This is a genomic window from Cytobacillus sp. IB215665 (genome assembly GCF_033963835.1).
Classification (GTDB): Bacteria; Bacillota; Bacilli; order Bacillales; family SM2101; genus Nanhaiella.
Genome location: NZ_JAXBME010000009.1, coordinates 1 through 57,671, shown reverse-complemented (window position 1 = coordinate 57,671; position 57,671 = coordinate 1). Strand labels below are relative to the sequence as shown.

Genomic DNA, 57,671 nt, shown 5'->3' with positions numbered 1-57,671 from the left:
GGACAGTATGAAGTAGAAAAGATGGTACGAACTCTAGAAGTATTGGTCCTAAAAATCTAAGAACGGAAGCAACGATCAATGCGAAAACAGCCTTATTAAATTACAACAGTCAATCATGGTATGAAGATGCCATGAAACTTTCAAAGCGAAAACAATAATACGAACAGCCAAAATTAAAAGGAGTGGTACTGTGAGAAAGGTTGATGTGAAAGAACAAGCAAGCGATAGAGAAACGAGAGTCCAACAACGTTGGAAAAAAGAGGGTACTTTTAAACAATCAATTAGCAACAGAGAAGAAAGCACAAGCTTTGTTTTTTACGAAGGACCGCCCACTGCAAATGGCTTACCCCATGCAGGGCACGTATTAGGTCGTGTTATTAAAGATTTAGTCGCACGTTATAAAACGATGGCTGGATATAAAGTGTTACGCAAAGCAGGATGGGATACACATGGCTTACCTGTAGAATTAGGTGTTGAAAAGCAATTAGGAATATCGGGTAAGCATGATATCGAAAAATATGGGATCGAAAAATTTATAAACAAGTGTAAAGAAAGTGTATTTGCTTATGAACAACAATGGAGCAACTTTACAGAGCTAATTGGTTATTGGGTGGATGTAGAGGATCCGTATGTGACATTAGAAAATAGTTATATCGAAAGTGTATGGCATATTCTTGGAACGGTTCATGAGCAAGGCCTTTTATATAAAGGACATCGTGTGTCACCATATTGTCCTAGCTGCCAAACATCGTTAAGCTCCCATGAAGTTGCACAAGGGTATAAAGACGTAAAGGATTTAAGTGTAACTGTCAAATTTCCTATAAAAAATCGTGAACATGAATATCTTCTTGGTTGGACGACAACACCTTGGACGCTTCCTGCAAATGTTGCATTAGCTGTTAATCCTCAAATAACCTATGTAAAAGCTAAAAAAGGCAAAGAGGTATATTACGTAGCAGAAGCATTGGCTGAAAATGTACTACAAGATAATTATCAACTTCTTTCACGAATGAAGGGGAATGAGCTAGTAGGAGTAGCTTATGAAGCGCCATTTGACAACATCCCTGTAGAGAAAGGTCATATTGTTATTGAGGCGGATTTTGTAACTGATAGTAACGGAACGGGTGTCGTCCATATTGCACCAGCATATGGAGAAGATGATTATCGCGCTGCACAACAATATGAGTTAAGTTTCGTGAATGTAGTTAATGAATCAGGACGTTACACAGATGACCTCCCGATGTTTGCAGGTAGGTTTGTTAAAGATTGTGATGTAGATATTATCAAATATTTAGCAGCAAACAATCTTTTGTTTCATAAGCAAAAATATGAACATAGCTATCCTTTTTGTTGGAGGTGTGACTCACCGTTACTGTACTATGCGACAGATAGCTGGTTTATTAAAATGACTGCTGTGAAGGATCGCCTACTCAGTAATAACGAACAGGTGATATGGCACCCAGAACATGTGAAGCACGGAAGGTTCGGCAAATTTTTAGAAAATGTTGTTGATTGGAATATAAGTAGAAATCGTTATTGGGGAACGCCTCTAAACATTTGGACATGTGAACAGTGCGATCAACAATTTGTCCCAAAAAGCATTCAGGAGTTGCAAGCGAATAGTGTAGAACATGTTGATAAAGATTTGGAACTGCATAAACCTTATGTTGACGATGTGAAGGTTGAATGTCGAAGCTGTGGGGGCAATATGAACCGTACTCCAGAGGTAGTAGATGTATGGTTTGACAGTGGCTCAATGCCATTTGCTCAACACCATTACCCATTTGAGAACGGAGAATTGTTTAAAGATCAATTTCCTGCTGATGTTATTGCTGAAGGTATCGACCAAACTAGAGGTTGGTTTTATAGTTTGTTAGCAATCTCAACATTATTCACAGGAAAAGCTCCATATAAAAGAGTACTTTCACTCGGTCATATTCTCGATGAAAACGGCCAAAAGATGTCTAAAAGTAAAGGGAATGTTCTTGATCCGCTAGAATTAATTGAAGAATTTGGTGCGGATGCGTTAAGGTGGGCGCTTATTGCAGATAGTGCTCCTTGGAATTCAAAGCGTTTTTCGAAAACAGTCGTTGCGGAAGCTAAGTCTAAACTCGTTGACACGTTTGTAAATGTGCATAGTTTTTATACGTTATATGCGAGTATTGATCAAATTTCACCTGATTTATTTACCAATGTTCACTATACGAGCCTAGATTATTGGGTGTTATCTCGCTTAAATAGTACGATTCGAGAAGTTAAGTTGTATGTTGACGATTATCAATTCACCTTAGCTGCAAGGTTATTGAGTACTTTTATTGATGAAGTAAGCAATTGGTATGTAAGAAGATCGCGCCACCGTTTTTGGCGAGAAGGAATGGACGATGATAAACTAGCTGCTTATGCGACGCTTTATGAAGTGCTAACGAAAAGCAGTCAATTGTTAGCTCCGTTTACTCCGTTTGTTGCTGATGATGTCTTTGAGAACTTGACAGGAGAAAGTGTGCACTTAAGCGATTATCCTGTAGTGGAAGAAACAATCATTAATAATCAGCTTGAACTTGAAATGGATGCAACACGCCAAATTGTAGAACTCGGAAGGCAAGCTCGGAATAATGCAGGATTGAAAGTGAAACAGCCACTTCAACAGCTTATTATCATGACCAAAGATGAGAAGTTCACACGGTTACAAAGTCACACTGACATCATTAAAGAAGAATTAAATGTTAAAGTGATTATGAATGAGAGTGATGAGAGTCAATATTTTCATTATTCCTTAAAGTTGAATTTTAAAAAAGCTGGCTCTAAATATGGCAAATACAGTAGTCACATTCATCAGCATCTTCAAAGTCAATCAGCAAATGAAGTGGCAGACCTGTTAGAAACGAAAGAACTTACTGTGGAAGTGGATGGTAATAAGTTTGAGGTAAGTTTAGAGGATATCATTGTTGAAAAATCAACAGTTGGCGAATATCAAATGGCAGAAGGGGCTTTAGTTACGGTTCTTATGGACACACAATTAACAACTGAGCTTTTACATGAAGGGAAAGTTCGTGAACTCATTCGTGCGGTTCAAGAATATCGCAAGAAATTATTGTTGCCTGTTGAAAAAAGAATCGATATTTCACTGCAGCTTGACGATGAAACGCTACAAGCAGTGAATAGCTTTGAACATTTATTACGTGAGAACTTATTAGTGAACGAACTTGAATTTGTTGAATCCTTAACAAATTATGAAGAAGTAAAGGTAGGAAACGATACGGCTCGAATTGTTATTAAGTAAAATAGGTAGCTAAAATGAAATCTGTTGCTATCCTTAAAAAATCGGAACAGCTATAAGAGGTTTTATGGAAAAGGCTGTTTTCGTATTAAGTGTTGCTTTGCGCCATAAGAGCTAAACACAATTATCACTAACGTTCGTGGAATCTTTTCTACTGTAAAATGATGACGAAAATTTAAAGTCACTTCTTATGGTACAAATTTGTTAATAAAAGCATCAAAGTTTATGGAAAGAGCCTAGGACAAAGATGTGATATTGTGTTTATACCTTGATTATAGAGCAAGTCACTCATATTTATTGAAAGTACAAGATCAGGTGGAGAAACTAGCCACCTGATTTATGCTGTTTAACGTAGTCTATAAGAAATGTTGAGAATGGGATAGACCTTTATTATTATCTTCTATTACTTTAAAGCTTAGCTATATAGATAATGATCATGCAAGTATGGTTCGGAGTATTTATTTACTTACATGTAAGAAACGATTATAATTAAAATTTGTGAGCTTTAACATATCCAATTAAAAAAGAGAGATACAAATAAAAACCTAGTAAGATTTTTTGTACTAGAGTTAAATCATACAATCTAGCAAAAGTTACAATGGATATATTATTAAGATCGATAAGATCGTAATTGAAGGGGAAAATGAAGCTTTATGATAGAATTTTTTCAAGAAATATTTAATAGCTATGCATCATTTTTTTCACTAGAAGCAATTAAACAAGTCGTATCAGACCCTACTAATTGGACTATTATCGGTAGTTTAATTATTTTAGAAGGTATTTTATCGGCTGATAATGCGTTAGTTTTAGCGGTTATGGTTAAACACCTTCCTGAAAAACAAAAGAAGAAAGCTTTATTCTATGGTATTCTTGGTGCATATGTGTTCCGCTTCCTTGCGATTGGCTTAGGTGTCATTTTAATTAAAATTACGTGGGTAAAAATTCTCGGTGGAGCATATTTGCTTTGGCTTGCGATTTCTCACTTTATTAAGAAGCATAACGAAAAAAAAGTGAAAAACAAGAAAATGGGCTTTTGGAGAACAGTGCTTGCTGTGGAGCTCATGGACATCGCTTTTAGTATTGATAGTGTTATAGCTGCTTTTGGTGTCTCGAGTGAGATTTGGGTTATTTTTATCGGTGGTATGTTAGGCGTATTAATGATGCGTGGTATTGCTCAAGTATTTTTAGCGCTTATAGAGCGTATACCTGAGCTTGAAACAGCTGCATTTGTATTAATTGCCATTATCGGTCTAAAAATGCTCGCTGCTGCCACTTTAGGCATCCATGTCGAGGAAGGACTGTTTTTTGGAATTTTATTAGCGGTATTCGGTGTTACCTTCATTATTCATTATGTTAGAAGAAGTGGTAAACAGGCTGACGTAAGAAGTAATACTGAAGGAACTGAACTAGGGGAATAATAAGCAAAAATATTTGATTGCTTAACGGTGAGCATTGCGGTTTAGCGGAAGTGATTAGATATAATAGAAGGATAGAAGAAGCACATTATTTGCTGCTTTTTCTATCCTTTTTTCTTTCTGCTCTTTACTAAAATTCCTTCTCGCTCGTTTGCGCATTGACCAAATTTATTATTTCTGTGCCTACTAACCCCTCCGTATCAATATTTAATTCTCTTGCTCTCTTTAAAGCATTGTCCAACTCAAACAACCCAAGGTGGAAAGAATTGTTCTAAAATTTGTGAATGCATCCTTTTTACTTTTGTATATCCCAAGGCGTCTTGCTGGTCATTTTTATTTTGACCTGAGCATACATGAGGAATTTTTATATTGTCATCTTGAAGTACTTCACCTTTAATTTTTTTATCTTGTTTTATCAGTCAAATCTATTAAAAGGGCTCTAGTACGTCGTGTATCATCAATCATTCACTAAGATATTTGACTAGCATAATAGTTTGTCATTCTTATGTTTATTATAAAATTATATTTCATAACTAAAATTCATAATTATCTAAAAATTACTTGTCAGTATTTTATTAAATAAATTATACTATTATAAAAAGATGGATTTGAAAGGAATGAAAAAGGTGCTAACTCATTTTGAACATCAAGGAGTAAAAATAGTCCAATCCACTGTATCTTTTATGAACGTCAAGCTAAAAAGCTATTTATACTTTGTTGATGGACTGTTAATTGATACTGGTCCTAGCAGCATTGAGAATGTACTAAAATCACATATAAAAACGATACCTTTTACACAAGTTGTTCATACTCATCATCATGAAGATCATACAGGGTTATCGAAATGGATACAAGATCATTATGATGTGCCGATGTATGTTCACGAATCAGGTATAGATGACTGCACGCACGTAAAACCTATACCGTTGTATAGAAGGTTGTTTTGGGGGAATAGGAAGCCTTTTACACCTCAAGCAATCCCTCCAATAATTGAAACAGAGAAATATAAATTTGAAGTCATTCATACCCCAGGCCATGCTCACGATCATGTTGTCTTATTTAACAAGGATACTGGTTGGTTATTTAGTGGCGATCTTTACTTAATGTCACGACCAAAATCCATGTTTGCGTTTGAATCTGTTCCTGTATTAATCGAATCTATGAAAAAAATATTAACGTACGATTTTACAACAATGTTTTGCTCACATGCAGGTATGCTTGAGGATGGTAGAAATAAAATTGCAATAAAGTTAGCCTATTTGGAAGATATTCAACATAAAGTACTTACACTTCACGCAAAAGGGTTATCTCCAAAAGAAATTCAAAAACAGCTTTTTCCGAAAAGAACTCCTCTTAATTATTTTTCCTTATTTGAAAATTCATCATCGCATATCGTACAGTCAATTCTTAATGAAGAGAAGTTGTTAGGCTAATTCTCTGAATTGGCGAAAAAATATAGATTATGTACTTTAATTGATTGGTTATTTTGTAAATTATGATTTTAATATTTATGTCAATAATCGATTATATGTTCATCATCATTTTACAGAAGAAAAGATGTCACGATTTTCTAATTTGAAAACAGCCGATGTGTTTGCTAAAACAGTAACATCGGCTGCTTTGTTGTGGTTTTTATTAAGTTATTCCCACTTAAACGTGAAGCTTGCCACGATAAATGCACCTATTAGCCAACCGATCAAGATGATCGCTTCTAGCCACATAGTTGTAAGTGACGCACCTACATTCATAATTTCACGTAAAGCTGTGCTCAGATGTGAAATAGGAAGCAATTTAACAACAGGCTGTAAAAAGTCAGGCATATTGTTAATTGGGAAAAATACGCCTCCTAAAAATAGCATAGGGAATGATAGAAAGCCTGCAATCGGAGCTGCACTTTCTGGTGTTTTGGCAATTCCGGCAATAATAAAGCCAATAGCCATAAATGCTAACGTCCCTAAAATGACAAATAAGGTGAGGTTAAGCCATGAGCCACTTACTTGAACATCAAAAACGATATTTCCAATGAGCAAAACAATCATTGCTTGTAAGCCATTAAGTAATAACCTTGCAGTTATTTGTGCAGCAATAAAAGTAGAAGCCTTAAGTGTTGTGCCTTGCATTCTACGTAAAATGCCTCGCTCTCTCCACGCTGAAATTTGTCCTGCAACACCGTTCATGTTGTTACTCATAATCATCATTGCTACGATTCCTGGTACAAGAAAATCAATATATTGTAGATCTAAGGCTTCAACACCTTGTGATTCTGTCACTACGACAGGATGATAGTCAACCATTTGCTTACTAATTCCATCAACTACACTATCAACAAGTGTTAAGCCAATTTGAGAAACTGCAAAATTTGTTTCATTATAATATACTGGGATCTGAAATACAGGTTCATCTTCATTTACTTCGGTCATACTTTCAGAAAAACCTTCAGGAATAATGACTACAAGCTGAAAATCACCTTTTTTTAATAAATCTAAAGCGTCTTCTTCGGTGATGTCTTGCTCTAATTGAATCGTTTCATTGTTTTCAAAAACCGCAATAAATTCGCGACTCTGCTCCGATTTCTCTTCATCTATAATAGCTAATGAAAGAGAGATGCTATTGCCTGATCCGAGGAATGAGCCAAGCATCAGCATGAGAAATACAGGGAAAAATAATGTCCAAAATAATACTTGCCGATTACGTGCAAATATGCGAAGTTGAGCTAAAGTTAATTGCCAATACGCTTTCATTCCTCTCTCAAACTCCTTCCTGTCATATGTATAAACACATCTTCTAATGTGGCGGTTCTCGTTTGTAAGTCTATTAATTCAAGATGCTCATTTGAAGCTGTTTCGATGAGGCTAGTTAACGTGTTTTGTAAATGGTCTGTATATAGGACATATACATTTTCTCGTTGACCAACTTGTTTGACGCCATCTATGTTTGAGAAATCTGTGCCATTTCCACCTTGTAGTCGAAATTCAACGGCACTATCTGATTGAAGATTCTTTACTAAGTTTGGAGGAGTATCTAATGCGATTAAATGACCTCGATCCATGATAGCAATGCGATCACATAAGATATGAGCTTCATCCATATAATGGGTAGACAGCATAATGGATTTACCTCTTTCTTTTAATTTAAGAATAATGTCCCATAAGGTTCTTCTTGCTTGTGGATCTAATCCTGTTGTGGGCTCATCAAGGAATAAAATTTGCGGATCATGAATTAATGCTAGCGCGATTGCTAGACGTTGCTTTTGTCCACCAGACAGAGCTTTAACTCGATCATTTTTCTTTTCAGTCAAAATCATCTCGTCTATTAATGCTGGGATTGAGACGTTAGTAGAGTAAAAACTTGCATATAGCTCTAAAATCTCCTCAACTTTAAGTAACTCAAATAATGAAGTAGATTGTAGTTGAACACCGATAACATTTTTAACCTTTTTCATTTCTTTTTTTATATCAAAACTTGCAATTGTTGCAGTGCCATCATCTGGTTTACGTAGGCCAACTAACATCTCCATCGTTGTTGTTTTACCTGCACCATTCGGCCCTAATAAGCCGAATACTTCACCTTTATAAACATTGAACTCCACGCCGTTGACAGCGGTGAAATCCCCATACCTTTTCACAAGTTTTTGAACTTCAATAATTGGTGCTTGTTCCATGTATGTGCCCTCCTCGCTAGTACTAGTGAAACTCCCATAAATATTATTGTAGCATTTTCCTAATATGGATACGATTGTTTTGTTTTTCACACTATAAAAGCATGCGTTGACTAGTTTATTTTTACAATAATCTTCTAATCTATTAAGATCAGATGTATAATTCATTTAAAACTAGTGAGGAAAAAATAATATGGAAGAAAGAATCAGCGATGCCGATGAATTTGGGCACGTAAATGAGGTAAAGAAGCTTAAACGTATACTATCTGTAAATGATAGAAATCGGATTATTAAAAGTATAAGGAAAGAAGCTAGACCAGATACGTATTATTACGTCATGGTTGTTTTGTCATGTTCAGTAGCAACATACGGTTTATTATCAAATAGTACCGCGGTAATTATAGGTGCCATGTTAATAGCGCCACTGATGAACCCGATTCTAGGTAGTGCACTTGCATTGATTAACGGGAATAACAAACTATTGCGGGTGACGATGAAAGCAGAGTTTATCGGGGCGTCAATTGCTATCATCTTGTCAGCACTATTAACTTTACTACTACCAGTTTCAGATTTAACACCAGAAATTCTTGCTAGAACAGAGCCTACATTAATTGATTTAATTATTGCTTTAGCTTCCGGGGCCGCAGGGACATATGCGATATGTTATAGATCAGGTGCTACATTACCTGGGGTGGCGATAGCTACCGCGCTAATGCCCCCATTATGTGTAGTTGGAATTACGATTGCCAAGCAAGAATTTCAATACGCTGCAGGTGCATTACTATTATTTCTTGCAAATATGGTAGCAATTATCGTGATAGGGATTATTATTTTTAAAATTGCTGGATTTACCAATCCGACGCTATCAAATTATTTAAACATATCCGTTAACGAAGAACGCAAAACATTGTTTAGTAAACTAGTAACGAACAATATCATTTATCCATTTACATTGCTCGTTTTAATTTGTATTCCATTGATCATATTTATGGCGAATTCTATAGAGGCGGATAGGACAGAGAAAACAATTAGGAACGCACTTGAAGAAGGGTTAACTGTTCTCTCACCTGAATCAAAAATTGTGTCCGTTGAATTTAGCAAAGAGGAAAATGAATATACAATTAATACAGAACTAAATACTGAGAGAGTCATCTATCCAGAGGATATTCGCAAGCTTGAGAATAGTTTGGAATATAAGTTAGCTTCACCTGTAAAGTTGGAAGCAGATGTGACACTCGTTCAAAAAGTAAGTAACGAGAGTTCCACTAATGCTTTTCAGTCGTTATTCCCGGAACCTGAAGAAAAAATTGTTGAAGTCATCGAAACAGGTACACCTGAAGAAGTTATCGAACAAGTAGTATCAGAAAAACTGCTATTATTCGAAGATACCGCACTTGAAGATTTTATGTTTCAGTATCAGCGTGGGACAGGGGCTTATTTAGTTGAACTTACTATTGACGGGGGTTCCATATTAGATGATCAATTTAAGAAAACGATTGAAAGTGTCTTAGAAAGTAAGCTCAAACGAAAGGTCATGGTCGTTTTGCGGTATAACGAGCCGGTAATTGATGAAGAGCAAGAAGTGGAGGAGAGTGTAAAAGAGGATCCAGAAGTGAAGGAAGAAGAAACTGAAGAGTCTGTTTCAGAAGATCAAACAAATGATGCATCGTAATCTTCTATATAAATCTTATGAACGCTTTTTTCGGGCATAATGGTTTTGCTCTTATCGGTCAATTTCATAGTTTTATGGGTCAAATTTGCATGTTTATCTTTCAACAAAATTCAACAAATGGACTTACAGTTATTGGTAAGTTCATTTGTTGAACTACTATGTAATTCACCGTTTAGTGATACTAGTCAACACCCATTCTTCTTTTGTTTACAATGATGCTATACGATTTTTATAAACACGCCTTCACGAAACTTGCGAGCTGCGTGGTCATTAAGCTGTGCTACCCATGTGGAGAGTTCCGATGCTTTGTTAATAGAATCGTTTATAACAACTGCTGGATCAATGAGTCTTGCTTTATGTTTTCCATGAATATCGTAACTGGTATCATTTAGCTCTAGCTTCACATTGCTATTGATTTGTTGCAAGATTGCCAGTACTTCAGCATTATTACTGTTGGTTAGTTTACTCAATAGGGTGTAATCATTGTCTAACAAATCATCTGGTGTTATTAATTTATGTTGTAAGGAGATTTTTATAGCTTTGCTTAAAAGGTTGTTGCTATAAACATTTTCTGGACTCATGAAAAAATCAATGACCTCTTTATAGTATGTTTCAGTAAACCATTCGGCACTTTGAAGTGATTTTACACAGATTTTCTCTTCTTTTACAATTAGTGAATTCAAAAATTTGTTTATTTCATCCTTTGAAATATCAAAATAACTATGCATATCTCGAAGTGTATAATCAATTCTATCGGCACATAGATCTGGTAAAGGCTGTTCTAAAATTGACCATTGTTCCATGGGGAAGAGTATCTCTTTATAGTAATGCCCATAGTTTGAGAGGATGGTAGGGATATCAGACTGCTCAATAATCTTGTCAAATATTTGCTCATGAAAATCTTCATTCGCATTTTCGAATACGTAATCGACAACATGAGAAAAAGCTGTGTGTGATACATCGTGTAATAGTCCGGCAATTTGTTCTTCGAGACAGCCACCAAGTCTTCTTATTAGCAACATCACACCAATAGAATGATCGTAGCGGGTTATGTTCCATTTCTCATTCATTAAATAACATGCTCCACCTTGATGAACCTTCTTAAGTCTTTGAACAGGAGGAGATAGAATGAGCTCTTTTAATACACCTTCAATTTCGAAGTTTCCATAAATTCTATCATGAATAATCATTAATTGAGATCTCCTTTATGTAATAAGGAGTATTATATCATGATAATTAGAAGGAGCATCCTTTACAGGTGCTCCTCACTTAGTTAAAACTTGTTATAAAGAGTTATATCTTCTACAGGAAAACGATTTGTTGCATGGGCATCTTTCGCTTTTTTTCCTATCGTTAGTAACATGACTGGTACGTACCGTGAAGGAATGTTAAATGTTTTGATGAACTGTGCGCTATCGTAGCCCGCCATAGAGCAAGTGTCATAACCTCGTGCTTTTGCTATGAGCATGAGTTGCATAGCAGCAAGTGAAGGGTTAAGTATGGCAGAATGAAGAGCCGCTTCTGGAGATTGGTATGCTCCATTTATTTGTCCAATTAATGTGGACTTTGCTTCTTCTGTCATAAATCCAGCTGCAACTGCTTCACTGTAAACTCGTTCAGCATTTTTATTTGCTTCAAGGTCACCCAAAATGGCAATGACTGCTGACGCATCAACGACTTGTTGCTGATTGAAGGCAATCGGCAATAAGGTGTTTTGTATGTCTGGATCATCAATAACTAAAAATTTCCAATGCTGAAGATTCCATGCGGAAGGAGCTTTTGCTGCTTCCTGAATCATGTCGTTAAGCTCATTTTTATCAATTTTTACTGAAGGGTCATAAATCCGGATAGAGTGTCTGTCATTAATTACAGTTGATAAATCAACATTGGTTGTAGTCATATTTCTCCTCCTTGAGTATGTTTGTTACATTAACTATTAACTTGCTCGTTCGAATGGTTTCATAGCCTTTTTCCTTTTTTCATCTTTCTCCTCAGGCGTTAAATCCCAGTTGAAATCATAAACAGCTCCTTCCCAATCGCCATACATTGGATTAGGAAATACTATGAATTTAGAACCAAAATCAGCCTTTAAATCATCTACCGACGAGTTACGCTCTGGAACAGTCTTTTTATCAAAAACGTCAGCAAAATCTGCTAAATTATCTCCGAAGAGAAGAATGATTTCATGATCCGCCAGAACTTGATCCCTTCTTGCTTTTTTACTGGATTCTTCTGTTTTCAACAAAATACGGTCTTCAGTACTTTGAGGAATTCCATGTAACTCCATATTTTTAATCGTAGCTTCTTTTTGTTCTTCTTTACGGTTTGAAATGTAGTAAATATCAACACCTTTTTCGTCAGCATATTGTAGAAATTCAAGTGCACCAGGTAATAGCTCTGCACTAGCCGAGTTAATCCAATCGTCCCATCCTTCAGGATATTCAACGCCATTTACAGCTGCATAAGCTTGGTACGGGTCATTGTCTAGAACAGTTTCATCAAGGTCTAAAACGATTGCTCTCTTCTTTTCAATATTCTCTGTCAAATTTTGATCAAGCATCATTTTGCCAATATTATATCCTTGATAATATAAAGCATTTCGTTCTCCAGACGTTTGATGCCATAGAGTAGACATAATATTTTCAGCAGGGATATTGACCGTTGAAGCTTGCGGTGCTTCTTCATTTGTTTCATTTTGTTCTTGAGTTGTTTCTTCTCCAGCTGCATTTTCACCGGTCTCTTCATTAGTATTAGGTGTGCCGCAGCCTGTAATAACTGTGAAGCATAATGCACTAATGAACCCGATACGAATCAAATACATTTTTGAACACATTGTTTCAACCTCCTTTATATTGTTAGTACGTTGATCCTCTATATTTTTTACTGAAAGAGTAAAATTATGAATATGATAATAGGTAGATTGTTATCAGAAATTTCTGTTAAAATAGTGGGATATAGTAGGGTTAATTTGATAAGGAAGTAGGCGGTTTACATGAATTATCAATATTATAAGGACACTTTACAACATATACAAAAACCATTTGCTTATATTGATTTGGATTTACTTGATGATAATATCACACAAATTTTAAAGGCCAGTAACGAAAAAAAAATACGCTTAGGCAGTAAATCAATAAGAAGTGTACCGATAATGAAACGAATTCTTGAAAATAATGAACAGTTTCAAGGCATAATGTGCTTTACTGCTAATGAGGCAATTTTCTTAGCTAATCATGGTTTTAATGATGTGTTAATTGCTTACCCTGTTGTAGATGAGACATATTTAACAGCAATTGCAAAACAGATTAAGCAAGGCTCTTTAATCACGTTAATGGTTGATTCTGTAGAACATGTTAAGCTAATTGATCAAATTGGTGCAAATGATAACGTGGTGATCCCCATTTGTATTGATGTAGATATGTCCGTGGATTTTCCACGCTTTCGATTCGGCGTATATCGCTCACCTTTGCAATCTGCTAAACATGTTGATGACATTGCACACGTAATAAAACAGTGCCAATTTGTTAAACTAGACGGCATCATGGGCTACGAAGCGCAGATTGCTGGTGTAGGTGATGCTGTAGCAGGAAAATCAGCAAAAAACTTTATCGTAAGAAAGCTAAAAAGTCATTCGATTCAAGCGATTAGTGAAAGAAGAACAGAGGTTGTTAAAAGCGTTGAAGCTCTTGGTTTTTCATTGAGGTTCGTTAACGGAGGAGGTACAGGGAGCCTGTCATCAACTTGTAAAGAGCACGTTGTTACAGAAGTAACAGTAGGTTCCGGATTTTTTTCGCCGAGCTTGTTTGATTATTATCAAGATTTCCAATATAAACCTGCTGCAGGATATGCGTTAGAGATTGTTAGAACACCAAAAGATCGGTATTATACATGTCTTGGTGGTGGGTATATAGCTTCAGGTGCAGTTGGAGATGATAAAATACCTAAGCCTTATTTGCCATTTGGTGCTCGCTTGCATACCTTGGAAGGGGCGGGAGAAGTTCAAACGCCAGTTTTCTATGAGGGCTCAGAATCTTTATCCTTAGGTGATCCGATATTTTTCCGCCATGCCAAAAGTGGTGAACTATGTGAGAGATTTTCATGTTTGTATGGTGTTTCACAAGGTGAAATCGTGGGAGAATATGCAACCTATCGAGGTGAGGGGCAATGCTTTTTGTAGGCTACGGCCTGTACAGAAAATGAGCCAATCACTAAAGTTTATTGATTATTACATATCTTATTAAACAGTTGTAGCATCAATTCTTTAAATTAGGTGGAGAAAATTCTCCACCTAGTTTTTTGAGGTTTAAGTTAAAGTGTATACTAAAAAAGTTATTATTAGTCCGTATGGTAACCATTTATATATGATCTTTTTTATCACTCATTTAAGTGCTTAATAGCTATTAACGATGTCGAATTGCTAACACTTTTTGTAAGGCGTTTGAACATAAGGAGCCAAATGATGCTTACAACGATACAAATAAGTCCAAAGCTCGTACCAATGATATTTGTGGGAATAAATTCTAGTAAAATACCCGCAAAAAACATGGAAAATTGTATTAATGCTCCAAATAACGAGTAATGAAGAGAAAATACTTTGCCGATTTTATCATTAGGAGTATTCATTTGTATGAGTGTTGTATCTAATGGAATGATTACGCCTCCAGCAATTCTCATAAATAGTAAAGCCGATTTTATCATTAGGAGTATTCATTTGTATGAGTGTTGTATCTAATGGAATGATTACGCCTCCAGCAATTCTCATAAATAGTAAAGCCGATTTTATCATTAGGAGTATTCATTTGTATGAGTGTTGTATCTAATGGAATGATTACGCCTCCAGCAATTCTCATAAATAGTAAAAAGGTAATACCTATGATAAAAACTGAAGAGCTTGCAAACAAGGTGAAAAATATCCCTTGAAATAAATATGCTATTCCAAAGTAAAAAACCATTTTTTCTTTACGATTGCCAACAAATCTACTCACGATCCATCCGCCAATAATCGTCCCTATCCCTTGTGTAGCATATAAGATACCTATTCCCATATCGCCCGCATGATAGACAGTCTCCCCATAAACTGTTAATAATATTTGATAAACACCGCCAATAAGTCCCCACGAAATACCTACAAGTATAACACCTAATATAATTGGCGTCTGATAGATAAATCGATAGCCATCTTTTAAATCTTCTATAAAATTTAGTTCTTTCTCCTTAACATAATGTTTCGGAATAGTTGTTGCTTGAATAAAATAAGCAGAAATGAGAAAAGAAGCACTATTGATGAAAAAGGCTATATGGCTACTGAACATTCCAGACACTAAACCACCTAAAGAGGCACCTATGATAGAAATAATTCCACCAACCGTGCTAGATAAAGAATTAGCCAAGTAAAGGTCCTCCTCACCTACTACATCTTTGATGACTCCTTGTCGTGCAGAACTAAAAAACACACTAGTAACCGCAGTGAAGAAGTTTACGATAAACACAATCCAAATAAACTGTTCAGTAAATAATAAACCTAATATGAGCAGCGCTCTTAATATATCTGCTGTCACCATGATTTTTTTTCTATCAATCTTATCAACGAGAACGCCTGCAAATGGACTAATTAGTAATTGTGGTATGCCTTTACTTAAAAATGTTAGCGAAACATAAAGTGGGGATTGAGTAATTCCATATACGAGTCCGAGCAGTGCAATCATATTAAACCAATCGCCTAATACACTCGCACTTTGTCCAAGTAAAAGATTTTTAAAGTTACGGTTTTGTTGTATGAGTTGTTTATAGCTTCCTTTAGATTGTTGATCCATAGTTTTTCCACCGTTTTTCATGTTTAAAGGATAGGCACATCCCTTGATATAGGTAACAATTGGTTGTTCATTAAGTTAGTAAGAATAGCAAAGGGGCAAACTTCCTTCGTTACATGTACGATGATTAATAGGCTCATATAAAAAATTTTAATGGAAAAAGTAAGCAGTATCGTCGGGGAAAAGACTTAAGTAAGCTGCCACTTTAGTATGAAATAGGAATTAGACACATGAATTTCAAACAAATACATATATTGACTTCTTAAATAATATTGTGTATATTGTATATAGATAGTATATACAATATACACAATGGGTGATGCCGATGGATATTATTATTTCTAGCTCAGCAGATGAACCAATCTATGAGCAAATAACTAATCAAATTAAACAGCAAATTTTACGAGGGGATTTAAAGGAAGGTGACCCACTCCCATCAATGAGGAAGCTTGCAAAGGATTTGCAAATTAGTATTATTACGACGAAAAGGGCGTATGAAGAGCTGGAAAAGGAAGGGTTTATTACGTCTCAAGTTGGGAAAGGATCATTTGTTTCTGGTCAAAATGTAAGTGTATTACGTGATCAACAATTACAATTGATTGAAAACAAGCTTGAAGTCGTCGTTGATGAAAGCAAAGTAATGGGAATTGAATTAAGTGTACTACTAGAACTCGTAACGATGCTTTACAAGGAGGAGAATAAATGATGGAACAAGTAATTACAGTGAATAACGTAAATAAATTGTACAAAGGTTTTCAGTTAGACGATGTTTCCTTTTCAATTAACAAAGGGTTCATTACAGGTTTTATCGGTCCGAATGGCTCTGGGAAAACAACAATGATCAAATTACTTATGAATTTAATAAAATACGATACTGGTGATATTCAAGTTTTTGGAATGGATCACATAAAGCATAGTCAGGAAATTAAAGAACGCATAGGATTTGTATATGCTGAAAATCACTATTATGAACATTTGACAATAGCTGATATAAAAAGAGCAATTGCTCCTTTCTACAAAAACTGGGATGAAGAAGCTTTTCAACGAAATATTAATCATTTTCGACTACCGCTAAAGAAAAAGCTAAAACAATTTTCAACTGGGATGAAAATGAAATTATCAATTGCAGTTGCGCTTTCCCATCATGCTGATCTTATTATTATGGATGAACCAACTTCAGGGCTTGACCCTGTTGTGAGAAGAGAGATTTTGCAGCTACTTACAGAAATTATGCAAGATGAAGATAAAACCATCTTCTTTTCTACTCATATTACAACTGACCTTGAACAGATTGCTGACTATATCACATTTATTAATAATGGGAAAATTATCTTTAATAAGGAGAAGGACGAAGTATTTGAGGACTATCAAATTGTAAAAGGTTCAAACAAGTACTTAACTGAAAATATTAGACAGCTAGCAATTGGTATAAAAGAAACTGATGTTGGCTTCGAAGCGTTAACAAACGACAAGAAATCAATGAATGCATTACTCGGTCCTAATGTGATGTTCGAGAGAGCTACACTTGATGATATTATGTTTTATACGAATAGGAGTGTTCAATATGTTTAATTTAATTAGAAACGAATTTCACGTACATAAAGTACATTTAATCGTCAACTTAATGTTAATTTTTTTCTTATATTTCGTTGCTAGAGACAATTTTCCGTTATTATTCATAGGACTAATTTTGACGCTATTATTTACACGGAATATGTATTTTTATGATATTCGAAACAATAGTGAAGTATTGATGAATAGTTTGCCTGTGTCTAGGAAGCAAATTGTCACATCAAAATACGTTACAGTAACTCTCTTTGCACTCATTTGTTTTTCCTTCTCAATGGTTTTGAATATGTTTTTTAATATGTATGGTAAGTTAACTCTTTTTGAGTTTGTAACTACATTAACAATATTAGCGATTTTTATGGCATTCTTCTTTCCGAGTTATTACTTATTTGGTCCAGTTTTTATTAGATATGCGATGGTGTTATTGGTCGTGCTCATTTTTGCGGTAGGTCCAATGGTATTAAACCTAGGTGTTAAAAATAATTTTTGGGGGCTTTTACATTTATTTGAGCAATACTCAATACAGTTTGCCATGTCCATGTTGGCTGTGATAGCAGTATTAATAAGTCTTTCTTGGTTATTGTCATATAGAATTTACGAAGCAAAAGAGCTGTAAATAAAATATTTCGAGTATGCAGATAGGTTGAAGGTTTAATCTTCTCCTATCTTTTTTTATGTTGTCATTCATGAGTTTTTTAACTTTGAAAAGGCTGTTTTCGCATCGATTGTTGCTTTTCGTAATATGAACTACATACGAATATATATAATGCTAGTGGCATTTTTTCTTCTCTAAAGACTATAAAGTTCATATCAGTAAATGAGCCTCTAAAAACTAACATTTTCGTTCTGTATACATTCAATTGATTTTACTTAGTAGCACATAAACTCCACCAGATAAGTTTTTCGTTAATGTTGCGCATAGGTATGAGTATAAGTAATAAAAAGGATTATGTTCTTTTTATTAGAATATTATGAATATTAATAAAAGTATAAAGGGGGGGAGTTTATTGGAGGCACCAACAGAAAAAAGTAAGCGACTTCTTTTTAAAACGAAACGTCGTCGGGTAGTATTCTACAGTATATTTACGATTATTATAGTTTGCGCTCTGTTACTTACAGCTGGATATATTTACGTTCTACAAAGTAAACCAAAAACAAAAGGTGAAATCATCATTAGTGGATTACAACAAGAAGTTTCCGTATACCGTGATGAAATGGGTATTCCTCATATTGAAGCAAATAATTTACAAGATTTGTTTTTTGCTCAAGGGTACGTGACCGCACAAGAGCGTTTGTTTCAAATGGATTTAATTCGGCGTCAAGCATCAGGTCAATTAAGTGAAGTCATTGGTGAAAGTGCAGTGGATACGGACAAATTTTTCCGCACAATTGGCTTACATCGTGTTGCAAATGAGACGTGGGATATTTTATCAGAAGAGACACAAGAAATATTAACTGCTTATACCAATGGGGTAAATGCATTCATCGATACAGTTAATGAAGAGGGGGGGCTTGCTGTTGAATTTCGGTTAATGGGTTATAAACCGGACAAGTGGACAGTTTACGATTCAATTCTTGTAGGTAAGTATATGGCGTATGACTTAGGAGGACATTGGGAGGGGCAAGCTTTCCGCTATTACTTAGCTCAAAATTTTTCTGACGAACAAACATTGGATCTGTTTCCGACATACCCTGAAGACGGGGCAACTATTTTGCAGGCATTACGTGAAAATCCACTTAATGTGAAACAAAGCTTGGCATCTGCTCATATGCCAAATGAGTTAAATGGGAGTAATAATTGGGTTGTAGCAGGGGAGAAAACCGAATCGGGCTATCCGTATATTGCGAATGATCCTCACCTCGGGCTTGCAACTCCTTCTATATGGTTTGAAACACACCTAAAAACATCAAATTTTGAAGTAAGCGGTGTGATTGTACCGGGAGCACCTGGAATCATCCTAGGTAGAAACGAGCATATAGCGTGGGGAATTACGAATGTTGGTCCTGATGTACAAGATTTATATATTGAAAAAAGGAATCCAGAAAATGACTTAGAATTTGAATACAAGGGTGAATGGGAAAAAGCAACAGTCATACAAGAGCCAATTGCTGTTAAAGATGGAGAAGACATTGATTATCAAGTTCTAGAAACCCGTCATGGGCCTATTATTTCTGAGTTTGCGCATGATGAGAAGCCAGAAACAGCACTTGCGCTGAAATGGACGGCACTCGAACCTTCACCAGAGCTTGAAGTAGTATTGAAATTTGGGAGGGCTGAGAACTGGGATGATTTTAAAGACGCACTCACATACTTTTATGCCCCAGCTTCTAATTTTGTTTTTGCGTCAATAGATGGAACGATTGCTTATCGTGCAAATGGGTTAATTCCAATTCGAAAGAATGGGACCAGTCTTGTACCTGTTCCTGGTTGGACAGGTGAGTATGAATGGGAAGGCTTTGTTCCTTGGGAGGAGCTCCCAACGATCGTAAATCCAGAAGAAGGGTTTATTTCGACTGCAAATAATAAAGTAGTTGATGATAGTTACCCTTATCATCTGTCAAATATATGGGCGCAGCCATATCGACAACAACGGATTCGCGATGTGCTATTAAGTAAAGATACATTTTCAATGGAGGATATGAAAAACCTTCAACTTGATAACAAGAACTTATATGCAGAAGAGTTTGTACCAATGTTCTTATCGCTATTAAATAATGTTCAACTAAGATCGATTGATGATGAAGTGTTAAGTAAAATGCGTCAATGGAATTTTATTGATGATAAGGACTTAGCCGAACCGCTCGTTTTTCATTTTTGGATGGAAGAAATCTCAAATGTGTTGTTTGAAGATAAGATCGACGAGGATATGATCAGTTTCTTTAGGGGAAAATCACAAGTTGTTGATGAACTGATTCGAAGGGCAATTGGAGGAAATCCAGGGCCGTGGATTGAAGATGCAGGGGGATTAGACAAAGTTGTTTTGAATGCATTACAGCGAGCTATTGACAAAGCGGCTGAGCTACAAGGGAATAATGTAGATAAGTGGAAATGGGGCAATTTTCACGAAATTATTTTTAGTCACCCTCTTGCCGCAATTAAACCATTAAATTTATTATTTAACTCTTCACCAATACCGGTAAGCGGTAGTAATATTACTGTCAAAGCAGCTAGTTGGAATAGAAAAACAGGAGAAGTTAATCACGGTGCATCATGGCGAGTAATACAAGATTTAGCTGATATGACAACAAGCTATAGTGTTGTTGGACCTGGTCAAAGCGGACACGTATTAAGTAAAAACTACCACGATCAAATGGAAAGCTGGGCTGAAGGAGAGTATCATGTGACAAGCACAGATTCTGATAACTACCAGAAAAATGCGCATTTATTGTTATTGAAACCGAAATAATTAAACTAATATTTAGAAGGTATGCGTCATGGCTAATAGGTGGTCATAATTTTTTGTGAACTAACATTTTTTTCAAAGTACTGAAATAGAATATATAGTCATCCTCGTTTAAACAAACTTTCTATGGGGATGACTTTTTTATTGACGAAAAAAGGGGAGAACGTATTCATGATTAAAAGTAAACTAAAAAAGTATAAAGCAAAGGCACTTCATACAGTAGACAGATATGTATATATACTAAATCCACCTAAGGTTGAAGATGTTGCACATTGTGACTTTAATTTAAATAATATTATTTACTACAAAAATTATGGATCCAATGGTAATTGGATTTTTCCTGATAGTCGAAAATCCTTTAATATTCCTTTCAATAAGAAGGAAGGAATGATTGAATGGACTTTTAACACTAAATCAATGGAGGGCATATCACATCCAGATTATATATATTTTTTTATGATTCGAGATAATTTATATCCTTCAGCTATTGAAAATAATTTTTTCTTATGTTTTTACAATGTTCATCAACGAAAATTAAAGGTATGGCTCTCAGTAGATCAAGAAGTAAATTCAGTTATTATTGATACACCAATGTTATGCTGTGAAGAACAAAGAACAGTTAGGTTAACTTGGAATGAAAACGATTATTTTCGCATTTACTTTGATAATGCTAAAGTTAATGAAGTGCCAATTGGGACTTTCAATGTTCAACCTGAGAGAGTCTGTATAGGTGAAAATATGGAACCTACATACCCATCAAGACGCAGTCGTTTTTTATGTAATGAGCTCATTATATTGTCAAAAGATATAGGGAATTCTCCTATTCCAAAAAATATGTTAATAGAATTCTCGAAAAATTACAGTAGCCATAAAATATAGTAAAATAGTTGAAATTAAACTAGCCATGTGAAAATTAACCGCTTGAAATTAAATAGTAGGAGGAGTCATAAATGAAAATATATCAGTTTAATAGAAATGCGGGAAAAGAAATAACACAATTTGATTCAAACTTTGTCATGTCGCGTATAGGTATCGTAGATAAAAAAGCTCATATTGGGTTTATGTATCTAAATAAAGAAGGTATCGTCGGCTATCACCAAGCAGTTTCTGATCAGCTGCTATTAGTCGTAAGTGGAAGTGGCACTGTTAGAGGTGAAAATAATGAAACACAAATTGTTGAAGCTGGTGATGCAGTGTTTTGGAACAAAGGTGAGTGGCATGAAACTATGTCAAATGATGGATTAACAGCCGTCGTTATTGAGAGTGAAGAACTAGATCCATCAGCATATATGAAGTTGAGAAAATGAGGCTCAAAGAAACTGAAAAAGTTTTCATTGGACAAAGGACAACAGAAAAATGAATAATGTAAAATTCAAAAGGGGCTTACTAAGTTGTTAACACAATGAATGAGATAGCCCCTTCAACAGTTAAGACTATTACTTTCTATTAAAAGTCAAAATTATCGGGATCTGGTCCGAAGCGTAAATCTTCATTTAAGTCATTAATTGTACGCATATCTTCATTCGTTATTTCAAAATCAAAGATAGAGGCATTTTCAATGATTCGATGCTCTTTTATTGATTTTGGTATTGTTACAACACCACTTTGTAAATCCCATCTTAAGATTACTTGAGCTGCCGTTTTGTTATGTTTGTTTGCAATCTCAGTTAAAAGCTCGTTGTCTAGTAATTTTCCGTGCATTAAAGGTGACCAAGCTTCAAACTGAATTTGATGCTCTCGGCAAAAGTTACGTAACTCTTCTTGTAATAATTTTGGATGGAATTCTACTTGATTCACCATAGGCTTTATTTCTGCTTCAGTTAATAAATCTTGTAAATGATGGACATGGAAGTTACTTACGCCAATTGACCTGACCTTTCCATCTTTATAAAGCTGTTCGAGAGCGCGCCATGTTTCTTTGTATTTGCCTTCTACAGGCCAGTGAATAAGATAAAGGTCTAAGTAGTCGAGGTTAAGCCTAGCTAGACTATCTTCAAATGCACGTAAAGTTGATTCAAAGCCTTGATCAGAGTTCCAAACCTTTGATGTAATAAATAATTGCTCACGTGGTACCTCGGTTTGTTTAATAGCTTGCCCGACACCTTCTTCATTTTTGTATATTGCTGCTGTGTCAATGCTTCGGTACCCAGCACGAATAGCAGATTTAACTGCATCTATTACTTGCTTGCCATCCTCAGCCTTATATACCCCCAACCCTAACCATGGCATTTCAATGCCATTATGTAATGAAACTGTGCTTGATATTGAATTCAACATAACCAACTCCTTAATTTTCATATCACTTAATATTATGAAGTAGAAGGGGAAAAAAATGAATTTTTTGATCTTCATTTTTTTATTTTTGCAATATGTTTATAGTTTTAATGTATAATCTAGGAATAAATAGGTACCTTATTACAACTTTGGATTAAACAGGGGTGAATAAGCTATGGGCATATTAAGTGTGAAAAAGCTTGAAAGGAATATTGGGAATACGGTCTTATTCCCACCTATAGACTTAACAATACATAATGGAGACATCGTTGCAATCCAATGTAACATTGAAGTTGGTGGACAATTCATTCAAATACTTACCGATAGATTACCTAAATCTGGAGGAGAAATTAATTATTTTGAAAAACCATTTATTGGTAATTTTAAAAATATAAGTCCTAACATAGGTGTCCTATTGTCTGATGATGGCTATTATGAACGCCTGACACCGAAACAATACTTACAATTCATTAAGCGGCTGTATAATGTGGATGGCGATATTGAAGTTATTATTAAAATGGTTGGTTTAATAGATAAACAGAATACAAAAATCGACAAGCTTAGCTTTTCTGAAAAGAAGCGTTTGCAAATTGCCCGGGTAATTTTACAAGATCCACAGTTTTTCATCATGGAAGAACCAACACAAAATGTAGATATTGAAAGTAAAATGATTGTAAAAAGGATAATTGAAGAACTTGCTGAGCAGGGGAAAGCAATATTATTGACGACAAGCGATCTTGAAAATGCGATTATTATGACGAACTGTGTGTATCGTTTGAATGGAGAAGGGTTAAAAAAGATAGATGTAGCTGATGGCGAGGACGTTAAAAAGGAGATTATTAAGAATAACAACAGAACGAGTAATAATAAAGCAGCTTCAAATGCGGAAATGACTGAGAAAAATATTCAAGATGTTGAAGAGGATCAAGTAATCAATACACAAGTTCGTTTTGAAAAGATTCCGGCTAAAGTGAATGAAAAGATCATTCTCTTTGATCCAACAGAAATAGATTTTATTGAAAGTAATGACGGAATCGCTCATTTACATGTGAAAGGAGAGACTTTTGCGTGTTCTTATACATTAAATGAATTATTTGATCGCTTATATCCATTTGGTTTCTTCAGATGCCATCGTTCTTATATTGTAAACTTGCAAAAGGTAAGAGAAGTTATAACCTGGACACGTAATAGTTATAGCTTAATTCTAGATGATGCGAAAAAAAGCTCAATCCCGTTATCAAAAGGTAAATTAAATGATTTGAAGGGCATAATTGGAATATAAAATCTGATTATATTACATAATTTGAAACGCCAATCATCTATAAAAAGGATTTATTCATCAACAGATATACTCTTTTCACCTGAAATTTAATGCTAGTAAAAAGAAATGAGCCTATACTAAATACAACAGCGAAACAAACAATTAACTAATTCGGAAATTTTAGGAAAAGGAGTTAATGTTATGAACAATATTATTGAAGTAAGTAATTTAGTTAAGTCATTTAAAAATAAAGTGGCTTTGAAGGATGTTTCTTTTAATGTGAAAAAAGGGGAGACTTTCGGTTTCTTAGGTCCAAGCGGATCAGGAAAAACAACAACTATTAAAATATTAACATCTCAACTTCTACATACATCTGGAGAGGTTCAAGTGTTCGGAGAACATGTAAGCAAATTAAATGATCCTGCTTATATGAAAAGAATTGGTGTATTAACAGATAATAGTGGGCTATATGATCGATTGTCTGTTTACGATAATCTTGTACTCTATTGTAAGCTATATGATGTGGATGTGAACAGAATTGATGAAGTATTAGAATCTGTCAACCTAGTTAATGAGAAAAAAACACAAGTTAAAAAGCTATCTAAAGGAATGAAGCAACGAGTCACGTTGGCTCGTGCCATTCTTCATAAGCCTGACCTATTATTTTTAGATGAGCCAACATCAGCATTGGATCCAGCAAATACGAAAAATATTCACAATGGTTTGCGCCAATTAAATGAAGAGGGAACGACAATCTTTTTAACAACACATGACATGTTAGAGGCAGAAGAGATTTGTGATCGTGTTGCATTTCTTAATAATGGTGAGATTGAGTTACTCGATACCCCTCAAAATTTGCGCACTAAATTTGCAGATCCTTCCATTTCGCTATTGCTAAAAGGGGATCGAACTATTGTTGTTGATAAGGATGAACAAGGGGCAAAACAAATTTATGAACTGATGAAATCAGGTGATGTTGTTTCAATACATTCAAATGAGCCAACACTCGGAGATATTTTTGTGCGATTAACTGGGAGGGAGTTAGTATGATATTTTCAATGAAAAGAGTAAATGCAATTTTTATTAAGGACTGGATTGATTTATTAAAAAATTCTTATATGTTATTAACAATCGCTATGCCGTTAGCACTTGCAGCTTATCTAGGTAGAGTAGGTGGCAATGACGAACTCTCTCACATGTTTTTGATTAATTTAACCTTTACGCTAGTAGGGACTTTCGTACAAGCTTCTATAGTCGCTGAAGAAAAAGAAAAAAATACACTGAGGGGACTATTACTTTCACCAGCTAGTACATTGGAGATTCTAGTAGGGAAAAGTACATTATCAGCCGCAGCTACAATAGTTGTCGTTGCTGGTGTTATGTTTCTTAGTGATTTTCAGATGGTATCTTTACCACTCTTCATATTGATGTTATTTGTAGGATTGATTATATATATTTCGATTGGTACAATGATAGGTTTACTTTCTCGTACAGTAATGGAAACCGGAGTAGTTGGAATGCCAATTTTGGTCATATTAGGAATGGGTTCTATATTCACTTCGGTGACAGATAATGAATTGATTATAAAGCTAGTAAGCTATTTACCGAGTGAGCAATTTAATTATATGTGGACTCAATTCAATGATACTGGAAGCTATAGTGATATATTTGGAAATTTGTTTATTCTTCTTATTTGGGTAGTTGTATCTATTGCTGTTACGTTAATTACATATAAAAAACGAAGATTTGACTAGTAAAAGCTATACAATAAGACAACCAAGGAGAGAGTATACTCTCTCCTTGGTTGTTTTTTATAGGCTCTTTTCGTAAACTTTGTTGCTATTTTTATTAACAATGGACAATGTGATGAGTTTTATTAGAGCTTAATAATTGTAAAAGTAGAAAAGGTACCCCGTACACTAGATGGATACGTGCTTATATATATTAGAACGTATAGCAACAAATGAAGCGAAAACAGCCGATTAGTCAAGAGGAACAATTAGTATAGCTTTGTTCTTGCTATTTTGAGGACTCGATCAACAGGCTAGTACTTATAATCAAATTGAGCTTCAATTTCCGCAGTGATGCTAATTTCTCTTGGCAGAATGGAAGTAGATGGAGTAATTGTTGTAGACATAAGTGGTTGTTCTTCAGTAAATGTTCTGTATGGCGGGTGACCAACCTCTTTAATTTTTGTAGGAGTTTGATTTATTTGTGCATGAATCGTTTCTGCAATGACAGCAGCTTTTTGAATGGCATGATTTACAGCAGCTTGTAAAGCCTGCATGTAGTATGGGTCGGGATCTGATAATTTAAAACTTAATCTCCCAGCACTGCTAGCTCCATTTTGAAATGCTACATCATAAATTTCTCCAGACATATGGCTGTTTCGAACCGTAATCTTTAACAGGTGTGTAACTTTAAATCCTTCGAGTATGCTTTCGTTATCAACTGTTTTGTATAATGGAAAAACGTTGTATGTCATTGTTTCAATATCATTTTTGTCAATTCCCAACTCAATTAAAGAACGAATAAGCTGTGTTGACTTTAATGCATTTTGCTGTTGAGCAGTGGTGGCGCTCTGATCCTCAGTAATAACACCTAATTGCATAGAAACTAAATCTGGTTTTACAGTTACTTTCCCACGTCCTTCGACAATAATATGTGGCTCAATTTTGTCATGTCGAGTGTGCCTTTTATTTAGCTGTTTAGGAAAAGGATTGTAATAAGGGTACGAATTCATCGAAACAACCCTTTCTTTTTTAGGAGTAATAAATTGTATGTAGTAAAGTGTAAGATTATAATATATACAGTTGAAGTATTTGTTCAAAGGGGCTGAGATGGTGGAACAAAAGTTTATAGAGCAGTTTGACGGTTTACTTGAAAAATACACTGATTTATTAGTTGGTCAACATACTCCTGATACAATCAAAAAGGTTGAGATGTGGGCGCTTTATACTCATATTGCGAAAAGCATGCCTGCATTGGCTAAGCATTGGAATGAAATGTACCCAGATGCAAAGGAAGAAATGAAGAAGGTCATTGCTGAAATTAAACAATTAAATGAAGAACATCGTTCATCCAAGTAGGGCAGACACAAAAAGTTGTGTTTGTCCTACTTTGTTACGCTCTGGTTATCCTGGTTGCCGATGTGTTATTCCCTAGCCTCAAGTTCTAATAAAAAACAACAAGCACCTTAAAGATAAAGCGCTTGTTGGGGGAAATCGGATGAGAGATTTTTCTTATTGGGTCATATTGTTATATGGGAATTGACTCGTATAACCTTGAAATTGTTGATAAGATTGTTGTAGCTTCTGTTGTTCACTGGCTTCGATTTTGTACCAACCTTTTTGGAACATTAGGTTGTATAGTTGTCTTTGACAATTTTGCGTTTCGTTAAAAACATTCTGTATATCTTGATAAAGTGCTTGATGGCTTGCTTCATTCAATGCTGTACAGTAAGAATCCGTCATATATTTTTCAGTTGCAAGCATGTCATTTAAAAAATCACGTTCGTTCATTTCAGGTGTTTGTGGTATCGGTGTTTTAGGGTTTTGAATTTTGTTTTGATTATTCATTTATGAAGTGACCTCCTTATTGCATTGGTTGGGTAGGTTGATTGTTATTTTGTAAATGGGACATAATTATACCGTAATGTCGTTGGTGCATTTGTCCAGCTCGTTCTATAGCTGACATAATTTCTTGATCTTGACATTGTCTGGCAAAGAAATGTGCTTTCTTCATAGCTAATAAATTCCAAGAAAGCATATCAGTTAAGTACATTGAGTCTTTTGTTGATATTACTTGTGGTGGCTGTGGCATTGCCATTGATTGGTTTTGAGTCAGATTTTGTTGCTGCATCATTAATCCCTCCTTATTAACTTCAAAATTTATCGTTCCCTAACCGCTAATAGCTATTCAAATTATTATTAACGCTTTTATCGTAAACTTTGTTGCTATTGTTAATAAAGATGGACATTACAATGAGGTTTGATCCTAATGTTGAAAAGATGTCATGAACCCGCTAGAAAACCTTAGAACTAAAAGCAATAACCAAAGGGAAAACAGCCTTTGATAAACAATTTGTCTTATTTTCGACAAAAATAGCGTTAAATTATATTCAAAAATAATAAAAGATGATAAAATGATGCTGGCTAGTAGAAAAAATAAATACAGCCTTCTTAAAAATGCGAGTTTAAAAAGTACGAAGAAGAATGGATGGTAGTAGGCGTATTAAAGTAGGACTGATAACTGCTTGGAAAAATATATACTATCATGAACAGTAAAAATACACATAGCTACGAAATGACATTTTCTCAAACTACGAAGAGGAAGCACATTGTAGGTTAGCTTGTACAAGTTTATACAAACATCTTTTTCCACACTTTTTGAACACTTTGCTATCTCAAAATGAATGCGGTTACAAAAGGAGGTTATTATAAATTGGAACAAGTGATGAAAAACTTTTTCTTATTTTTATCAAAGAATAAACCTATGACAAAATTAGCAAAAAAATATGGTTTGCGTTTTGGTGCTGGAAGGTTTGTTGCAGGGGAAACGATTAACCTTGCTGTTGATGTAATTAAAGAGCTAAATAATAAAGGGCTATTTGTAACAATTGACTATTTAGGTGAATTTGTTGATAACGAAATAGAAGCTAACGAAATGGCAGATCAGTCAATTGAAGCAATTAAGGCAATTGGTAGAGAAAATTTAGATTCACAGCTATCATTAAAAATGACTTCTATGGGTTTGGATATATCAGACCAAGTGGTAATGAGAAATATGCGTAGAATTTTAAAAGCTGCCAAAGACAATGGTGTGTTCGTTACAATCGATATGGAAGATTATTCTCGATGCCAGAAAACAATTGATATTTTCACAGAGTTAAGAAAAGAGTTTGATAATGTAGGGACAGTTATTCAATCATATTTATATAGAACAGAAAAAGATATTGAAGACTTAAATGAATATCATCCTAATCTGCGGCTAGTAAAAGGGGCATACAAAGAATCCCCTGAAGTAGCATTTCCTGATAAAAAAGATGTAGATGACAACCTTAAAAAAATTATAAAAATGCATTTATTAAATGGGAATTATACAGCTGTAGCTAGCCACGATGATGCGATTATAGAATATACTAAACAGCTCGTGAAAGAGCATAATATACCGAATGATCAATTCGAGTTTCAAATGTTGTATGGAATACGAACAGAACGCCAACTGGAGCTTTCGAATGAAGGGTATAAAATGAGAGTGTACGTACCATATGGAACAGATTGGTATGGCTATTTTATGCGTAGGTTAGCAGAAAGACCAGCTAATGTTGCGTTTGTACTAAAGGGAATGGTTAAGAAGTAAGATAAAAGAGGTTTGATACCATGTGTTCAACTCTCTTTATCTATTTATGAGTATATTAAAATAATAAATGAAAAGAGCCGGCCTTATTCGTTTAGAATCAAGCGGGCTCTTTTTGAAATGCCTTATGTAATCGTTTACTTTTTATTAAGCATTTCCAAAGTTTAATTTATAAGAGGATCTTTCAATCAGGTGGGGTAGAGCCTCCACCTGATTCACTGTTCACTTGAGATACGACCCGTACAAATAAAAGATACTTGCGAATGTCTAATTTCTCTTCATATTAATTACGAATTTATAACGATCAGCACGATAAACAGACTTAACTAACTCAAGTGGTTGGCCGTTTGTTAATTTGGTCTGCCTGCGAATATATAATATTGGTGCATTTTTATGAATCCCAAGTTCCATCGCTTCATCAGCTCTCGCAACTGAAGACTCAATGACTTGTTTTGCAGAGTCTATTTGTAAATTTAGTTCATTTTCAATGTAAGAGTAAAGTGAGCGGTTTACAATTTCCTCTGTTAAGCCTTTTAGTAAATTTGCAGGAATATATGTTGTTTCAATTGCCATCGGTAAGTCATCAGCAAACCGTATGCGTTTAATTTCATATAAAGGGTCATGTTCATTAATTAATAACTCGTTAGCTATACTGCGAGTTGCTGGGATGAGTTCAAACTTAAGAAGTTTACTTCCTGGCTTCATGCCCCTCTTTTCCATATCTTCAGTAAAGCTTGTGAGACCTTGTAATGTTTGTTCTATTTTCTTTTCACCAACGAAAGTACCTTTACCCTTTTGCCTATATAAATATCCTTCATTAACTAAGTTTGTAATCGCCTGCCTGATTGTCATTCGACTTACACTAAACTGTTCAGAAAATTCTCTTTCTGAAGGAATGGCATCACCAGGGGAAAGTTCATCACTTTCTATTAAATTCTTTATATATTCCTCAATCTGATAATAGATTGGAACAGGGGAATCTCGATCAATCATTTCTAGCTCTCCTTTCGCTCAAAAGTAAGTGAAAGCGCTGCTTTATCTGCTATGATTGTAACATGTGGATGAGCATATAAGGAAGATGCAGGAAATTGTTCGCACCTATTTTTTTCTACTAATAGCTTCTGTACAGCTTTTGCTTTACCTTTACCTGATACAAGTAAAAGTATCTCTTTACTTTCAAGAATAGTTTGAATACCCATCGTAATTGCATAGTTAGGAACTTCATTTATATCTTGAAAAAATCGTTCATTAGCATTCCGAGTGGATGAAGCTAATTTTACAATATGTGTTCGTGTTTTAAAGGAAGTGTTAGGTTCATTAAAGCCGATATGACCATTATGTCCAATGCCTAAAAGCTGTAGATCTACCCCCCCTAATGAATGAATAAGTCTATCATACTGGGCACACTCATTATGCAAATCCTTCGCCATTCCATTAGGAATATATGTCTGAGAGTGGGGAATATCAATATGATTAAAAAGATGTTCATTCATAAATGTAGAATAGCTATTTAAGTCATCCTTTGCTAACCCTACATATTCATCTAAATTTATGGTCTTAACATACTGATAGGATGTGTTGTTCTGTTGAAAGTCTTTAATCATTTGTTCGTACGTTCCTTTTGGGGTACTCCCAGTCGCTAAGCCTAAAACAAGATTTGGATTGTGTCGAACATTTTTAATTATATATTGAGCGGCTTTTATACTCAAATCCTGATAGTCTTTTGCTTCTATAATATTCATGAGTAATTTCACCTCGTTTTTCTACCTTTCGTAGGAGATAGCTCCCCGGCAGATCGTCATGACTAGATTGTTATGTTCATCTAAAATAATTAAGTCTGCTTCTTTATTTTCCTTTATACTACCTTTACGATCAAAAACACCACATTGTTTAGCAGGGTTTTTTGAAGTGATTGTTGTTAAGTCACCAAGAGTTGCGTCAGTATAAGTTAACATATTTCTCATTGCTTGATCCATCGTTAACAAACTGCCAGCGAGTGCTCCATCATCCAAAGTTGCTTTACTATTTGACACTGTGACATTTTGACCACCCAAATCGTAGACACCACCTTTTAAACATTTAGCACGCATTGCATCGGTTACTAATATCGTCCGTTCCTTACCGATGGAATGGTAAGCTAATTGAACCATTTCAGGACAAATGTGTATACCATCAACAATCATTTCTACAAATAGCTCATCTCGCATTAGAGCCGCACCTGCAACACCAATCTCTCGATGATGTAATCCGCTCATGCCATTAAATAAATGAGTAATATGTGATGCTCCGACATGAATAGCTTTAACAACTTGGTTATACGTAGCATTTGAATGACCGATGGAAGCTACAACTCCATTTGAGTTTAAATATTTAGTCAAAGCTATGCCATTCTTTATTTCAGGAGCTAACGTAACAAGTTTAATATTTTCACCTGATAGCTTTTGCCATTTTTTAAATAACGAAATATCTCCGTCAATAATATAATCATAAGGTTGTGCGCCGGCTTTTTCTTGATTAATGAATGGTCCTTCAAGGTGGATGCCTAATATTTCAGCTTGACCGGCTGGCTGAACATTTATATAGCTACCTACATTACTTAATGCTTGTTCAATGTTCGAATGCTGTTGAGTGATTGTTGTAGCTAAATAGCTAGTCGTACCTTCCTGTGGCAATGCATTCGAAATTGTATCTAACGCAGTTGAAGAAGCATCCATTGTATCAGCACCTTGTGCACCATGAATATGCACATCGATCATTCCTGGTAGACATTTATAAGTGTTAGGAAACTGGATAGTATCAGTGTCAGTTACATCGTTAGCTTTACCGACAGACTCAATCTTCCCATTAGTAATTTTTATATATCCTTGTTCAATAACATTATCTTCAGCGTATATTGTTAAGCCTTTTATAAGCATGTTAAGGACTCCTTATGCTATTTTTTTATATCATAACATGACATATATTAGTTGTCTAGACAACCATACAAATATATAAATTGGTATAGACAACTATATGTAGTAATGGTACTATATAGTTGTTCACCAAGAGGTGTTAAGAAACATTTTAAGAGAAGAGAAGCTTGAAATGTATAAACTTATGGGTGAAAAATCATATTAAGCGCAAAATATGAATGCGTTTACTTAAAAGTTGTTCATGTATTAAAGAGTAGAGTTTAGTGAGTGTAACCCCTAATGTATCTGTAAAATGTGCTTTATCAACCTTTACCTCTACCTATAAGAAATACCACTGATGATATTAAATGATGATGTAAAAATTGTGGATTCTTCTCAGGTAAGTAAAGGTCATTATCACTGTAAGTTGTTATTTTACATTCATATTTGTCATTTAAACACTAATCAACAAAATGGGGTGATAGTTGAGCAATAAATTCTTACTTATAATATGTATTATTACCTTTAAGGGGGTGTATGTTTGTTTACACAATATTTGGATGAAGTTGAGAAAAAGCTACAGAAGGTTAGAGAAAATGAACAAATGATAAAAAAAGCATCAGAAATAATTGCTAAATCACTTGAGCAAGATGGTATTATCCATATTTTTGGCTGTGGACACTCACATATCATCTCGGAGGAAATCTTCTATCGAGCAGGAGGTTTGGCGTCTGTTAATCCAATTCTTATAGAAGATTTAATGTTATTTAAAGGACCAGTAAGATCTTCTATGCTTGAAAGAGTCAATAATTTCATAGAAACAAACCTCGAAAAATATCATATTCGAGAAAATGACGTATTTATTGTTGTGTCTACTTCAGGTATTAATCCAGTGCCAATTGATGCAGCACTATATGCTAAGAAAAAGGGTGCACTTGTTATTGCATTAACATCACTAAATTTTTCGAAACACGTAAAGTCAAGACATTACGATCGTATCCATTTATATGAGATAGTTGATCTTGTTATAGATAATTTTTCTACCAAAGGTGATGCTGTATTGACTGACGAACGACTAGAGCAACCATTTGGACCAACATCTACAATTATTAATACGGCAATTATAAATAGTGTAATCGTAGAAACCATTCATATTTTGTTAAATAAAAATATAAAACCTCCTATTTTCGTAAATGGAAATGTTCATGGTTCAGATGAGCATAACCTTGGGTTAATTAACAAGTTCAAAGATAGAGTTACACACCTTATTTAAAGATTGGGGGAAACGAAAGATGTTAAAATTCTTACAAAAAATCGGGCAATCACTAATGTTACCAATTGCTGTACTACCAGCTGCATCATTATTGCTGCGTTTTGGAGCACCAGATATATTGGATATACCGTTTATATCTGCTGCTGGAGGAGCATTGTTTAATAATTTAGCACTTATTTTTGCTATTGGGATTGCGATAGGGTTCTCAAAAGATAAACATGGAGTCGCAGCACTAGCAGGTGCAATTGGATATTTTGTCTTAACAGATGCAATGCAAGCAATCAATGAAGATATCAATATGGGTGTACTTGGTGGTATTTTAGCAGGGATTATAAGTGGCCAATTATATAATCGTTATAATGATGTAAAGTTGCCTGAATGGTTAGCTTTCTTCGGAGGAAGACGGTTTGTTCCAATTGTTACATCTATCGTGATGTTAGCAATTGCTTTTCCATTAGGTTTTATATGGCCACCTATTCAAGAGGTGATTAATGGTGTAGGTGAATGGATTATCAGTGCAGGTGCAGCTGGGGTAGGTGTTTTCGGTTTCCTAAATCGTTTGTTAATTCCGTTAGGACTTCATCATGTTTTAAATAGCATAGTCTGGTTTGTATTCGGTGAATATGGAGGAGTAACAGGTGATTTAAATCGCTTTTTCGCTGGAGATCCAACAGCAGGTCAATTTATGACGGGATTCTTTCCGATCATGATGTTTGGATTACCTGCTGCATGTTTAGCAATGATTGCTGCTGCAAAACCTGAACGAAGAAAGCAAGTGTCTGGTGCACTGATAGGAATTGCTTTAACTTCTTTTCTAACGGGTATTACTGAACCAATTGAGTTTACATTTATGTTTATCGCTCCACTTCTATATGTCGTTCATGCTTTATTGACAGCTAGCTCGATGATTGTTACAAATTTGCTTGGCATTCATGATGGTTTTGGCTTTTCAGCAGGGGTGACAGATTACTTATTGAATTTTGGTATTGCCCAAAAGCCCCTTCTTTTATTAGGGATAGGGTTAATATATGGAGTAATTTATTTCGTTGTTTTCTATTTTATGATAAAAGCTATGAACATTAAAACACCAGGGCGAGAGGATGAGGAAGATACAGTGGAAGAGGATGATGCTAATTCTAACACGGGGGACAAGTTTACTATGATGGCAGAGAATTTCCTACAAGATCTCGGAGGTAAAGATAATCTCAAACGTATAGATAACTGTACAACAAGGCTTCGATTAGAAGTAAAAGATATTAGTAATGTTAACGAAGCATCTTTAAAGAAGCATGGTGCCCATGGAGTTATTAAAGTTGATAAAACTCATGTTCAAGTTATTGTTGGTACAAGTGTTGAATTTGTTGCTGATGCATTAAAAAGGATGGTATAGCGATAAAGTATTTTGCTAGAAAAAGAGTGAGTTAGGACAGAAAAAAGTGTTAATTGGCTAATAATAGAATAAATTTCAACAAGTAGATAGCGTTATTTCGTTAATAAGAGAGTAGAGACAAGAAGTTTCATAGATATGTAGCAAGTAAAATATTCGATTTGGGCTACCAATAGTATAAATATTATAATGTGCATACTTATATTATTGTAATTGGGCAATTTCTGATTATGTATAGTTATACTCACACGAAGGCAAGCTTGCCTTCGTGTGACATAAGCTCTAAAGACAGCTCAATAGATAGATTCTAAGGTACTATACCCTTTTCTATTCCTCGGGTTGCATATTATGCTTTTTATATTGCTGATTTTGACTTTGAGTTTTTCCACCTTCATTTTCAACCGTAGGACCAGCATTCCCTTTTACACTTGCTGCGCTTACTCCTGCTTTTGATGGACTCTTCTTCATGCGTGCCATTTCGCATCACCTCCATTTTATTAACGTTTCCAAAGTGAACATTTTTATCAAGATAATAATTATGAGGCTCTTTACATAAGGATGTTTTTGCATTAATTGTTGCTTTTCGTAATAAGCACCCATATAACTACGATATGGGAATTGTTGCTTCTCTAAAGGCTGTAAAAATCATCTAATTCACATCAGTTACTTTATGGAATGAACCTTTATTAACTTTGTAGCAAAATTCAGCTATAATAAGCTATGTAGGGGTTACCACCGATTTATAAAAATTATAATTATTTCTTCATGGGAAAAATAACACTCAATGCAAAATAGCCATTTGCTATAGAACGTTGTTAATCTTCTTGTAGAATAATGTTGTATTTTGAAAAAAATTACCTATTTTATTGCTTCTATATTGCGAAAATTTGAAAAATCATTTATATTTATAATTAAAGGAACTCATTCTAGGTATGCAGTATTTTTTTTGACAGTAAAATGAATGAGTATTCATTCAAAGAGTCAGAGGAGGAGAAATGGAATGGTCCAACATATTAAAAAAGCAGCTGTTCTTGGTTCAGGTGTAATGGGCTCTGGAATAGCAGCACACTTAGCTAATATTGGGGTTCCCACTATATTATTAGATATTGTACCTCGAGAGTTAGCAGAAGATGAAAAAGCTAAGGGGCTAACATTAGAAGATAAAAGTGTAAGAAATCGGTTAAGCTCTCAAGCAATTAAAAAACTGTTAAAGCAAAAGCCAGCTCCGCTAATGTCAAAGGACGATATTGTGTTAATTGAAGCAGGTAACATGGAAGATGACATGGAAAGGCTTTCTGAATGTGATTGGATAATTGAAGTTGTTGTAGAAAATTTAGAAATTAAGAAACAAGTATTTGAACGTATTGAACAAGTAAGAAAGCCAGGAAGTATCGTAAGTTCTAATACTTCTGGAATATCAATCGAAGCAATGGCAGAAGGTCGTTCCGATGATTTCAAAAAGCACTTTCTTGGAACACACTTCTTTAACCCGCCACGTTATTTAAAACTGTTGGAGGTTATACCTACAAAAGATACTTCTCCTGAAGTTTTATCTTTCATTACGCAGTATGGAGAAGAAAAACTAGGAAAAGGTGTAGTTGAAGCGAAGGATACACCTAATTTTATCGCTAATCGAATTGGAACTTATGGGCTTCACATCACTGTAAATGAAATGTTAAAAGGTGGCTACAGCGCTGGGGAAGTCGACTCGGTAACCGGTCCATTAATTGGTAGACCAAAAAGTGCAACTTTCCGTACGCTTGATGTTGTCGGTTTAGATACATTCGTTCACGTTGCGAAAAACGTATACGATAATGTTGAAGGTAAGGATAAAGAAGTATTTGTTACGCCAGAATTTATGAAAAAGATGGTTGAAAAAGGTTGGTTAGGTAGTAAAACGGGTCAAGGGTTTTTCTTGAAAAAAGGGAAAGAGATTTTACAATTAAATCCAGAAACATTTGAGTATGAGCCGAGAACAAAGCTAAAAGCACCATCTATCGAAATGAGCAAACAAATAAAGAAGCTTCCTGAAAAATTGAAAGCGCTTGTATATGCAGATGATAGAGCTGGAGCACTACTATGGAATATTATTAGCCCATCACTCTTATATTCTGCTGAACTATTAGGTGAGATTGCAGATGATATCGTTGCTATTGATAAAGCGATGAAATGGGGCTTTGGTTGGGAAATCGGTCCATTTGAAATGTGGGATGCGATCGGTTTAGAGAAATCAGTAAACAAAATGAAGTCTGAAGGAAAAGAGATTCCAGCGTGGATAGAAGAAATGCTTTCAAACGGCATTACATCCTTCTATAAAAAAGAGGACGGTGGGGTAGCATACTTAGACAAAGATGAATACAAGCTGTTAAAGGAAAACGAAAAAATTGTTCATCTTAAGAGCTTAAAAGAGAAAAATGGAGTTATAAAGAAAAATAGTGGTGCTAGTTTAATAGATATTGGTAATGATGTAGCGCTTTTAGAGTTCCATTCTCCGAATAATGCCATTGGATTGGACATCATTCAAATGGTTAATTATTCTCTTGAGGAAGTTGATCGTAACTATAAAGGATTAGTAATAGGAAACCAAGGTAAAAACTTCTGTGTCGGAGCTAATCTTGCAATGATGCTTATGGAAGCACAGGATGACAATTTCTTTGAAATTGAAATGGTAATACGTCATTTCCAACAAGCAATGATGAATGTGAAATATAGTGCTAAGCCAGTTGTTGCCGCACCATTTGCTATGACATTAGGCGGGGGTACTGAAATTAGCTTACCGACAAGTCAAATTCAAGCATCAAGTGAAACATATATGGGCTTAGTAGAAGTTGGTGTAGGTTTAATTCCAGGTGGTGGTGGTAATAAAGAGCTTTACATTAACCATCTGAAAACGATGCCAAAAGGTGTAGATTTTGATCTGCAAGCTGTCGCAAATAAAGTATTTGAAACGATAGCAATGGCTAAAGTGTCAACATCTGGACCTGATGCTCGAAACTATAATTTCTTATCAGAACAAGACGGTATTAGCTTTAATGGAGATCATCTTATCCATGATGCAAAACAAGCTGTCATATCACTTTATGATAAAGGTTATCAAGCTCCTAAACGTGAGAAGGTTCCAGTCGTTGGGGAAACAGGTTATGCAACATTATTATTAGGAGCACAAAATATGCATTTATCTGGATATATTTCCGATCACGACTTAACAATTGCGAAAAAACTGTCACACGTTATTGCGGGTGGTAAAGTACCATTTGGAACGAAGGTCGATGAGCAATACTTACTTGATTTAGAACGTGAAGCGTTCGTTAGCTTAATTGGAGAACCGAAAACACAGCAACGGATGCAACACATGTTAGTAAAAGGTAAGCCGTTACGCAATTAATAATAACTACTATGTTCAAAAAGGCTGGAGCAAGATTAGGAAAGAACATCTATGTCAGTTTTGCGGTAATTATGTGGATGAGTATTTCTTAAATAAGCATAGTTTTTGAACATCGTCTAAAAATGCTTCCACCTATTCGAAAAAATACGGAGAAAAGCGGGGGAATGATGTGAGAGAAGCTGTTATTGTTGCTGGTGCTCGAACACCGGTTGGTAAAGCGAAAAAAGGGACACTAAAAGATGTACGTCCTGATGATTTAGGGGCTGCTGCAGTAAAGGAAACATTAAAACGTGCAGGTAACTATGAAGGTAATATAGATGATTTAATCATTGGTTGTGCAATGCCAGAGGCAGAACAGGGATTAAATATGGCTAGAAATATTGGGGCGCTTGCTGGGTTACCTTACACAGTTCCAGCAGTTACAGTAAATAGATATTGTTCATCTGGCTTACAAACGATTGCCTACGGTGCAGAAAAAATCATGCTTGGTCACGCAGATACAGTTATTGCTGGTGGGGCAGAATCAATGAGTTTAGTACCAATGATGGGGCATGTTGTTCGTCCAAATGCTAAGCTTGCTGAGAGTGCACCAGAATATTACATGGGCATGGGTCATACAGCTGAACAAGTTGCAATGAAATATGGTATTACGCGAGAAGAACAGGATGCATTTGCTGTGCGAAGCCATCAGAAAGCAGCGAAAGCAATTGCAGAAGGAAAGTTTGCTGATGAAATCGTACCAGTAGACGTAACAATACGTTCAGTAGGTAAAGACAATAAAGTTCAAGAAAAAGGAATTCAATTTTCTCAAGATGAAGGTGTACGCCCGGATTCCTCTGTTGAAGGATTAGCGAAACTTAGACCAGCATTTTCTGTCACAGGATCTGTAACAGCTGGTAATGCTTCGCAAACGAGTGACGGTGCAGCAGCGGTGATGGTGATGGATAGAGAAAAAGCTGATTCATCTGGCTTGAAGCCGATGGCTAAATTCCGTTCATTTGCAGTCGGTGGAGTACCACCAGAAATCATGGGAGTTGGACCGGTAGTAGCTGTTCCTAAAGCATTAAAATTAGCTGGGTTAGAATTAGCTGATATTGGCTTATTCGAATTAAATGAGGCGTTTGCTTCACAATCAATTCAAGTTATTCGTGAATTAGGTTTAGATGAAGAAAAGGTTAACGTGAATGGTGGGGCAATTGCATTAGGGCATCCACTTGGTTGTACGGGAGCTAAACTTACGTTATCTCTGATTCATGAAATGAAACGCCGTAACGAACAATTTGGGATTGTGACGATGTGTATTGGTGGCGGTATGGGTGCTGCTGGGGTATTTGAATTAGTATAGAGTGTTCGGAACAAATAGGGGGTATTTGGTCGGAATCATAAAGCAGTGTTAGTCAAAAGGGGAATGACTAGCACTGCAATAGAATAAATAACAACACATTATTTTATAGGAGGAAATTAAAATGTCAGATACAACTAAACAATTAGTAAAGGGTGGCAGCTTTTTAGTTGAAGATATTAGTTCAGATGCTGTATTTACACCAGAGGATTATACAGATGAACAAATTATGATAGGTAAAACAACAGAAGATTTTGTTGTCAATGAGGTTGTACCACAGCTAGATCATATTGAAAACCATGAATTTGATCGTTCGGTTAAGCTATTAAAACAAATGGGTGAGCTTGGACTATTAGGAGCAGATGTTCCTGAGGAGTACGGTGGTCTTGAGTTAGATAAAATTAGTTCAGCACTTATTACAGAAAAGATGTCAAGAGCTGGTGGCTTTTCGGTTACTTTCGGTGCTCATGTTGGAATCGGTTCGTTACCAATTGTATTATTCGGTAGCGAAGAACAAAAGAAGAAGTATTTACCTGACCTAGCGGTAGGTACGAAGATTGCTGCATATGCTTTAACAGAGCCTGGTAGTGGTTCAGATGCATTAGGCGCAAAAACTACTGCTAAACTCAATGCAGAAGGAACACATTATGTGTTAAATGGAGAAAAGCAGTGGATTACAAATGCTGGTTTCGCTGACGTATTCGTCGTATACGCAAAAATCGATGGCGAGCATTTCTCAGCATTTATCGTTGATCGTGATTTAGAGGGTGTTTCTACTGGTCCTGAAGAAAAGAAAATGGGTATTAAATGCTCTTCAACTCGTACACTCATTTTAGAGGATGTGCATGTACCAAAAGAAAATCTTTTAGGTGAAGCTGGAAAAGGGCATGTCATTGCCTTTAACATTTTGAATATTGGTCGTTATAAGCTTGGACTAGGGACAACAGGAGCAGCAAAACGTGGGTTAGACGTATCAATTCAATATGCTAACCAACGTCAACAGTTCAAAACACCAATATCTAAATTCTCTTTAACGCAAGAAAAATTCGGTACGATGGCATCAAAATTATATGCTTCTGAAAGCTCTATCTATAGAACAGTTGGTTTATTTGAAGATCGTATGGGTGCTCTTACACCAGAACAAGTTAAAGACGGCAGAGAAGTAGGGAAAGCAGTTGGCGAATATGCGATTGAATGTTCCCTTGGGAAAGTGATGGGTTCGGAAACACTTGACTACATTGCTGACGAAGCAGTTCAAATTCATGGTGGATACGGCTTCATGGCTGAATATGAAGTAGAAAGAGCATACAGAGATTCTCGTATTAATCGTATTTTCGAAGGAACGAATGAAATCAATCGCTTACTAGTACCAGGCACATTTTTACGTAAAGCAATGAAAGGCGAGCTTCCACTTTTACAAAAAGCACAAGCTTTACAGGAAGAGTTAATGATGATGATGCCTGAAGAGGTTGGTGATGAGCCACTAGAGCAAGAAAAATATTTAGTGAAAAATGCGAAGAAAATAGGCATCATGGTAGCTGGTTTAGCTGCACAAAAGTTTGGTCCAAAGCTTGAAAAAGAACAAGAAATTCTAATGAATATTGCAGATATTGTCAACAACTTATATGCAATGGAATCAGCTGTCTTACGTACAGAAAAAGCAATCAACAAAACTGGGCTAGAGAAAAACAACCAAAAACTTTTATATACACAAATTTATTGCCAAGAAGCATTTAACGAAATCGAAGCACATGCAAAAGAAACACTTGTTGCAACAGAGCAAGGTGATACACTTCGCATGATGTTATCATCACTACGCAAGTTCACTCGTTATACTCCGATTAACGTAATTGCTAAAAAGCGTGAAGCTGCAGCAGTACTAATTGAAGCAGAACGCTATACAGTTTAAAAACATAGAACTGTTTGCCTTTACTTGAAAAAAGCTCCTGAAATATAGGAGCTTTTTTTAAACGGCTATATTTATATACTAAGATACTTACACCTGGCGTCTTCTCTTCTTTTTAGTGTAGCAAGGAAGTGATATACATCGTTTAAATCGTAACTATGGCAACAAAGTTTATGAAAAGTGCTTCCATGAAGGGTATTTTCGTAAGGGTTGTTGCTTTTCGTAATAAGGGTTAAACAGAAGATAGCTAACGTTCGTGGCATCTTTTCTTTTGTAAAAGGCAGGCTAAAAATATATCAAGCGATTTCTTATGTTATAGGTTTGGTGATATTAACAGCAAAGTTTACGAAAAGATTCTACATACATAAAGGTTGTTTCGCATAAATTGTTGCTTTTCTTAATAAGGGCTAAACAGAATATAACTAACGTTAGTAACAGATATACAATCTCTTCATGCAGTTCATAATTTGTAAACAATAGCAACATGTTTTAAGCTAAAAGTCTTAATATGAAGGATTATTTGTGCTGTCCAATATAGCCTAGTTACTTGCGAAATTAAGAATTATTTTCTCAAGAAGAATTGCAGGAATAACAAAATAAAAGACGAATAAAACTGAGAAGGTAATAACAAGTCAATTCTTGATTATGCATTTAATTAAAAATATGATAATATTCATTTGAAGAGGGGAATTTTGACCAAGTTTCTCGTTTGCAAACCCTCTAAAAAAGTCGTTGGGTGGTGAAATTATATGGTATCTTTTTATTGGTATCCTAAATGTGGAACATGTCGTAAAGCAAAAAAATGGTTAGATGAACATCATGTTTCTTATGAAGAATTACATATTGTTGATAATCCCCCTTCGAAAGAAACAATCGAAGATTTATATCATAAAAGTGGATTAGAACTAAAAAAGTTCTTTAATACGAGTGGGAAAAAGTATCGTGAGCTTGGATTAAAGGATAAGGTCAAAACTGCTTCAGAGGCTGAATTATTAGATATTCTAGCAAGTGATGGCATGTTACTCAAACGTCCTATCGTAACGAATGGAAGTGCTGTGACGGTAGGGTTTAATGAAAAGCAATTTGAAGACACTTGGAGGTAGTCATTGGTAATTAGAAGGTACTGTTATAACGGTCATCTTTTAATATATATAAAATGATTATAAATGTTGGAGGGATTGTTGAAATGAATACACCGAAGGAATTGCGTTATTCTGAAGAACATGAGTGGGTACGTATTGAAGGAGATCAAGTCCGCATAGGAATTACTCATTTTGCTCAATCAGAGCTTGGAGATATTGTTTTCGTTGAATTACCAGAACCGGGTGATGAACTAGAAATCAATGAACCATTTGGTAGTGTTGAATCTGTGAAAACAGTATCTGAGTTATATGCTCCGATTAGTGGCAAAGTATTAGAAGTTAATGAAGACTTAAACGATACGCCTGAATTCGTAAACGAATCTCCATATGAAAAAGCTTGGATGGTTGTAGTCAAGCCCGCAGATATGAGTGAAGTTGAAAGCTTAATGTCAGCTGAACAATATGAGGAAATGACAAAGGAAGATTAAGTCATCTTCACCAAAATTAAGTACGATATTGGGAATGCTTTATGAAACAGTGGGGTAATAACTCCACTGTTTTTTCATAGACAATATGGCGATTATCGTATAAATAGACTCTTTTATAAGGCTGTTTTAGTCTTGTTAAGATATGAGCACTTATACATTTAGCATTTGTGGCATCTTTTTGCATTTGCAATTTTTGAGCTATCATCATACTGTCCATTATTAGTAAAAATTGTAACGAAGTTATGTAAAGAGACTGTACAAAAATCTCTTAAACTTTATTTGTGAGATGCATTATATCTTTTTTAGAAGAAAAGAAACTGCATGTAGATTCTTAGTTTGAATAATATAATTACTAATGTGAAATTAGTTATTAAGTTCATGAATTGTTCAACGAGGGTGATGTCGATGGCGATTATTGAGATTAATAAAGTAATTATTGTTGAGGGGAAAACTGATAAAGTACAAGTAGAAAACGTTTTAAATGAACCAATAGAAATCATTTGTACAAATGGGACGCTAAGTGTAACTAAATTAGATGAAATTATTGATTCAACATTTCATCAAGATGTATTTGTTCTTGTTGATGCTGATGAAGCTGGTAACAAGCTCCGTAAGCAATTTAAAAGAGAGTTTCCTGAAGCGCAACATATTTATATTGATAAAGTGTATCGTGAAGTTGCAGCTGCTCCGTTACAACATATTGCAGCAGTTTTATTTCGTGCAAATTTTAAAGTGAAAAGACAATACTTATAAGGGGTTTAAGCATTATGCAGCAATGGACAGACCAAATAAATAAGGTTTTACAAGCTTCAGGTTTAAAAGGAGTTTATTTCTATACGCCACTTTGTGGAACATGTCAACTAGCAGAACGAATGCTTGGTGTAGTAAAAGAAATTGTACCTTTAATAGAGTTTGGTAAAGTGGACGTAAACTATGTTCCTGACCTGGCAGAACGGTACGAAATTCAAAGTGTACCGTGCTTGCTCATATTTAAAAATAATATGGTCATTAAGCGTATCTATGCTTTTCAATCCGTAGACGTATTATATAAGCACTTAAAGGACCTAGATTAACATTTGTTCTCTATTTAAGAAGTATAGTAATAGTGGTGAGAAGGTTATTCTTATTTACAGGCTTTAGAGCCATATCCTTGAGGTCACTTACCCAGAAAATTACACCTCAGGTGGCTCTATCGCTTGTCAGGGAAGATAGAGTCCTTTTATCTAGGTCAGCTTCCATACTCCTCCAGCAATTTCAACAAAAACTAATTCAGTTGTGGAAAATCCGAAGCTCATCAAGGGAGTGAGCGCACAGAAAGAGGTAGCTCGGCATTACTTTTAATTTCTTGAAGGAGTTTGCCTTAAAATATCGAAATTTTTAAAATAATAAAAATATTTTGTTAGCCTTAAGCGTTTACAAGATGTTTAGTGTTACGAGCTGTTTCACGTATCTAGAAGAGCAAAAGTGACCTAAGGTTCAGTTGATATAGGATGTAAAAGCCTTTGACTCTTTTGGCTATCCGGCTAAAGAGCCTATTCAATTTAGATAATTAACACGTTAACTAAATTGAATAATCTCCTTTATTTGGAATGGTTCCGACGCTTCTAGGAGGTTGTCTCAACATTTGCACATTTTCTTATAATCCAAAGGAACGAGGGGAGGGAGATGTTATCGAAAATATATTACTTGTTGTTTGTAATAGGTTGTATGAGTCGGTGAAGCACTCCTATACACATGTAGAGCAACAGGTCATATGTTTATCGTAACTGAATGTATGGAACTTAATATACTTCTTAACGAGTTTAATAATAGGTTCGTTCAAAATTCACACTTAAACCTACTCCTACCTAACCATGCAATCATTGTTAATTTTGAATGTAATAAAGAGAAAGTCCAAGTTGTGTTAACAGCACGGGGAATGGAGTTGAGCAAATGGCAACAAAGTCATGCAGACGTTTCATTAGGTGCTGAACCCCAGCAGTATTACGAATTGTTATCTGGTAAAGAAAAGTTGCAAAAATTGATAAGTCGACAAAGTATTATTTGCCAAGGGAAATTCAGATACATTCTTTTACTAGAATCTTTATTTGCATTAAATATTAAAGGAGAAGGGGAAGAAAAAAATGCATAATGAGAAAGATTATCGTTTAGAAACATTGAGTGTCCATGGAGGATTAGAAGCTGATCCAGTGACTGGTGCAAGAGCAGTACCAATCTATCAATCAAATGCATTCAGATTCAAGGATACGAGCCATGCAGCTAATCTGTTCTCACTCCAAGAAGAAGGATATATATACTCAAGAATACACAACCCTACTGTAACTGTTTTAGAAGAAAGAGTAGCATTGTTAGAAGGTGGAATTGGTGGGTTAGCATTATCAAGTGGAATGGCTGCTATAACGACTGCAATTCTTAATCTAGCAGGAGCAAATGATGAAATTGTTGCTGCATCTACTTTATATGGTGGAACGTATAATCTATTAGCTAATACATTGCCGAAATATGGTATAACTACTCACTTCGTTGACCCTTCCAAACCTGAAAATTTTGCAAAGGCAATTTCTTCGAAAACAAAAGCGATATTTGCTGAAACAATTGGTAATCCAAGCTTACACGTATTGGATATTGAGAAGGTTGCTTCAATAGCTCACGAAGCTGGAATTCCGCTAATCATTGATAATACATTTGCTACTCCTTATCTATGTAGACCGATTGACTTTGGTGCTGACATTGTCATTCATTCTGCTACTAAGTGGCTTTTAGGAAATGGAACGACTTTAGGTGGAATAATCGTTGATGGAGGCAAATTCAATTGGAATTCTGAGAAGTTTCCAGACTTTATTACCCCTGACCCAAGCTATAATAATCTTATATATGCAGAAGCACTTGGAGAAAGTGCATATATCGTCAAAGCTAGGGTGCAATTATTAAGAGATTTAGGTGCCTCATTAAGTCCGTTTAATGCTTATCAATTTAACCTTGGCCTAGAGACATTACATGTACGGATGAAAGAGCATGTTAATAATGCTATGAAAGTCGTTGAATATTTAGCGAAACACCCGGCTGTAGAGTGGGTTTTGTATCCTGATCATAAAGATCATCCTGCAAAAGAACTTGCTAAAAAATATTTACCAAAAGGTAGTGGGTCCATCGTCGTGTTCGGCATAAAAGGAGGGAGAGAAGCAGGTGCTAAAGTAATTAATCATGTGAAACTATGGTCGCATGTAGCAAACGTAGGTGACGCTAAAAGCTTGATTATCCATCCGGCAAGTACAACACATCAACAATTAAGTAGCGAGGGCTTAAAATCTTCAGGTGTAACAGAAGATTTAATAAGGTTGTCAGTTGGAATTGAGAATATTGACGACCTATTAGAAGACTTAGAGCAAGCAATAGAAACTGCGACAGGACTAACTTCAAGCAAATAATATAGGGTGAATCGATTTGTGTTTTGGCTGTAAATTCCATAAAGATATTCATTGACACATATAAATGAGCGTGATAGAATCACAATTGTACTTTTTAAAAGAGATTAATTTTGAAATGTAATTATAAAAATGAATAAAAAAACATTGATATATACTCTTATCAAGAGAGGTGGAGGGATGTGCCCTATGAAGCCCGGCAACCATCAACGGTGAAGTTGAAATGGTGCCAATTCACACGAAGCGTATGCTTCGATAGATGAGAGAAAGGAATATAATTAAGCCTTTCTGCTCACATGTGCGGAAAGGCTTTTTAATTTTGTTGTTAAGCTTTTCTATTAGGTTGATTACGCATTAAATGTTGCTGTTCGTACAAAAATATAAACATATATTCATTTTGTATTCGTAATATCTTATCTTTTACACATGCTGTCTTCATAATGATTGTTGTTGTTCTTCGTATGAAGAAGTTAACAAAGTATACGAAAAGAGCCTTTTATAAAAAACAATGATAATGGATAAAACGATTGTCTAGCTGCTAGAAGAGCTAATATCTCCATACTAACAAAAATATGGAAGATCGTTTAGTTTGCAACATAAAACATACTAAACATATATGAATAATATGATTAAGGAAGTAGGTGAGCCTTTTGATAAAACTATCTGGGGTAAAAAAAGTATATCAATCTCAAGAAGGAGAAGTAGTTGCTGTAGATAATGTCAATTTGAATATTGCTAAGGGTGAAATATTTGGCATTATTGGTTACAGTGGTGCAGGAAAAAGTACACTCATTCGTTTGTTAAACCAGCTTGAAGCAGCAACAGAAGGAACAATTACGATCAATAATTATGAAATGACCTCTATTAAAGGGGATGAGTTACGTAAATCACGACAAGAAATTAGTATGATCTTTCAGCATTTTAATTTGCTTTGGTCAAGAACTGTACGGGAGAATATATCCTTTCCATTAGAAATTGCTGGCATTCGAAAAAAAGAACGATTGAAGAGGGTGGATGAGCTAATCAAGCTAGTAGGGTTGGGGGGAAGAGAAAATGCGTATCCTTCACAACTAAGTGGTGGCCAAAAGCAGCGAGTTGGAATAGCTCGTGCTTTAGCAAATCGCCCGAAGGTATTATTATGTGATGAAGCAACCTCAGCACTTGATCCACAAACAACAGACTCGATTCTTGAGTTGCTTGTGGATATTAATAAAAAGCTAGGTCTCACAATTGTGTTAATTACTCATGAAATGCATGTGATTCGTAAAATATGTCATCGTGTAGCTGTAATGGAAAATGGCAGCATTGTTGAACAAGGTGAAGTTTTATCGGTGTTTCAGCAACCGAAAGCTCCAATAACTAAGAAGTTTGTTAAGCAAATTACAGAACCAGAAGAAGCGACAGAAACAATTGAGCATATTTTAGAAAGCTACCCTGAAGGTAAAGTTATTAAGCTGTTGTTTGTTGGGGATGATGCTGAACAACCTTTAATAGCAGAATTAATCCGCCAGTTTAAAATTGGCATCAATATTATACAAGGAAAGATCTCGCATACACAGCACGGTGCATATGGCACATTGTTTATTCATATGACAGGAACCGATGAAGAGATAAACCGCTCGATCACATATATAAAGGAAAAACATGTGGCAGTGGAGGTGATACAGCATGGTTAGTCAACTATTTGTAAATGTTAATTGGGAAAAAATGTCGGAAGCAACATTTGAAACTTTATATATGACTGTGACATCGGTGATTGCAACATTTGTTTTTGGTGTTATATTAGGGCTCTTACTTTTTTTAACATCGAAGGACAACCTATTGGAACATAAGTTGGTTAATACAATCATCAGCAGTTTTGTAAACATTTTTCGTTCTATACCATTCATTATTTTAATCATTTTATTAATTCCGTTAACAAAATTCATGCTTGGGACAATTAGAGGAGCAAATGCCGCTTTACCTGCTCTCGTAATTGGAGCAGCACCTTTCTACGCAAGAATGGTAGAAATTGCATTGCGAGAGATTGATAAAGGTGTTATTGAGGCGGCACGGTCTATGGGGGCGAAAACAAGAACAATCGTTTTCAAGGTGCTGCTACCTGAAGCACTTCCTGCACTCATATCAGGAATTACAGTGACAGCAATTGCTCTAGTTGGTTATACTGCCATGGCTGGAATTATCGGTGCGGGGGGCCTTGGGAATTTGGCTTATTTAGAAGGTTTTTCTCGCCGTCATACCGATGTTGTTGTTGTAGCAACCATTTTTATTCTTATTATAGTGTTTATCCTCCAATACATTGGAGATTTTATAACATCAAAAATAGACAAAAGATAGGAGAAGATCATCATGAAAAAAATATTTGCAATCGTAAGTACATTACTCGTAGTTTTTGCTTTGGCAGCATGTGGAACGAGTGAAAAAGAAAGTTCATCAGAAAAGAGTCAAACGAATCAAGCTTCAGAAGAGAACAAGCAATTAGTAGTTGGAGCTTCGAATGTACCGCATGCGGAGATTTTAGAACAAGTACAACCGATATTAGCTGACAAGGGAATTGATTTAGTTATAGAAACATATCAAGATTATATTTTGCCGAATGAAGATTTAGATAGTGGTGACCTTGATGCTAACTATTTTCAACATATACCATATTTAGAATCGCAAATGGCTGATGTAGGCTATGATTTCGTGAATGCAGGTGGTATTCATATTGAACCAATCGGAGTATATTCACAAAAATATAGCAGCTTAGATGAATTACCAGAAGGTGCTGTAATTATTATGAGTAACTCAGTGGCTGATCATGGGCGTATTTTAACAATGCTAGAATCACAGGGCTTAATTAAGTTAGCAGATGACGTTGAAAAAGTAGAAGCAACACTTGATGATATTGTAGAAAATCCAAAAAATCTTAAATTTGAAGCTGAAATCGACGCTGCTTTATTACCTGAGTTTTATAATAATGACGAAGGTGATGCTATTTTAATCAATACAAACTATGCGATTGATGCTGGATTAAATCCGTTAGATGATGCTATTGCAATTGAAGGCGCTGATTCTCCTTATGTAAATATTATTGCTGTGCGTAGTGGTGATGAAAAAAATAAGGAAATTGTCGAATTAGTTAACGCTTTGCGCTCAGAAGAAATCCAAAATTATATTATTGAAGAATTTGAAGGAGCAGTTGTCCCTGTTTCAGAATAAGAAATAAGAAGAAAAACCAGTGATTTCACTGGTTTTTTCTTCTTATTATCGTATAATGAGTTTGATGTGTATTTTGGATGTTTTTTGTTTTTTATGCAAACAATATATGTCGAAGACAATCTTTACTTATCTACATATAATGAAAGAAAATACTTTTTAAACTTTTTTATTTAAAAAGTATAGCTATGGTGTTAAATGGTTGCTAATACTTTTCATTTGTTATAAGATTGTAATGAGAATAAAATGAGAATGAAAGTATTTTAACAAATAGTATAGAAGATAAATTGGAGGTATAGTAATGGCAGCATCAACATTAACAATTAGAGATCTTCATGTTTCTATTGACGGTAAAGAAATTCTAAAAGGGGTAGACCTTGACATAAAAGGTGGAGAAATTCACGCGATTATGGGACCTAATGGTACAGGTAAATCAACCTTATCTGCAGCAATCATGGGTCATCCAAAATATGAAGTAACGCAAGGTAGCATAACACTGGACGGTGAAGATGTGCTGGAAATGGAAGTAGATGAGCGTGCGCGTGCTGGTCTATTCCTTGCTATGCAATATCCAAGTGAAATTAGTGGTGTAACAAACGCTGATTTTTTACGTTCATCTATTAATTCTCGTCGTGAAGAAGGCGATGAAATCTCATTAATGAAGTTTATTCGTAAAATGGATAAGCAAATGGACTTCTTAGAAATGGACCCAGATATGGCACAACGTTACTTAAATGAAGGTTTCTCAGGCGGTGAGAAAAAACGAAATGAAATTTTGCAATTAATGATGCTTGAGCCAAAGATTGCAATTTTAGATGAAATTGACTCAGGTTTAGATATCGATGCGTTAAAAGTGGTTTCCAAAGGTATTAATGAGTTGAGAAGTTCTGAGTTCGGTTGTTTAATTATTACTCACTATCAACGTCTATTAAACTATATTACTCCAGACAAAGTACATGTAATGATGCAAGGCCGTGTTGTTAAATCAGGTGGTCCTGAGCTAGCTCAACGTCTTGAAGCAGAAGGCTATGACTGGATTAAAAATGAGCTTGGAATTGAAGATGAAACAGTAGGCCAAGAAGCGTAAGCGTTAGGAGGATGGACATGTCAACAATTGATACGAAACATTCATTCGATCAGGATTATGTTAGAGGTTTGTCAAAAGATCTAGGTGAACCTGAATGGTTACTAGATCTCCGCCTACAAGCTCTTGCGAAATATGAAGAGTTACCTCTACCGAAACCTGATAAAACTAAAATAGATAAATGGAATTTTACTAATTTTAAGAACCACCTAGTAAATAGCGAAAAATATACATCGTTAGACGAACTTTCAAGTGAGGTAAAGGCACTCATTGAAAGTGAAAAAGATGATAAAAGCCTTTATATTCAACGTAATAATACAGCTGCATTTTTAACGCTACCACAAGATTTAACAGCAAAGGGTGTTATATTAGCTGATATCCATACTGCAGCACGTGAGCATAGTGATCTATTGCAGAAGTATTTTATGAACGATGGGGTAAAGATTGATGAGCATCGACTAACAGCATTACATGGAGCTTTAATGAACGGAGGAGTATTCGTTTACGTTCCAAAAAATGTAGAAGTTGATACACCAATACAGGCTGTATATGTTCACGATGATGCAGACGCTACATTAATGAACCATGTGATTATTGTTGCTGATGATAATAGCTCAGTCACTTATGTAGAAAACTATATTTCAACTACGGAGGTTAATGACGGAGTTGTAAATATTATTACGGAAGTGTTTGCTAACACAAATGCCAAAGTAACTTACGGTGCTGTTGATACTCTTGCACAAGGTGTTACGACTTACGTAAATCGCCGTGGAGTAGCTGGTCGAGATGCGAAAATTGAGTGGGCATTAGGACTTATGAACGACGGAGATACGGTATCGGAAAATATTACCCATCTTATTGGTGATGGATCTTACGGGGATACTAAAACTGTGGTTGTTGGCCGCGGTGAGCAGACTCAAAATTTCACAACGAGTGTTGTGCACCATGGGAAGCATTCTGAAGGCTATATTTTAAAGCATGGTGTTATGAAAGAGGCAGCTTCCTCTATCTTTAATGGTATTGGAAAGATTGAACATGGGGCTTCAAAATCTAATGCAGAACAAGAATCACGCGTTCTTATGCTTAGTGAAAAAGCACGCGGAGATGCAAACCCGATTCTATTAATTGATGAAGATGATGTAACAGCTGGACACGCTGCATCTGTTGGTCGAGTTGATCCAATTCAACTATATTATTTAATGAGTCGTGGGTTGCCGAAGGAAGAAGCGGAACGTCTTGTTATTCATGGCTTTTTAGCACCTGTTGTTAACGAGCTTCCAATTGATTCGGTTAAAGCACAGTTAGTTGAGGTAATCGAAAGGAAAGTAAAATAATGAATATCCAAGATATTCGTGATATGTTCCCAATTCTAAACCAAGAGGTTAATGGAAACAGCTTAGTTTATCTGGACAGCGCTGCGACTTCACAGAAACCAACATCTGTTATTGAAGCACTTGATCAATATTATCGCCAGTACAATTCTAACGTGCACCGTGGTGTTCATACTTTAGGTACAAAGGCTACAGATGGCTATGAAGGCGCGCGGGAAAAGGTTCGAAAATTTATTAATGCAAAAAGCACTGAGGAAGTGATCTTTACACGTGGTACAACTACTGCACTTAATACAGTTGCAGCTAGTTATGGGCGTGCCAACCTTGCAGAAGGTGATGAAATTGTCATTACCTACATGGAGCACCATAGTAATATTATTCCTTGGCAACAGCTTGCAAAAGCAACTGGAGCGACTTTGAAATACTTACCGTTACAGGAAGACGGCACAATCTCCTTAGAGGATGTAGAAAATACAATAACAGATAACACGAAGATTGTATCGATGGTATACGTTTCCAACGTGTTAGGTACAATAAACCCTATTAAAGAAATTACGAAAATTGCTCATAAGCACGGTGCTGTTATGGTTGTTGACGGAGCCCAAAGTACTCCGCATATGAAAGTAGATGTCCAAGACTTAGACTGTGACTTCTACGCCTTTTCTGCTCATAAAATGTGTGGACCGACAGGAGTAGGTGTATTATACGGAAAAAAACATATACTTGAACATATGGAACCAGTTGAGTTCGGTGGAGAAATGATTGATTTCGTTGACTTATATGAATCGACTTGGAAAGAGCTTCCTTGGAAGTTTGAAGGTGGAACACCGATTATTGCAGGTGCAATTGGTTTTGGAGCAGCGATCGATTTTCTTGAAGAAATTGGACTAGATAAGATTGAAGCACATGAACATACATTAGCTCAATATGCTTTACACAGACTATCGGAGGTCGATGGATGTACTATATATGGACCAAGCAAACGAGCTGGATTAGTTACGTTTAATGTTGATGATGTACATCCCCATGATGTAGCAACGGTATTAGATGCTGATGGAATTGCAGTAAGGGCTGGACACCATTGTGCTCAGCCATTAATGAAATGGTTGAATGTTTCGGCTACTGCACGTGCTAGCTTCTATATATATAATAATGAAGAGGATGTAGATCGTTTTGTTTCTTCATTAATTAAAACAAAGGAGTACTTTAGCAATGTCTTTTAATGCCAATCTTGACCAGCTATACCGTCAAGTGATTATGGATCATTACAAAAAACCACGTAATCGAGGTGCTATTGAAGAAGATAGCGTAACGGTGGATATGAATAATCCAACATGTGGTGACCGGATCCATTTAACGATGAAAGTAGAAGATGGAAAAGTTGTTGATGCAAAATTTGAAGGGGATGGCTGTTCAATTTCAATGTCGTCTGCGTCAATGATGACGCAAGCGATAAAAGGGCAGCCAATTTCAAAAGCTATGGAACTTTCAAAAATCTTCTCAGATATGATGCAGGGCAAAGATTATGACGAAGATATCGATTTAGGTGATATTGAAGCTTTACAAGGAGTTTCAAAATTTCCAGCGAGAATAAAATGTGCAACACTTGCATGGAAGGCTATGGAGAAAGGTTTACAAGGGAAAGAGTAACTGTGAGGACGTGAAAATGTCCAACTTTCTCATCTGATGAACATTTAGTTAAAGGAGGCTGCGATCAATGGCAAAAAAAATGCCTGAAATAGGTGATTATAAATATGGTTTTGCGGATAAAGATGTGTCGATTTTCCGTTCAAAACGAGGTTTAACAAAAGAGATTGTTGAAGAAATTTCTCGCATGAAGGAAGAACCACAATGGATGCTCGACTTTCGTTTGAAGTCGCTAGAGCATTTTTATAATCAAGCGATGCCACAATGGGGTGGAGATTTAGCGAGCTTGAATTTTGATGACATTACTTATTATGTGAAGCCGTCTGAAAAATCTGAGAAATCTTGGGATGAAGTTCCTGACGAAATTAAAACTACTTTTGATAAACTAGGTATTCCTGAAGCAGAACAAAAATATTTAGCTGGAGTATCTGCGCAGTATGAATCTGAAGTCGTTTATCATAATATGAAGGAAGACCTTGAAGAACTTGGAATTGTTTTCAAAGATACTGATTCTGCTCTAAAAGAAAATGAAGATATCTTCAAAGAGCATTGGGGAAAAGTCATTCCACCAACTGATAATAAATTCGCTGCATTAAACTCTGCAGTATGGTCAGGCGGATCGTTTATTTATGTTCCACCTGGAGTTAAGGTAGATACACCATTACAAGCATATTTCAGAATCAATTCTGAAAATATGGGACAGTTTGAACGTACACTTATCATTGTTGATGAAGGTGCACACGTTCATTATGTAGAAGGTTGTACGGCACCAGTTTATACAACAAATTCATTGCACAGTGCTGTCGTAGAAATTATTATAAAGAAAGATGCGTATTGTCGTTATACGACGATTCAGAACTGGGCAAATAATGTCTTTAATCTCGTAACAAAGCGTGCGGTATGTGAAGAAAATGCTACGATGGAATGGATTGATGGTAACATCGGTTCGAAGCTAACAATGAAATACCCAGCAGTTATTTTGAAAGGTGCAGGCGCAAGAGGGATGACATTATCGATTGCTATCGCTGGTAAAGGACAGCATCAAGATGCTGGAGCGAAAATGATTCACCTTGCACCTAACACATCGTCAACGATTGTATCTAAATCGATCTCAAAGCAAGGTGGAAAAGTAACTTATCGTGGAATTGTCCATTTTGGTCGTAAAGCAGAAGGATCAAGATCTAACATCGAATGTGATACGTTAATTATGGATAATAAATCTACTTCAGATACAATTCCATATAACGAGATTTTAAATGATAATATATCGTTAGAGCACGAAGCGAAGGTTTCAAAAGTGTCTGAAGAACAGTTATTCTATTTGATGAGTCGTGGTATTTCTGAGCAAGAAGCAACAGAAATGATCGTAATGGGCTTTATCGAACCATTTACTAAAGAACTCCCAATGGAATACGCTGTTGAAATGAACCGACTGATCAAATTTGAAATGGAAGGTTCAATCGGATAATTTTATAATCGTTAAAGAACTCACATTTATTTTGTGGGTTCTTTTCTTAATATGTGTTGTACATCGTTACATTTAGGAGGTTATTATGATTTACATCGGTCTTACAGGCTGGGGTGATCACGATAGTTTATATCCAAACAAAGCTTCCTCACGTGATAAGCTACATCATTATAGTGCTCATTTTCCAATCGTAGAGTTAGATGCGTCCTTTTATGCTATTCAACCACTACATAATATGGAGAAGTGGGCAAGTGAAACACCGAATTCCTTTCAATTTATTGTTAAAGCATATCAAGGGATGACCAGGCATTTACGAGGGAAAGTACCATTTAATAATATAGAAGAGATGTTTAATGACTTTAAAGAATCATTGATACCTTTAATAGAAAGAAAAAAACTTGCTATGGTACTATTTCAATTTCCGCCTTGGTTTGATTGTAAAAAGGAGCATGTTGAATATTTACGTTATTGTCGTGAAAGGATGCAGGAGATTCCGTATGCCCTTGAATTTAGGCATCAATCATGGTTTGTTGATCATTACCGACATAAAACGATCCAGTTTATGATTCAAGAAGGTTGGATACATAGTATATGTGACGAACCCCAAGCAGGAGAAGGTTCAATTCCAACGATCCTTAATACAACAAATGAGCAAAAAACACTCGTCCGTTTTCATGGCCGTAATGTCCATGGATGGAATAAACCTAGTTCTAGTAACTGGCGAGAAATTAGATATTTATACCGATATAATGATGTAGAGCTGAAGCAGTGGATAAAAAACCTTCATCAACTGAAGCAGAATTCTGAAAATATATATGTATTGTTTAATAATAATTCTGGTGGAGACGCAGCTGACAACGCCAAGCAGTTAATCTCAATGTTAGAGATACAATATAATGGTTTAGCATCAAAACAGCTGGGTTTATTTTAGAAGCTGAGTTCAACAACCATATATACAGATAACGTAGCTTTCAGAATGGTGAAATAGACTAGCACCATGAAAATTACCCATGAAGGTCATTTTTACTTTCATGGGTAATGTTCTCTATCCCAATTCATTCATCAATTTTCTCGAATAAGGCATACTCATCGTTATTGATTTTTGCAATCATAAGAGTGGGGTCTTCCATGACAGAATAAATGACTGTTCCTTCTTTTAGATGATTAGAAACCAAGTGATTAACAGGGTGGTACTCTTCCTCGATTTGTTTCTCAATTGCACCTACTTTTTCATTAATTGTATACGAGACTGTTGCTGATGGTTCGGCAAGTAAAAAGCCATCTCCATCTAACGAAAACATAGATCCATAACCACATAGGTCATAAGAAGCAGCTTGGCTACATCCACTCACGGTAAACAATATGCCGAACAGTACCAATATCCCCTTCTTCATTCATATTCCTCCTCTTATATCAGTCGTTATGCTTCTATTCATATTCATGCTTGTACCGTTTCATTCACAAAATAATATTTACAATTGCTAAATGTAGGGATCTTTTTTAAAAAATAAGTTCAATGCTGCAAAAATAAGAGTGAATAAAAAAAGATGCCACGACTTGTGATTGTGTACATGTTTTATTACTTAGTACGACAAACAACAATAGAAGCGCAAGGAGCTTATAAAGCTCTTTTCGAAAACTAAGTTGTGCAATCATCACAAAATTTACAGCTACAAGAGGTTTCGTGAGAATATCTACGTTATACAAAAAGAAAAGATGCCACGACATATATTTAAGTACGTGTATGTATGCTACTCAGTACGATAAACAACATATAGAAGCGAAAACAACTTTGCGTAAGGCTCTTTTCGAAAACTAAGTAGTGAAACATTACCAAATCACAGCTACAAGAGGTTTTGTGAGAATATCTACGCTGTATAAAAAGAAAAGATGCCACGACATATATTTAAATACGTGTTTAATTACCTAGTACGATAAACAGCATATAGAAGCGAAAACAACTTTGCGTAAGGCTCTTTTCGAAAACTAAGCAGTGCAAACATTACCAAATCACAGCTACAAGAGGTTTTGTGAGAATATCTACGCTGTATAAAAAGAAAAGA

At 35.5% G+C, this 57,671-nt stretch carries 50 protein-coding genes, 1 pseudogene and 1 riboswitch; of the genes and pseudogenes, 36 read left to right on the top strand and 15 right to left on the bottom strand.

The features are described from left to right. Positions 1-190 precede the first annotated feature (190 nt). The 3 genes from ileS to SLH52_RS12505 all read left to right on the top strand — a co-directional run bounded on the left by ileS (position 191) and on the right by SLH52_RS12505 (position 6,125). On the top strand, positions 191-3,280 hold the full coding sequence (gene ileS, locus SLH52_RS12515) for an isoleucine--tRNA ligase (protein ID WP_320209614.1): 3,090 nt from the start codon (positions 191-193) through the stop codon (positions 3,278-3,280). A gap of 650 nt (positions 3,281-3,930) precedes the next feature. Continuing rightward, positions 3,931-4,695, top strand: a complete 765-nt coding sequence (locus SLH52_RS12510) for a TerC family protein (RefSeq protein WP_320209613.1) — start codon at positions 3,931-3,933, stop codon at positions 4,693-4,695. Between the two features lie 614 nt (positions 4,696-5,309). Continuing rightward, positions 5,310-6,125 carry an MBL fold metallo-hydrolase gene (locus SLH52_RS12505; protein WP_320209612.1) on the top strand — a complete coding sequence of 272 codons (816 nt, stop codon included), beginning with the start codon at positions 5,310-5,312 and terminating at the stop codon, positions 6,123-6,125. Positions 6,126-6,332: 207 nt separating this feature from the next. Here the strand turns inward: SLH52_RS12505 and SLH52_RS12500 are convergent, their stop codons facing one another. After that, positions 6,333-7,433, bottom strand: a complete 1,101-nt coding sequence (locus SLH52_RS12500) for an ABC transporter permease (protein WP_320209611.1) — start codon at positions 7,431-7,433, stop codon at positions 6,333-6,335. After that, positions 7,430-8,353: an ABC transporter ATP-binding protein gene (locus SLH52_RS12495; protein WP_320209610.1), complete on the bottom strand. Its 924-nt coding sequence runs from the start codon at positions 8,351-8,353 to the stop codon at positions 7,430-7,432. The genes SLH52_RS12500 and SLH52_RS12495 overlap by 4 nt, the downstream gene beginning before the upstream one ends. A gap of 190 nt (positions 8,354-8,543) precedes the next feature. On the opposite strand from SLH52_RS12495, the gene SLH52_RS12490 reads away from it, so the two are divergent. Further along, positions 8,544-10,022 (top strand): TIGR00341 family protein, encoded by a 1,479-nt coding sequence (locus tag SLH52_RS12490; protein WP_320209609.1) that lies wholly within the window; start codon positions 8,544-8,546, stop codon positions 10,020-10,022. A 218-nt stretch (positions 10,023-10,240) separates the two neighbouring features. Here the strand turns inward: SLH52_RS12490 and SLH52_RS12485 are convergent, their stop codons facing one another. The 3 genes from SLH52_RS12485 to SLH52_RS12475 all read right to left on the bottom strand — a co-directional run bounded on the left by SLH52_RS12485 (position 10,241) and on the right by SLH52_RS12475 (position 12,855). Beyond that, positions 10,241-11,212 (bottom strand): HD domain-containing protein, encoded by a 972-nt coding sequence (locus SLH52_RS12485; protein WP_320209608.1) that lies wholly within the window; start codon positions 11,210-11,212, stop codon positions 10,241-10,243. Positions 11,213-11,295: 83 nt separating this feature from the next. After that, entirely contained in the window at positions 11,296-11,922 is a 627-nt protein-coding gene (locus SLH52_RS12480) for a nitroreductase family protein (RefSeq protein ID WP_320209607.1), read from the bottom strand. Positions 11,923-11,958: 36 nt separating this feature from the next. Then, positions 11,959-12,855, bottom strand: a complete 897-nt coding sequence (locus SLH52_RS12475; protein ID WP_320209606.1) for a 5'-nucleotidase, lipoprotein e(P4) family — start codon at positions 12,853-12,855, stop codon at positions 11,959-11,961. 159 nt (positions 12,856-13,014) lie between these two features. Between SLH52_RS12475 and SLH52_RS12470 the strand changes: the two genes are divergently transcribed. Beyond that, positions 13,015-14,199 (top strand): amino acid deaminase/aldolase, encoded by a 1,185-nt coding sequence (locus tag SLH52_RS12470; RefSeq protein ID WP_320209605.1) that lies wholly within the window; start codon positions 13,015-13,017, stop codon positions 14,197-14,199. A gap of 197 nt (positions 14,200-14,396) precedes the next feature. Here SLH52_RS12470 and SLH52_RS12460 read toward each other — a convergent pair. Further along, a pseudogene (locus tag SLH52_RS12460) lies at positions 14,397-15,835 on the bottom strand (MFS transporter). 322 nt (positions 15,836-16,157) lie between these two features. Between SLH52_RS12460 and SLH52_RS12455 the strand changes: the two are divergent. The 6 genes from SLH52_RS12455 to SLH52_RS12430 all read left to right on the top strand — a co-directional run bounded on the left by SLH52_RS12455 (position 16,158) and on the right by SLH52_RS12430 (position 22,112). Beyond that, entirely contained in the window at positions 16,158-16,538 is a 381-nt protein-coding gene (locus SLH52_RS12455) for a GntR family transcriptional regulator (protein ID WP_320209602.1), read from the top strand. Next, the gene (gene pmtA / locus SLH52_RS12450; RefSeq protein WP_320209655.1) at positions 16,538-17,404 is read left to right on the top strand and encodes a phenol-soluble modulin export ABC transporter ATP-binding protein PmtA; all 867 of its coding nucleotides are present in this window, start codon (positions 16,538-16,540) and stop codon (positions 17,402-17,404) included. The genes SLH52_RS12455 and pmtA overlap by 1 nt, the downstream gene beginning before the upstream one ends. Then, complete coding sequence (locus SLH52_RS12445; protein WP_320209601.1) at positions 17,397-18,017, top strand: ABC-2 transporter permease; 621 nt, start codon at positions 17,397-17,399, stop codon at positions 18,015-18,017. Before pmtA ends, SLH52_RS12445 begins: the two co-directional genes overlap by 8 nt. Before the next feature lie 355 nt (positions 18,018-18,372). After that, positions 18,373-20,808, top strand: a complete 2,436-nt coding sequence (locus tag SLH52_RS12440) for a penicillin acylase family protein (protein ID WP_413785521.1) — start codon at positions 18,373-18,375, stop codon at positions 20,806-20,808. Between the two features lie 168 nt (positions 20,809-20,976). Next, complete coding sequence (locus tag SLH52_RS12435) at positions 20,977-21,684, top strand: hypothetical protein (RefSeq protein ID WP_320209599.1); 708 nt, start codon at positions 20,977-20,979, stop codon at positions 21,682-21,684. 71 nt (positions 21,685-21,755) lie between these two features. After that, positions 21,756-22,112: a cupin domain-containing protein gene (locus SLH52_RS12430; RefSeq protein WP_320209598.1), complete on the top strand. Its 357-nt coding sequence runs from the start codon at positions 21,756-21,758 to the stop codon at positions 22,110-22,112. Positions 22,113-22,251: 139 nt separating this feature from the next. Here SLH52_RS12430 and SLH52_RS12425 read toward each other — a convergent pair whose 3' ends face one another. Then, a complete protein-coding gene (locus tag SLH52_RS12425) occupies positions 22,252-23,082 on the bottom strand; it encodes an aldo/keto reductase (RefSeq protein WP_320209597.1) in 831 nt (276 codons plus the stop codon). Positions 23,083-23,254: 172 nt separating this feature from the next. On the opposite strand from SLH52_RS12425, the gene SLH52_RS12420 reads away from it, so the two are divergent. From SLH52_RS12420 to SLH52_RS12410, 3 genes are all read left to right on the top strand, one after another. Continuing rightward, entirely contained in the window at positions 23,255-24,361 is a 1,107-nt protein-coding gene (locus SLH52_RS12420) for a LytTR family transcriptional regulator DNA-binding domain-containing protein (protein WP_320209596.1), read from the top strand. Between the two features lie 180 nt (positions 24,362-24,541). Then, positions 24,542-25,390, top strand: coding sequence for an ABC transporter ATP-binding protein (locus SLH52_RS12415; protein ID WP_320209595.1), 849 nt, complete (start codon positions 24,542-24,544; stop codon positions 25,388-25,390). Then, positions 25,387-26,094, top strand: a complete 708-nt coding sequence (locus SLH52_RS12410) for an ABC transporter permease (RefSeq protein ID WP_320209594.1) — start codon at positions 25,387-25,389, stop codon at positions 26,092-26,094. Before SLH52_RS12415 ends, SLH52_RS12410 begins: the two co-directional genes overlap by 4 nt. 290 nt (positions 26,095-26,384) lie before the next feature. Here SLH52_RS12410 and SLH52_RS12405 read toward each other — a convergent pair whose 3' ends face one another. Then, positions 26,385-27,083 (bottom strand): SIMPL domain-containing protein, encoded by a 699-nt coding sequence (locus SLH52_RS12405; RefSeq protein WP_320209593.1) that lies wholly within the window; start codon positions 27,081-27,083, stop codon positions 26,385-26,387. Positions 27,084-27,183: 100 nt separating this feature from the next. Here SLH52_RS12405 and SLH52_RS12400 point away from each other — a divergent pair, with 100 nt between their 5' ends. Beyond that, positions 27,184-27,429 carry a YusU family protein gene (locus SLH52_RS12400; protein WP_320209592.1) on the top strand — a complete coding sequence of 82 codons (246 nt, stop codon included), beginning with the start codon at positions 27,184-27,186 and terminating at the stop codon, positions 27,427-27,429. A gap of 153 nt (positions 27,430-27,582) precedes the next feature. Here SLH52_RS12400 and SLH52_RS12395 read toward each other — a convergent pair whose 3' ends face one another. Next, positions 27,583-27,918, bottom strand: coding sequence for a spore coat protein (locus SLH52_RS12395; protein WP_320209591.1), 336 nt, complete (start codon positions 27,916-27,918; stop codon positions 27,583-27,585). A 16-nt stretch (positions 27,919-27,934) separates the two neighbouring features. Next, positions 27,935-28,201 (bottom strand): hypothetical protein, encoded by a 267-nt coding sequence (locus tag SLH52_RS12390; protein ID WP_320209590.1) that lies wholly within the window; start codon positions 28,199-28,201, stop codon positions 27,935-27,937. Positions 28,202-28,783: 582 nt separating this feature from the next. Here SLH52_RS12390 and SLH52_RS12385 point away from each other — a divergent pair. Next, positions 28,784-29,701: a proline dehydrogenase gene (locus tag SLH52_RS12385; RefSeq protein ID WP_320209589.1), complete on the top strand. Its 918-nt coding sequence runs from the start codon at positions 28,784-28,786 to the stop codon at positions 29,699-29,701. 264 nt (positions 29,702-29,965) lie between these two features. Here the strand turns inward: SLH52_RS12385 and SLH52_RS12380 are convergent, their stop codons facing one another. The 3 genes from SLH52_RS12380 to nagA are packed head-to-tail and all read right to left on the bottom strand — an operon-like array spanning position 29,966 to position 32,613. Beyond that, positions 29,966-30,691, bottom strand: coding sequence for a GntR family transcriptional regulator (locus tag SLH52_RS12380; RefSeq protein WP_320209588.1), 726 nt, complete (start codon positions 30,689-30,691; stop codon positions 29,966-29,968). 2 nt (positions 30,692-30,693) lie between these two features. Continuing rightward, positions 30,694-31,440, bottom strand: a complete 747-nt coding sequence (gene nagB / locus SLH52_RS12375; RefSeq protein WP_320209587.1) for a glucosamine-6-phosphate deaminase — start codon at positions 31,438-31,440, stop codon at positions 30,694-30,696. A 21-nt stretch (positions 31,441-31,461) separates the two neighbouring features. Then, on the bottom strand, positions 31,462-32,613 hold the full coding sequence (nagA, locus tag SLH52_RS12370) for an N-acetylglucosamine-6-phosphate deacetylase (RefSeq protein ID WP_320209586.1): 1,152 nt from the start codon (positions 32,611-32,613) through the stop codon (positions 31,462-31,464). Positions 32,614-33,130: 517 nt separating this feature from the next. Between nagA and SLH52_RS12365 the strand changes: the two genes are divergently transcribed. Further along, positions 33,131-33,862, top strand: a complete 732-nt coding sequence (locus tag SLH52_RS12365; RefSeq protein WP_320209585.1) for an SIS domain-containing protein — start codon at positions 33,131-33,133, stop codon at positions 33,860-33,862. A 19-nt stretch (positions 33,863-33,881) separates the two neighbouring features. Next, positions 33,882-35,252: an N-acetylglucosamine-specific PTS transporter subunit IIBC gene (nagE, locus tag SLH52_RS12360; RefSeq protein ID WP_320209584.1), complete on the top strand. Its 1,371-nt coding sequence runs from the start codon at positions 33,882-33,884 to the stop codon at positions 35,250-35,252. Positions 35,253-35,576: 324 nt separating this feature from the next. Here nagE and SLH52_RS12355 read toward each other — a convergent pair whose 3' ends face one another. Continuing rightward, positions 35,577-35,726 (bottom strand): YuzL family protein, encoded by a 150-nt coding sequence (locus tag SLH52_RS12355; protein WP_214481091.1) that lies wholly within the window; start codon positions 35,724-35,726, stop codon positions 35,577-35,579. A gap of 523 nt (positions 35,727-36,249) precedes the next feature. Here SLH52_RS12355 and SLH52_RS12350 point away from each other — a divergent pair. The 18 genes from SLH52_RS12350 to SLH52_RS12265 all read left to right on the top strand — a co-directional run bounded on the left by SLH52_RS12350 (position 36,250) and on the right by SLH52_RS12265 (position 56,539). Beyond that, positions 36,250-38,634, top strand: a complete 2,385-nt coding sequence (locus SLH52_RS12350; protein WP_320209583.1) for a 3-hydroxyacyl-CoA dehydrogenase/enoyl-CoA hydratase family protein — start codon at positions 36,250-36,252, stop codon at positions 38,632-38,634. A 169-nt stretch (positions 38,635-38,803) separates the two neighbouring features. Further along, on the top strand, positions 38,804-39,979 hold the full coding sequence (locus tag SLH52_RS12345) for an acetyl-CoA C-acetyltransferase (protein ID WP_320209582.1): 1,176 nt from the start codon (positions 38,804-38,806) through the stop codon (positions 39,977-39,979). A 121-nt stretch (positions 39,980-40,100) separates the two neighbouring features. Further along, positions 40,101-41,885, top strand: a complete 1,785-nt coding sequence (locus tag SLH52_RS12340; protein ID WP_320209581.1) for an acyl-CoA dehydrogenase family protein — start codon at positions 40,101-40,103, stop codon at positions 41,883-41,885. A gap of 746 nt (positions 41,886-42,631) precedes the next feature. After that, on the top strand, positions 42,632-42,985 hold the full coding sequence (locus SLH52_RS12335; protein WP_320209580.1) for an arsenate reductase family protein: 354 nt from the start codon (positions 42,632-42,634) through the stop codon (positions 42,983-42,985). 83 nt (positions 42,986-43,068) lie between these two features. Next, complete coding sequence (gene gcvH, locus SLH52_RS12330; protein ID WP_320209579.1) at positions 43,069-43,452, top strand: glycine cleavage system protein GcvH; 384 nt, start codon at positions 43,069-43,071, stop codon at positions 43,450-43,452. Between the two features lie 405 nt (positions 43,453-43,857). Further along, positions 43,858-44,205 carry a toprim domain-containing protein gene (locus SLH52_RS12325; protein ID WP_320209578.1) on the top strand — a complete coding sequence of 116 codons (348 nt, stop codon included), beginning with the start codon at positions 43,858-43,860 and terminating at the stop codon, positions 44,203-44,205. A 14-nt stretch (positions 44,206-44,219) separates the two neighbouring features. After that, positions 44,220-44,525 (top strand): thioredoxin family protein, encoded by a 306-nt coding sequence (locus tag SLH52_RS12320; RefSeq protein WP_320209577.1) that lies wholly within the window; start codon positions 44,220-44,222, stop codon positions 44,523-44,525. Between the two features lie 680 nt (positions 44,526-45,205). After that, a complete protein-coding gene (locus SLH52_RS12315) occupies positions 45,206-45,583 on the top strand; it encodes an SCP2 sterol-binding domain-containing protein (RefSeq protein WP_320209576.1) in 378 nt (125 codons plus the stop codon). Continuing rightward, positions 45,576-46,880, top strand: a complete 1,305-nt coding sequence (locus tag SLH52_RS12310) for an O-acetylhomoserine aminocarboxypropyltransferase/cysteine synthase family protein (RefSeq protein WP_320209575.1) — start codon at positions 45,576-45,578, stop codon at positions 46,878-46,880. The genes SLH52_RS12315 and SLH52_RS12310 overlap by 8 nt, the downstream gene beginning before the upstream one ends. Before the next feature lie 154 nt (positions 46,881-47,034). Continuing rightward, a riboswitch (SAM riboswitch) is annotated at positions 47,035-47,143 on the top strand. 384 nt (positions 47,144-47,527) lie between these two features. Continuing rightward, positions 47,528-48,553: a methionine ABC transporter ATP-binding protein gene (locus SLH52_RS12305; protein ID WP_320209574.1), complete on the top strand. Its 1,026-nt coding sequence runs from the start codon at positions 47,528-47,530 to the stop codon at positions 48,551-48,553. Continuing rightward, positions 48,546-49,214 (top strand): methionine ABC transporter permease, encoded by a 669-nt coding sequence (locus SLH52_RS12300; RefSeq protein WP_320209573.1) that lies wholly within the window; start codon positions 48,546-48,548, stop codon positions 49,212-49,214. The genes SLH52_RS12305 and SLH52_RS12300 overlap by 8 nt, the downstream gene beginning before the upstream one ends. Positions 49,215-49,226: 12 nt before the next feature. Further along, positions 49,227-50,081: a MetQ/NlpA family ABC transporter substrate-binding protein gene (locus SLH52_RS12295; protein WP_320209572.1), complete on the top strand. Its 855-nt coding sequence runs from the start codon at positions 49,227-49,229 to the stop codon at positions 50,079-50,081. A gap of 298 nt (positions 50,082-50,379) precedes the next feature. Then, the gene (gene sufC / locus SLH52_RS12290; protein ID WP_320209571.1) at positions 50,380-51,165 is read left to right on the top strand and encodes a Fe-S cluster assembly ATPase SufC; all 786 of its coding nucleotides are present in this window, start codon (positions 50,380-50,382) and stop codon (positions 51,163-51,165) included. Positions 51,166-51,182: 17 nt separating this feature from the next. Continuing rightward, on the top strand, positions 51,183-52,496 hold the full coding sequence (gene sufD / locus SLH52_RS12285; protein WP_320209570.1) for a Fe-S cluster assembly protein SufD: 1,314 nt from the start codon (positions 51,183-51,185) through the stop codon (positions 52,494-52,496). Then, positions 52,496-53,716 (top strand): cysteine desulfurase, encoded by a 1,221-nt coding sequence (locus tag SLH52_RS12280; RefSeq protein WP_320209569.1) that lies wholly within the window; start codon positions 52,496-52,498, stop codon positions 53,714-53,716. Before sufD ends, SLH52_RS12280 begins: the two co-directional genes overlap by 1 nt. Continuing rightward, a complete protein-coding gene (sufU, locus tag SLH52_RS12275) occupies positions 53,706-54,143 on the top strand; it encodes a Fe-S cluster assembly sulfur transfer protein SufU (protein WP_320209568.1) in 438 nt (145 codons plus the stop codon). The genes SLH52_RS12280 and sufU overlap by 11 nt, the downstream gene beginning before the upstream one ends. Before the next feature lie 67 nt (positions 54,144-54,210). Continuing rightward, entirely contained in the window at positions 54,211-55,608 is a 1,398-nt protein-coding gene (gene sufB, locus SLH52_RS12270; protein WP_320209567.1) for a Fe-S cluster assembly protein SufB, read from the top strand. A gap of 85 nt (positions 55,609-55,693) precedes the next feature. Further along, positions 55,694-56,539 carry a DUF72 domain-containing protein gene (locus SLH52_RS12265; protein ID WP_320209566.1) on the top strand — a complete coding sequence of 282 codons (846 nt, stop codon included), beginning with the start codon at positions 55,694-55,696 and terminating at the stop codon, positions 56,537-56,539. Between the two features lie 124 nt (positions 56,540-56,663). Here SLH52_RS12265 and SLH52_RS12260 read toward each other — a convergent pair whose 3' ends face one another. Then, positions 56,664-57,002 (bottom strand): hypothetical protein, encoded by a 339-nt coding sequence (locus SLH52_RS12260; RefSeq protein ID WP_320209565.1) that lies wholly within the window; start codon positions 57,000-57,002, stop codon positions 56,664-56,666. Positions 57,003-57,671: the final 669 nt, after the last annotated feature.

Excerpts from the sequence above, each read along its gene's own strand:
- SLH52_RS12510 (WP_320209613.1), top strand. The coding sequence starts at position 3,931 with ATGATAGAATTTTTTCAAGAAATATTTAATAGCTATGCATCATTTTTT.
- SLH52_RS12505 (WP_320209612.1), top strand. The coding sequence starts at position 5,310 with ATGAAAAAGGTGCTAACTCATTTTGAACATCAAGGAGTAAAAATAGTC.
- SLH52_RS12500 (WP_320209611.1), bottom strand. The coding sequence starts at position 7,433 with ATGAAAGCGTATTGGCAATTAACTTTAGCTCAACTTCGCATATTTGCA.
- SLH52_RS12495 (WP_320209610.1), bottom strand. The coding sequence starts at position 8,353 with ATGGAACAAGCACCAATTATTGAAGTTCAAAAACTTGTGAAAAGGTAT.
- SLH52_RS12490 (WP_320209609.1), top strand. The coding sequence starts at position 8,544 with ATGGAAGAAAGAATCAGCGATGCCGATGAATTTGGGCACGTAAATGAG.
- SLH52_RS12485 (WP_320209608.1), bottom strand. The coding sequence starts at position 11,212 with ATGATTATTCATGATAGAATTTATGGAAACTTCGAAATTGAAGGTGTA.
- SLH52_RS12480 (WP_320209607.1), bottom strand. The coding sequence starts at position 11,922 with ATGACTACAACCAATGTTGATTTATCAACTGTAATTAATGACAGACAC.
- SLH52_RS12475 (WP_320209606.1), bottom strand. The coding sequence starts at position 12,855 with ATGTGTTCAAAAATGTATTTGATTCGTATCGGGTTCATTAGTGCATTA.
- SLH52_RS12470 (WP_320209605.1), top strand. The coding sequence starts at position 13,015 with ATGAATTATCAATATTATAAGGACACTTTACAACATATACAAAAACCA.
- SLH52_RS12455 (WP_320209602.1), top strand. The coding sequence starts at position 16,158 with ATGGATATTATTATTTCTAGCTCAGCAGATGAACCAATCTATGAGCAA.
- pmtA (WP_320209655.1), top strand. The coding sequence starts at position 16,538 with ATGGAACAAGTAATTACAGTGAATAACGTAAATAAATTGTACAAAGGT.
- SLH52_RS12445 (WP_320209601.1), top strand. The coding sequence starts at position 17,397 with ATGTTTAATTTAATTAGAAACGAATTTCACGTACATAAAGTACATTTA.
- SLH52_RS12440 (WP_413785521.1), top strand. The coding sequence starts at position 18,373 with ATGAATATTAATAAAAGTATAAAGGGGGGGAGTTTATTGGAGGCACCA.
- SLH52_RS12435 (WP_320209599.1), top strand. The coding sequence starts at position 20,977 with ATGATTAAAAGTAAACTAAAAAAGTATAAAGCAAAGGCACTTCATACA.
- SLH52_RS12430 (WP_320209598.1), top strand. The coding sequence starts at position 21,756 with ATGAAAATATATCAGTTTAATAGAAATGCGGGAAAAGAAATAACACAA.
- SLH52_RS12425 (WP_320209597.1), bottom strand. The coding sequence starts at position 23,082 with ATGTTGAATTCAATATCAAGCACAGTTTCATTACATAATGGCATTGAA.
- SLH52_RS12420 (WP_320209596.1), top strand. The coding sequence starts at position 23,255 with ATGGGCATATTAAGTGTGAAAAAGCTTGAAAGGAATATTGGGAATACG.
- SLH52_RS12415 (WP_320209595.1), top strand. The coding sequence starts at position 24,542 with ATGAACAATATTATTGAAGTAAGTAATTTAGTTAAGTCATTTAAAAAT.
- SLH52_RS12410 (WP_320209594.1), top strand. The coding sequence starts at position 25,387 with ATGATATTTTCAATGAAAAGAGTAAATGCAATTTTTATTAAGGACTGG.
- SLH52_RS12405 (WP_320209593.1), bottom strand. The coding sequence starts at position 27,083 with ATGAATTCGTACCCTTATTACAATCCTTTTCCTAAACAGCTAAATAAA.
- SLH52_RS12395 (WP_320209591.1), bottom strand. The coding sequence starts at position 27,918 with ATGAATAATCAAAACAAAATTCAAAACCCTAAAACACCGATACCACAA.
- SLH52_RS12390 (WP_320209590.1), bottom strand. The coding sequence starts at position 28,201 with ATGCAGCAACAAAATCTGACTCAAAACCAATCAATGGCAATGCCACAG.
- SLH52_RS12380 (WP_320209588.1), bottom strand. The coding sequence starts at position 30,691 with ATGATTGATCGAGATTCCCCTGTTCCAATCTATTATCAGATTGAGGAA.
- nagB (WP_320209587.1), bottom strand. The coding sequence starts at position 31,440 with ATGAATATTATAGAAGCAAAAGACTATCAGGATTTGAGTATAAAAGCC.
- nagA (WP_320209586.1), bottom strand. The coding sequence starts at position 32,613 with ATGCTTATAAAAGGCTTAACAATATACGCTGAAGATAATGTTATTGAA.
- nagE (WP_320209584.1), top strand. The coding sequence starts at position 33,882 with ATGTTAAAATTCTTACAAAAAATCGGGCAATCACTAATGTTACCAATT.
- SLH52_RS12355 (WP_214481091.1), bottom strand. The coding sequence starts at position 35,726 with ATGGCACGCATGAAGAAGAGTCCATCAAAAGCAGGAGTAAGCGCAGCA.
- SLH52_RS12350 (WP_320209583.1), top strand. The coding sequence starts at position 36,250 with ATGGTCCAACATATTAAAAAAGCAGCTGTTCTTGGTTCAGGTGTAATG.
- SLH52_RS12340 (WP_320209581.1), top strand. The coding sequence starts at position 40,101 with ATGTCAGATACAACTAAACAATTAGTAAAGGGTGGCAGCTTTTTAGTT.
- SLH52_RS12335 (WP_320209580.1), top strand. The coding sequence starts at position 42,632 with ATGGTATCTTTTTATTGGTATCCTAAATGTGGAACATGTCGTAAAGCA.
- gcvH (WP_320209579.1), top strand. The coding sequence starts at position 43,069 with ATGAATACACCGAAGGAATTGCGTTATTCTGAAGAACATGAGTGGGTA.
- SLH52_RS12325 (WP_320209578.1), top strand. The coding sequence starts at position 43,858 with ATGGCGATTATTGAGATTAATAAAGTAATTATTGTTGAGGGGAAAACT.
- SLH52_RS12320 (WP_320209577.1), top strand. The coding sequence starts at position 44,220 with ATGCAGCAATGGACAGACCAAATAAATAAGGTTTTACAAGCTTCAGGT.
- SLH52_RS12315 (WP_320209576.1), top strand. The coding sequence starts at position 45,206 with ATGTTTATCGTAACTGAATGTATGGAACTTAATATACTTCTTAACGAG.
- SLH52_RS12310 (WP_320209575.1), top strand. The coding sequence starts at position 45,576 with ATGCATAATGAGAAAGATTATCGTTTAGAAACATTGAGTGTCCATGGA.
- SLH52_RS12300 (WP_320209573.1), top strand. The coding sequence starts at position 48,546 with ATGGTTAGTCAACTATTTGTAAATGTTAATTGGGAAAAAATGTCGGAA.
- SLH52_RS12295 (WP_320209572.1), top strand. The coding sequence starts at position 49,227 with ATGAAAAAAATATTTGCAATCGTAAGTACATTACTCGTAGTTTTTGCT.
- sufC (WP_320209571.1), top strand. The coding sequence starts at position 50,380 with ATGGCAGCATCAACATTAACAATTAGAGATCTTCATGTTTCTATTGAC.
- sufD (WP_320209570.1), top strand. The coding sequence starts at position 51,183 with ATGTCAACAATTGATACGAAACATTCATTCGATCAGGATTATGTTAGA.
- SLH52_RS12280 (WP_320209569.1), top strand. The coding sequence starts at position 52,496 with ATGAATATCCAAGATATTCGTGATATGTTCCCAATTCTAAACCAAGAG.
- sufU (WP_320209568.1), top strand. The coding sequence starts at position 53,706 with ATGTCTTTTAATGCCAATCTTGACCAGCTATACCGTCAAGTGATTATG.
- sufB (WP_320209567.1), top strand. The coding sequence starts at position 54,211 with ATGGCAAAAAAAATGCCTGAAATAGGTGATTATAAATATGGTTTTGCG.
- SLH52_RS12265 (WP_320209566.1), top strand. The coding sequence starts at position 55,694 with ATGATTTACATCGGTCTTACAGGCTGGGGTGATCACGATAGTTTATAT.
- SLH52_RS12260 (WP_320209565.1), bottom strand. The coding sequence starts at position 57,002 with ATGAAGAAGGGGATATTGGTACTGTTCGGCATATTGTTTACCGTGAGT.